Raw genomic sequence first — 57671 nt, 5'->3', positions numbered from 1 at the left:
TCAAATCGCTGTACCTGGCCACCCTCGGCGGCGCCCGGGCATTGCGCCTGGACGACCGGATCGGCAGCTTGCGCCCGGGCAACGATGCCGACTTCGTGGTGCTCGACTACAAGGCCACGCCGCTGCTGGACTACCGCATCCAGCAGTCCAACAGCATCGAGGAAACCCTGTTCGTGCTGACTACCCTGGGCGATGACCGCACCGTGCGTGAAACCTACGCCGCCGGGCGTTGCGTGCACCAGCGCTAAGGCAAACGGCCTGTCATCGCAGGGCAAGCCCACCCCCACAGTTCCACTGCGTGGGAGCGGGCTTGCCCCGCGATGAATTGTTGCCTGGCGCTAGGGTTGTTTTGCCAGCCCCCGGTACAGCGCACCGCCGATCGCCGCCCCAATCAGCGGCGCCAGCCAGAACAGCCACAGCTGCTGCAGCGCCCAGCCGCCGACGAACAAGGCCGGCCCGGTGCTGCGCGCCGGGTTGACCGAGGTATTGGTGACGGGAATCGAGATCAGGTGGATCAGGGTCAGCGCCAGGCCAATGGCAATCGGTGCAAAGCCGGCCGGTGCCCGTGCATCGGTGGCGCCCATGATGATCACCAGGAACATCGCGGTCATCACCACCTCACTGGTGAAGCCTGCCGCCAGGGTGTAGCCGCCCGGCGAATGTTCGCCGTAGCCGTTCGAGGCCAGCCCGCTGGCCAGTTCGAAGCCGGCCTTGCCACTGGCGATGAAATAGATCACCGCTGCGGCCAGGATGGCGCCGATCACCTGGGCGATCACATAGGGCAGCAGTTCTTTTGCCGGGAACCGCCCGCCCACCACCAACCCGAATGACACGGCCGGGTTGAGGTGACAACCAGAGATATGGCCAATGGCGAACGCCATGGTCAGGACAGTCAGGCCAAACGCGAAGGCGACACCGAGAACACCAATGCCGACAGGTGAGCTGGCGGCCAGTACCGCGCTGCCGCAACCACCCAGTACCAGCCAGAAAGTGCCGACCAGTTCGGCACCCATGCGCACACCGAGGGACGTAGTCATGAACCTCTCCTCAAGCCATTGGACGCAACGTTTGCGCAAGCCCAACCACATTGAAAAGGGGTTTGCAACTAGTAAATCTATCAGGGATCCGGCAGAAGGCCAGTCACGAAAAAAGGCCCATTCGCGGGCAAACCCGCTCCCCAGGTACGCTGACGTGCTCGAAGGCAACGACATTCCTGTGGGAGCGGGTTTACCCGCGAAAGGGCCCTGGGCTATGCAGGCAAACGATCAACCCTTGGCGGTGGCCTTGGGTTTTTTCAGCAGATGCGAGAACACTGCATGCAGGTCGTCCGACGCGCTCTCCTCGTCGAGGTTGAGCTTGCTGTCGATATGGTCCATGTGATGCATCATCAGGCTTACCGCCTGCTGGGCATCACGGGCCTCGATGGCGTCGATCAGTTGCATGTGCTCGTCGTACGAGCAGTGCGAGCGGTTGCCGCTTTCATACTGGGCGATGATCAGCGAGGTCTGCGACACCAGGCTGCGCTGGAAGCTCACCAGCGGGGCATTGCCTGCGGCTTCGGCCAGCTTGAGGTGGAATTCGCCGGAAAGGCGGATGCCGGCGCCACGGTCGCCACGGGAGAAGCTGTCACGCTCCTCGCGCACCATCTGGCGCAATTCGTTGAGCTGCTCGAGGGTGGCGTGCTGCACGGCCAGCTCGGTGATTGCACGTTCGACCATGCGCCGCGAGAAGAACACCTGGCGTGCTTCTTCAACCGTGGGGCTGGCCACTACCGCGCCGCGGTTGGGCCGCAGCAGCACCACGCTTTCATGGGCCAGGCGCGACAGCGCACGGCGGATGATGGTACGGCTGACGCCGAAGATCTCGCCCAGTGCCTCCTCGCTCAACTTGGTGCCCGGCGCCAGGCGCTGCTCGAGGATCGCCTCGAAGATGTGCGCGTAGACGATGTCGTCCTGGGTACCGCTGCGGCCGGCCTTGCCAGTGCGCACAGGTTTTTTCAGAGGTTGCAGCTGTTCGTTCATGGGCTCTCGAGCACAAGGGATCTGCCAGTCGGACCGTGACTGTACTACCTGTCAGCGGGTGGAGGGCAAGTCCTGGAAGTAGGTGGTGGACCAAGGTATGGCGCCATTGTACACAGGCTGACCCGATTCTGCAGGGGGCCTTTAACCTATATAGCCGTTGTACGGCAGTTTGTGCGCACAAAAGATAAAACATTATTTGCATTCTTTGTACACAAAAGCATAATCCTGCGAGCAACTTCCTGACCCGCAAGTCAACAAAATGGTCGGACGTCTGCCACACCCCCTCGCGGAGCCCCCAAGTGCATTGCTCAGGACCAGGCTTCGAACAACAAGAAAGACTTGAGGAGTACTCGCTGTGGAAAGCCGCAAATCCGAAGCCCCTACGCTGGATATCGCTGCGCCGCCCGAAACGGGTTGGCTGGAGCGGATTTTCAAACTCAAGCGACATGGCACTACCGTCCGCACCGAACTGATAGCCGGGGTGACCACCTTCATCACCATGGCCTACATCATCTTCGTCAACCCCAACATCATGGCCGACGCCGGCATCGATCACGGGGCGGCCTTCGTCGCCACCTGCATCGCCGCGGCGCTGGGCTGCCTGCTGATGGGCCTGTACGCCAACTGGCCGGTGGGCCTGGCGCCCGGCATGGGCCTCAACGCCTTCTTCACCTACACCGTGGTCGGCACCATGGGCTACACCTGGCAGGCCGCGCTGGGTGCGGTGTTCATCTCGGGCGTGCTGTTCATGTTCCTCACCCTGTCACGGGTGCGCGAGTGGCTGCTCAACAGCATCCCGGTGAGCCTGCGCCATGCCATGGGGGCCGGCGTCGGATTGTTCCTCGGGCTGATCGGCCTGAAAACCGCAGGCATCGTCGTCGACAGCCCGGCCACCCTGATCAAGCTCGGCTCGCTGCATGAGCCCGGCCCGCTGCTGGCGGCCGTGTGCTTCCTGATGATCGCGATCCTCAGCTACAAACGGGTGTTCGGTGCGATCCTCATCAGCATCATCAGCGTCACCCTGGCCGGCTGGGGCCTGGGGCTGGTCAAGTTCGGCGGGGTGATGTCGATGCCACCGAGCCTGGCGCCGACCTGGATGGCGATGGATGTGGCGGGCGTGTTCAACGTCAGCATGATCAGCGTGGTCTTCGCTTTCCTGTTCGTGCACATGTTCGACACCGCCGGCACCCTGATGGGCGTCGCCCAGCGCGCCGGCCTGGTAGCGGCCGACGGGCGCATCGAGAACCTGTCGCGGGCGCTGAAGGCCGACAGTGCCTCCAGCGTGTTCGGTGCCGCGGTGGGCGTGCCACCGGTCACCAGCTACGTGGAGAGCGCCGCAGGCGTCGCCGCCGGTGGCCGTACCGGCCTGACAGCTGTGGTAGTTGGCCTGCTGTTCGTCGCTGCGATGTTCTTCGCGCCGCTGGCGGGCATGATCCCGGCCTATGCCACCGCCGGTGCGCTGATCTATGTGGCGATGCTGATGATGGGCAGCATGGCGCATATCGAATGGGACGAAGCCACCGACAGCATCCCGGCGATCGTCACGGTGATCATGATGCCGCTGACCTTCTCGGTCGCTGACGGCATCGCCCTGGGCTTCATCAGCTATGTGGCACTGAAGGCAGGTACCGGCAAGTTGAAGGAAGTTTCGCCGAGCCTGTGGGTGCTCAGCGTGATCTTCATCGCCAAGTTCGTGTTCCTGTAAAGCGCTGACACCCTGGCCTGGCGCTGGTGCCGGGCCAGGGTGTCATGCAAGCTCCGCCTCGACCCGATCCCGGCCGCCCTGCTTGGCCGCATACACCCCCGCATCCGCCCGCAGCAACAGCGCATCGGCCCCCTCCCCGTCGCGCCAGCCTGCCACCCCGAAGCTCGCCGTCACCCGCCCGACACCCTCGATCGGCACATTGCGCACGCCCTGCCACAGCTCCAGCGCCAGCAACCGCGCCTGCTCGGCATTGCTGCCCGGGCACAGCACCATGAACTCCTCGCCGCCCAACCGGCAGAACACATCGGTGCGCCGCAAACGCTGGCTGATTCGCTGGCACAGGCTGCGCAGCACCAGGTCGCCCACCGCGTGGCCGAACTGGTCGTTGATCCGTTTGAAGTGGTCGATATCGAGCATGATCACCGCCAGATCCAGCCCGTCTCGCTGGGCTCGGTCGAGCTCATTGCGCAGGCGCTCCTGGAAATAGCGGCGGTTGTGAATACCGGTGAGGGAATCGGTGATCGACAAGGCGCGCAGCTCCTCCTCCACCCGCTTCAGGTCGGAGATATCGGTCAGGTAGCCATGCCAGAGGGTGCAACCGTGGTCGCCGATTTCCGGCGTTGCCTCGCCGCGCACCCAGCGCAGGCCGGCCCGGGGCAGGCATACCCGGTACTCCTCGCGCCAGGGTGTCAGGTGCTCGGCGGAATACCGCACCGAACGCCGCACTCGCTCCAGATCATCTGGGTGGATACGCTCGAACACCACCGTGGCGTCCTGCTGCAGCAGCGCCAGGTCGACTTCGTAGATGTCGTGCAGGCCTTGGCTGGCATACGGGAAACACGAGCGCCCGTCGGCATCCAGGCGGTACTGGTAGATGCCGCCGGGCACCTCGGCACTGAGCTTCTCCAGTAATCGATCGCGCGCTGCCAGCGCCTCGTGCACTCGACGCCGCTCGGTGACGTCGATGCAGATTGCCAGGTAGCCCACCCACAGCCCCTGCTCATCGAGTACCGCGGTCACCAGCATATTGGCCAGCAAGTGGCTGCCATCCTTGCGCACCAGGGTCCATTCGCCGGGCTCCGCGCCGCCCTCCTGCACGGTCTCGGCGAACATCGCCTGGCCCGCGCCCACCTCGCGCCCATAGCGCAGGCTCAGGGCATGGGCGCGACGATGCAGCTCTTCGGGCTGCACCAGGTCCTCGAGGGTAAGCACGCCCAGCGCTTCCTCGGCCGTATAGCCAAGCAGGCGTTCGGCACCAGCATTGAAGGTACCGATCACACCCTTGAGGCTGGTGGCGATGATCGCCACCTGAGTCGCGGCGTCGAGCACACTGCGCAGCTGGTTGTGGGTTTCACGCAACGACTGTTCGCTGATGCGCAGCTCGGTGGTACGCCGGGCCACCAGATCCAGGGCACGCTGGCGCTGGCTGAACAGGCTGTACAGCAAGGTCGCCAGCAGCAGGCTGAGCAAACCGCCGAGCAGACCGACCACCTGCACCGCCGCCGACCGGTTGGCGGCCATGAAGCCCACGCTGGGGCGGATGTCGAGCTGGTAGTGGTGATCGGCCAGGTGCAGCAGGTGGGTGCTGGCCAGGGCCATGCGCGCCATCTGGTTGCCAGAATCGAACAGCACCTCATGCCCAGCGTCGGTGGACAGGTCGAGGATCCGCACCACCAGGTTGTCGTCCGCCACCGTCGGCAAGCTCTCGACGATCAACTGCCGCAGGCTGAGCAGCGCCATGACATAGCCGCTGGGCGGGCTACCGGCCGGCGCCGATTCGGCGAACACCGGCGCCACCATCAGCAGGCCACGGCTGTAGGCCGGATCGACGCTGAGCATGTCCAGCGGCTCGGACACCGCCATGCTGCCGGGGACCATGGCCCTGGCCAGGGTCGCCGCGCGTTTCGGCTGGCCAAGCAGGTCCAGGCCGTAGGGCTGTCCCTGCTGGCTGGAAGCCTGGTTGTACAGCACCGGGTAGTAGTGGTCGCGCGCGGGGGCCGCCTGCCAGCCGCCTTGCGCGCCCTGGTCACGGATCTGGTAGCGCTGCGCCAGCAATTCGCTGGCGCGCTGCTCGAAGGCTTCACGCTGCCCTGCTTCCACCCGCGGCGCCCAGGAATAGGCCTGGGTGCGGTGCAGCAGCGGGCGGGCATAGCCGTCGAACTCGCGGGGAGTGATTTCGTTGGAGAAGTCGAAGAACCGGCGCAGGCCATCCAGGCGCTGCTCCTGTTCCTGGAAGCGCTCGGCGATGCGGCTGTAGCGCTCGCCGGCCAGCAGTTCGAAGCGTTGGCGCAACTGCTGCTTGTAGAAGCTCTGGGTGGCAATGGCCAAGGCAGCCGTGAGCAGGCCGCCGGCGACCAGCGCCGCCAGGGCCACGCCCCAGGCCGATAGCTCGTCACCGAGCAGGCCAAACCACTTCGCAGGTACACCCGCATTCGCCATAAAGGACTCTCGACAACATCAGCGTCCTGCGAATGTATTAACCCTTAAGTGCTTTATAGCCACTGGCCAGCAGTCGCGCAATGTACCTCATCGTCTCAGCGCAGACGCAGTTGCCAGGCGCGGTGGATGCGGTTGTTGCGGGCGAAGTCCGGGTCCAGGGTCTGGGCGCTGATTTCCTCCACCGCATAACGCGTCGCCAGGTGCTCGTCGAGCTGGAACTTGCGGAAGTTGTTGGAGAAATACAGCACGCCGCCCGGCGCCAGGCGAGCCATGGCCAGGTCCAGCAGCTCGACATGGTCACGCTGCACGTCGAACACACCTTCCATGCGCTTGGAGTTGGAGAAGGTCGGCGGGTCGATGAAGATCATGTCGTAGCTGTCCGTCGCGCTCTGCAGCCAGGCCATGACATCGCCCTGCTCCAGGCGGTTGCGCTCGGAGAAGCCGTTCAGCGACAGGTTGCGCCGCGCCCAGTCCAGGTAGGTTTTCGACAGGTCGACGCTGGTGGTGCTGCGCGCGCCGCCCTTGGCCGCGTGCACGGTGGCCGTGGCGGTGTAGCAGAACAGGTTGAGGAAGCGCTTGCCTTCGGCCTCGCGCTGGATGCGCATGCGCATCGGGCGGTGGTCGAGGAACAGGCCGGTGTCCAGGTAGTCGGTGAGGTTGACCAGCAGCTTGACGCCGCCTTCGCTGACTTCCTGGAAGCGACCTTCGGTGGCCTGGCGCTCGTACTGGCGCGTGCCGCTCTGGCGCTCGCGGCGCTTGAGCACCACGCGCTGCTGATCGACACCCAGCGCCTGGGGAATGGCCGCCAGGGCATCGAGCAGGCGCGCCTGGGCCTTGTCCGGGTCGATGGAACGCGGTGCGGCGTATTCCTGCACATGCACCCAGTCGTGGTACAGGTCGACCGCCACGGCGTACTCGGGCATGTCGGCATCGTAGACCCGGTAGCAGTCGACTTTTTCACGGCGGGCCCATTTGCCCAGCTGCTTGAAGTTCTTCTGCAGGCGGTTGGCGAACATCTGCGCGCCTTCGGACAGGCGTGCCGGCTCGCTGGCCTGCGCCGCCGGGCGACGCTCCTGGCCCTCTTCAGCCTGGGCCTGGCGCCGTTCGCCGGTGACGAACTGGTCGGGCTGCAACTTGAACAGCAGCAGTTTGCAAGGCAATGCGCCGTTCCAGAACGCGTATTGCTTGTGGCTACGGATACCCATGCGCTTGCCCAGCTCGGGCGCGCCGGTGAACACCGCCGCTTCCCAGCCCATGCAGGCCTGGCGCAGGCGCTCGCCCAGGTTCTGGTAGAGATACAGCAGGCTGGCTTCATCACCCAGCCGCTCGCCATAGGGCGGGTTGCTGATCACCAGGCCTTTCTGGTTCTGGTCCGGGCGCGGCTCGAAACTGGCCACCTCGCCCTGGTAGATCTTCACCCAGTCACCCAGGCCTGCGCGCTCGACGTTGTTGCGCCCCGGCTGGATCAGCCGCGGGTCGGCTTCGTAACCGCGAATCCACAGCGGCGGCTTGGCCAGGCCGGCCTGGGCACGGGCCTGGGCCTCTTCGTGCAGCTTGCGCCACAGCGCCGGCACATGGCCGAGCCAGGCGCTGAAACCCCAGCGCTCGCGCTTGAGGTTAGGGGCCATGTCGGCGGCGATCATGGCCGCCTCGACCAGGAAGGTGCCCACACCGCACATCGGGTCGGCCAGGGCGCCGCCCTGGGCGGCAATGCGCGGCCAGCCGGCGCGGATCAACACCGCCGCCGCCAGGTTTTCCTTGAGCGGCGCCGCGCCTTGCTGCAGGCGGTAGCCGCGCTGGTGCAGGCTGTGGCCGGACAGGTCGAGGGAGAGGATCGCCTCGCCACGGTCCAGGCGCAGGTGCACGCGCACATCCGGATCGATTTTTTCCACCGACGGGCGCAGGCCTTCACGGTTGCGCAGCTTGTCGACGATCGCATCCTTGACCTTCAGCGCGCCGAAGTGGGTGTTGTCGATGCCCGAGCCATGGCCGCTGAACTCCACCGCCAAGGTGCCATCGGCTGCCAGGTGGTCGGCCCAATCCACCGCGTTGACCCCGTCATAGAGGTCATCGGCGTTCTTCATCGGGAAGCGCTTGAGCACCAGCAGCACGCGGTTGGCCAGGCGCGACCAGAGGCACAGGCGGTAGGCGGTTTCCATGTCGGCCTCGCCGCGGATGGCCGAGGTGTGCTCACGCACCTCGGTCAGGCCCAGCTCCCGGGCCTCTTCGACGAGCAGGCCTTCGAGGCCCTTGGGGCAGGTGAGATAAAGTTCGATACGGTCCGACATGGGTAATCCAGAGCCTTTGGCTAAGTAGATGGCAGCCGACGCATCGGCCTGCCGAGGTTTTCCCGCACGCCCTTTCAGCAGGCGCCCGGGTGGCCCGCGAGCAGTCTCGCCAGGCCTGGCCGCCCGACGCAACCTGCCATCGCCGGGTGGCGAAAAAGGCTTTGATCGTCGAGCAGTATGAAAATTCGCGCACTGCGGGCCCAGATGTGACCCTTCGTCGCATTACCAATTATTACAGGCCATCGACCAGACACGCTGGCCAATTGACGTCAAAGCTGACTAAACCCTGATCATAGCGGGCCCAACGGCAAACAAGGTTGAGTCGCATTTATTTACTTATCCTTTCACCCTCGGAAAGGTTACGTCCTTATGACAAAACGATCATTCACACTGTGACTCGCATTCGTTAGAACTGATCTCAGGTCGCTTCGCAACGGGGCGACACCTTCAGCCCGCCACGCCGGCAGCGGGCGCACACCGGCAGAACGATTCTGCCCGGCCTCGTAGAGGCCGACGGGACATTACAGTCAACAAGTGAGGGCAACACCCTATGAGAAGACTTAAGCGTGATCCGTTGGAAAGAGCATTTTCACGTGGCTACCAGTATGGGGTCACCGGCAAATCCCGCGAACTTTGCCCATTTACTCTACCTTCCGTACGCCAAGCCTGGATCAACGGCTGGCGCGAAGGACGCGGCGATAACTGGGACGGCATGACCGGCACCGCTGGCATCCATAGACTCAACGAAAATCACGCCGTTGGCTGATCGAGGACACTGAATTCGAGTTACCATGCGCGCCCCATCCGGGCGGCGGGCTACGGCCCAGGGGGCCCCATGCGGGGCCCCTTTTTTATGGCCGCTTATTGCCGAGGCATGGCCGCGATGGCATCCACCGCCTCGCGGATCAGCGCCGGGCCCTTGTAGATGAAGCCCGAGTAAATCTGCACCAGGCTTGCACCGGCAGCGATCTTCTCAGCCGCGTGACGGCCTTCGGTAATGCCACCGGCGGCGATGATCGGCAGCTTGCCACCCAGCTCACCCGCCAGCACTTTCACTGTGTGGGTGCTCTTTTCCAGCACCGGCGCGCCCGACAGGCCGCCTGCCTCGCCACCGAACGGCAGCCCTTCGACACCCTCACGGCCCAGGGTGGTGTTGGTGGCGATCACTGCGTCCATCCCCGATTCCATCAGCGCAGCAGCCACCAGCGCGGTTTCTTCATCGCTCATGTCCGGGGCGATCTTGATCGCCAGTGGCACGCGCTTGCCGTTGCTCACCGCCAACTGCTCACGGCGCTCGGCCAGGGCATCGAGCAACTGCTTGAGCGAATCACCGAACTGCAGCGAACGCAGGCCCGGGGTGTTCGGCGAGCTGACGTTGACGGTGATGTAGCTGGCGTCGTTGTAGACCTTCTCCAGGCAGATCAGGTAATCGTCCTGAGCCCGCTCGACCGGAGTGTCGAAATTCTTGCCGATGTTGATGCCCAACACGCCGGTGTAGCGTGCGGCCCGCACCCGCGCCAGCAGGTGGTCGACGCCCATGTTGTTGAAGCCCATGCGGTTGATGATCGCGGTGGCTTCCGGCAGGCGGAACAGGCGTGGCTTGGGGTTGCCCGGCTGCGGGCGCGGGGTGATGGTGCCGATTTCGACGAAACCGAAGCCCAGCTGGGCGAAACCGTCGATGGCCGCGCCATTCTTGTCCAGGCCAGCGGCCAGGCCCACCGGGTTGGCGAAGTTCAAGCCCATGACGCTCACCGGCAACGCCGCCGGCTGCTTGCACAGCAGGCCGTTGAGGCCAAGGCGGCCACCGGCACCGATCAGGTCCAGCGACAGGTCGTGGGAGGTTTCCGGGGAGAGCTTGAACAGCAGCTGGCGGGCCAGGGTATACATGGGCGGGCGGACTCGCGGTGTGTGAGGGGTGCGATTATAGCCAGCGCATCGCCGGGGCGACAGGGCCATGGCACATGGGTTGCTTCAACAACCCCATGCAGCCCCCGCAGAACGCCCGAGGATCCACGTGAATACAGCTCCCCCGACATCGCCACTGGCCTGGGTCAACGGCAGCGACGCACCGGAAAAGCCCAGCCTGAACATCGGTTTCATGGCCCTGAGTGATTGCGCTTCGGTGGTGGTCGCTGCCACCCAGGGCTTCGCCCAGCAACAGGGCCTTACCCTCAACCTGCAGCGCCAGGCCTCCTGGGCCGGGCTGCGCGACAGGCTGGTCAGTGGCGAACTGGACGCTGCGCACTGCCTGTACGGCCTGGTCTACGCCGTGCAGTTGGGCGTGGGCGGCGGGCCGGCCAGTGACATGGCGGTGCTCATGGGCCTGAACCAGAACGCCCAGGCCATCAACCTGTCCGCGGCCTTGCAGCGCAAGGGCGTGACCAACCCCGAGGCACTGGCGCGGCTGGCGCACCAGGGCGGTGCACGCCTGACCTTCGCCCAGACCTTCCCCACCGGTACCCACGCCATGTGGCTGTATTACTGGCTGGCCAGCCAGGGCATCCACCCCTTGCATGACGTCAACAGCGTGGTGGTGCCGCCGGCACAGATGGTCGCCCACTTGCAGGCCGGGCGCATCGATGGCTTTTGCGTCGGCGAGCCGTGGTCGGCCGAGGCCATCGCCCAGGGGCAGGGTTTCACCCTCGCCACCAGCCAGTCGATCTGGCCGGACCACCCGGAAAAGGTCCTGGCCTGCGCGCGCAGTTTCGCCGAGCAATACCCCAACAGCGCTCGCGCCCTGGTCAAGGCGATCCTCGCCGCCAGCCGCTTCATCGAAAGCAGCGCCGAGAACCGTCGCGGCGCCGCTCAGTTGCTCAGTGGCAGCGCCTACCTGGACACCCCGGCCAGCAGCATCGAGCCACGCCTGCTGGGCGATTACCAGGACGGCCTGGGCAACCGCTGGCAAGACCGCCATGCCCTGCGCCTGTTCGACCAGGGCCGGGCCAACCTGCCCTACCTGTCCGACGGCATGTGGTTCATGACCCAGTTCCGCCGCTGGGGCATCCTGCGCGACGACCCGGACTACCTCGCCGTGGCGCGTCAGGTCCAGCAACTGGCGCTGTACCGTGAGGCCGCCGACGCACTGGGCGTGCCCTGCGCCGACCTGCCGATGCGCAGCAGCCAGCTGATCGACGGTAGCCGCTGGGACGGCAGCGATCCGTATGGCTACGCGCGCAGCTTCAACCTGCACGCCCTGGACGCGGCGCCCGACGCCCGCGTCGGCCTGTGAGGAGCCGACCATGCTGCGCATCCTACTGATCGACGATACCGAAAAGAAAGTCGGCCGCCTCAAGGCCGCATTGGTCGAGGCCGGCTTCGAGGTGATCGAAGCCCCTGGCCTGACCATCGACCTGCCGGCCTGCGTCGAAACGGTGCACCCCGACGTGGTGCTGATCGATACCGAGTCACCGGGCCGTGATGTGATGGAGCAAGTGGTGCTGGTCAGCCGCGACCGGCCCCGCCCCATCGTGCTGTTCACCGACGAACACGACCCGGGGGTGATGCGCCAGGCGATCCAGGCCGGGGTCAGCGCCTACATCGTCGAAGGCATCCATGCCGCGCGCCTGCAGCCGATCCTCGACGTGGCCATGGCCCGCTTCGAAAGCGACCAGGCGCTCAAGGCCCAGCTGCTGGCCCGCGACCTGCAGCTGGCCGAGCGCAAGCGCATCGAGCAGGCCAAGGGCTTGCTGATGAAGATGAAAGACTGCAACGAAGAGCAGGCCTACACCCTGATGCGGCGCCAGGCCATGAGCCGCCAGCAGAAGCTGATCCAGGTGGCCGAACAGATCATCGCCATGTCGGAGATGCTGGGCTGAAGGCCAGCCCTGCCTGTGGGAGCGGGTTTACCCGCGAAGATGACACCTCGGTGCTTGGCACGGGCTATGCCCGTGTTCGCGGGTGAATCGCAGCGGCGAACCGCCGCTCCCACAGGGATCGCCCAGTTGTTTGAATGGCGAGCAAGACAGTTGCTCCCAGACCCCCATAAAAACCGGCAGGCAACATTGGCCCGCCTCTTGCTCAGTCAAATCCAGGTAGCCAACGGCGGTTGCCCCCATACCACGACAAAGACGTCGCTTCCCCCTCCACGCCAGTGGACCGGGCAGCGGCGTCTTTTTCGTTTCCGCCCCTGTGTTGCACGCCGAACGAGGTGTTCGATGAATACGAGCTTCTGGAAATCCGGGCATGTGCCCACCCTGTTCGCTGCCTTCCTGTATTTCGACCTGAGCTTCATGGTCTGGTACCTGCTCGGCCCCATGGCGGTGCAGATCGCCACCGACCTGCAACTGAGCGCCCAGCAACGCGGCCTGATGGTTGCCACGCCAATCCTTGCCGGTGCGCTGCTGCGCTTCGCCATGGGCCTGCTGGTCGATCGCCTGTCGCCCAAGACCGCCGGCCTGATCGGCCAGGTGGTGGTGATCGTCGCCCTGGCCTGCGCCTGGCACCTGGGCGTGCACAGCTTCGAGCAGGTGCTGCTGCTGGGCGTGTTCCTCGGCGTTGCCGGCGCCTCGTTCGCCGTTTCGCTGCCCCTGGCGTCGCAGTGGTACCCACCCCAGCACCAGGGCAAGGCCATGGGCATCGCCGGTGCCGGCAACTCCGGCACCGTGTTCGCCGCGCTGCTGGCGCCGGTGCTGGCCGCGGCCTACGGCTGGAACAACGTGTTCGGTTTCGCCCTGCTGCCGCTGTTGCTGACCCTGGTGCTGTTCGCCCTGCTGGCCCGCAACGCCCCCGCACGGCCAAAACCCAAGGCCATGGCCGATTACCTCAAAGCGCTGGGTGACCGCGACAGCTGGTGGTTCATGTTCTTCTACAGCGTAACCTTCGGCGGCTTCATCGGCCTGGCCAGCACCCTGCCCGGCTACTTCAACGACCAGTACGGCCTGAGCCCGGTGACCGCCGGCTACTACACCGCGGCCTGCGTGTTCGCCGGCAGCCTGATGCGCCCGCTGGGCGGCGCCCTGGCCGACCGCTTCGGTGGCATCCGCACCCTGCTGGGCATGTACAGCGTGGCCGCGGTGTGCATTGCCGCAGTCGGCTTCAACCTGCCCAGCGCCGCAGCGGCACTGGCCCTGTTCGTCAGCGCCATGCTCGGGTTGGGCGCCGGCAATGGCGCGGTGTTCCAGCTGGTGCCGCAGCGCTTTCGCCAAGAGATCGGGGTGATGACCGGGTTGATCGGCATGGCCGGCGGTATCGGCGGTTTCCTCCTGGCCGCAGGCCTGGGCACCGTCAAGCAACACACCGGCGACTACCAGATGGGCCTGTGGCTGTTCGCCAGCCTGGGCCTGCTCGCCTGGTTCGGCCTGCACGGCGTCAAGCAGCGCTGGCGCACCACCTGGGGCTCGGCGGCAGTCACTGCAGCGCGGGTCTGAGTGGCCGCCATGAACCTGCAACTGAGCTTCGCCCAGGCCTCTGCCACCGGGCCCCGCGCAGAGAACCAGGACGCTCTGCGCCTGGTCACGCCAGCACCGGAACTGGCCGCCAGCAAAGGCTATCTGTTCGCCCTCGCCGACGGTGTCAGCCAGTGCGCCGATGGCGGCCTGGCGGCACGCGCCAGCCTGCAGGCCCTGGCCCTGGACTACTACGCCACGCCCGCCACCTGGGGCGTGGCCCAGGCCCTGGACCGGCTGTTGCTGGCCCAGAACCGCTGGCTGCGCGCCCAGGGCAACGGCCAGCCGCTGCTGACCACCCTCAGCGCCCTGGTGCTGCGCGGGCGCCGCTTCACCCTCGCCCACGTCGGCGACTGCCGCGTCTACCGCTGGCACGAGGGCCAGTTGCACTGCCTGAGCGAGGACCATGTCTGGGACCAGCCCGGCATGCAGCACGTACTCAAGCGCGCGTTGGGGCTGGACCAGCACCTGCTGGTCGACTACCTGGACGGCGAGTTGCACCACGGCGAACGCTTCCTGCTGCTCAGCGATGGTGTCTGGGCCAGCCTGGGCGACCAGCGGATCCAGGCCATCCTGCGCGAACACCCCGACCTGCAGGACGCCGTCGACACCCTGGTGGCCACCGCCCACCACAGCGGCAGCCAGGACAATGCCAGCGCACTGCTGGTCAGTATCGACGAGCTGGGCGCCGCCAACCTCGGCGACACCCTGGCGCAATTGCAGCAGTGGCCCTTGCCCGGCCCGTTGCGTGACGGGCAGATGATCGATGGTTGGCGGGTCGAGGGGTTGCTGGCACAGAGTCGGCAATCATTGCTGTACCGGGTACAGGACACACACGGCCAGGCCTGGCTGCTCAAGACCCTGCCGCAAGCCCGTGATCATGAAGCGGGGGCCGCCCAGGCCTTGCTGCTGGAGGAATGGTTCCTGCGCCGGGTCGCCGGCCGCCACTTCCCCGAGGTGCACCCGGCGGGCCAGCGCCAGCATCTGTATTACCTGATGCGCGAATACCCAGGCACCACACTGGCCGCAATGCTTGCAGAGCACGGCCCGCTGCCCCTGCCCCAGTGGCTGGAGATGGCGCGCCAGTTGCTGCAGGCCGTCGGTGTGCTGCACCGGCGCAACCTGCTGCACCGCGATATCAAGCCTGAGAACCTGCACCTGGGCAGTGACGGCCAGCTACGTCTGCTGGACTTTGGCCTGGCTTACTGCCCGGGCCTTTGCGAAGACCAGCCGCACAGCCTGCCTGGCACTCCGTCCTACATCGCCCCAGAGGCGTTCGATGGCCAACCGCCGAGCCCGCGCCAGGACCTCTACGCCGTGGGCGTGACGCTCTATTACCTGCTGACGGGCCATTACCCCTACGGCGAAGTCGAGGCATTCCAGCGCCCGCGCTTCACCGTACCGGTCAACCCCGGCCGCTACCGCCCCGACCTGCCCGATTGGTTGCAACGCAACCTGGAGCAGGGGCTGGCCGCTGATCCCGCGCAACGTTTCGAGACCGCCGAGCAGTGGCTATTGCTGCTCGAACGCGGCGACCGCCAGGTGCTGCCCGACCGCCCGCGCCCCCTGTTGGAGCGTGAGCCACTGAAGGTCTGGCGCAGCCTGGCGCTGCTGTCCTTGCTGTTCAACCTGATCCTGCTGTTCGCCCTGTTCAAGGGTTGAATGGCACCTGTCGATGAGGAACACCCGATGAATGCGAAAGTCTGGTTGGTTGGCGCCGGCCCCGGCGACCCCGAACTGCTCACCCTCAAGGCTGTCCGCGCGCTGGGCCAGGCCCAGGTGGTGATGATCGACGACCTGGTCAACCCGGCCATATTGGCGCACTGCCCGCAGGCACGGGTGATTGCCGTGGGCAAGCGCGGCGGTTGCCGCTCCACGCCCCAGGCCTTCATCCAGCGCCTGATGCTGCGCCATGCCCGCCAGGGGCGCTGCGTAGTGCGGCTCAAGGGCGGCGACCCGTGCATCTTCGGCCGCGCCGGCGAAGAGGCGCTGTGGCTGCGCGGCCACGGCATCGAGGTGGAGGTGGTCAACGGCATCACCGCCGGGCTGGCCGGAGCCACCCAGTGCGACATTCCCCTGACGCTGCGCGGCGTCAGCCGTGGCGTGACGCTGTTGACTGCGCACACTCAGGACGACAGCGAACTGAACTGGCAGGCGCTGGCCCAGGGCGGCACGACCCTGGTGCTGTACATGGGCGTGGCGCGGCTGGAGCAGATTCGCCGTGGCCTGCTACAAGGCGGGATGGCGCCCGGCACGCCGGTGGCGATGATCGAGAATGCCTCATTGCCGCAGCAACGCGAGTGCCGCAGCCACCTGGCGGCGCTGGAGGAGGACGCCTTGGCCTTTGGCTTGCGCAGCCCGGCAATTCTGGTGATCGGTGAGGTGGTGGGGGCGGTGCAGGCGGGTATCGAGCGTTTTCGTGCTTTGGCGGGCTGACACGCCCCACAAATCCCAGGCAAAGAAAAACCCGGCCGAGGCCGGGTTTTTCGTGAAGCTTCAAACCAATTACTTGGCCTGGGCTTCTACCTGAGCTTCTACGCGACGGTTAACGGCGCGGCCAGCTTCGGTGGCGTTGTCGGCGACCGGACGGGTCTCACCGTAGCCAACCGAGTCAACACGGCTCGATTCGATGCCGTACTGCTGGGTCAGGACCTGCTTGACAGCGCCAGCACGACGCTCGGACAGCTTCTGGTTGTAAGCGTCTGGGCCGACGGAGTCAGTGTGACCTTCCACGGTGGTGGTGGTCTGTGGGTACTGCTTCATGAAGTCAGCCAGGTTCTTGATGTCGCCGTAGCTGTTAGGCTTGACGACCGACTTGTCGAAGTCGAACTTGACGTCCAGCTCAACGCGAACGACTTCGGCAACAGCCGGGCAGCCATCAGCGTCAACGGTAACGTTGGCTGGGGTGTCAGGGCACTTGTCGACGTTGTCGCAAACGCCGTCGTTGTCGCTGTCGGAGCAGACTTCAGCAACTGGAGCTGGAGCGGCTTCGGCGTGCTTCGGGCTACCGCCGAAGTTCAGGCCGATACCAACGCTCGGGGCCCACTCGGTGTCGCCCTGGTCGATGTTGTACTGAGCTTCAACGCCGGCACGGGCGTAGAACATGTCAGTGATGTACCACTTGGCGCCAGCGCCAACGTTGGCGAAGGTGGACTGGTTACGACCACCACGGCCGGTCTGGCCGAGCGACTGGTGGGAGAAACCGGCCGAAACGTATGGACGGATGGCGTCGTACGGGTTGTTGAAGTGGTACAGAGCGTCCAGGGCGGTGTTCGAGCCCTTGATGTTCTTGCCGTCTTCGCCACGAGCGTTGTGGACTTCGTCGTAGCCCAGACGCAGTTCAACGTCGTCGGTCAGGAAGTAACCAACCGAACCGCCGAACAGGTTGCCGTCGTTCTTGAAGTCGCGCTGGCTGTCGAAGAATTCTTTCTTGTAGAAGCCTTCAACCTCAACGGCGCCTTGACCTTGTGCCAGAGCGCCAAACGAAGTGGCGGCTACAAGCGAACCAATGGCCAAGCCCAAGGTGTTTTTCAATTTCATCCGTTAAATCCCCATCTGGTGATAGTTAAGCAGTCCCACCAACATCCGGGGGACAACTCGACGGCAAGTCTAGCAGAACTCGCCGGTTGGTTAGAGATATTTGAACGCCACTAAGTTTCAGTGAGCCCAGCAAATTTCTCTCTAAGCTTGTCGAGCGCGCGCTTGTAGCGCATTTTCGTGGCGCTCAGGCCCATGTGCATGATGTCGGCGATCTCCTGGAATTCCAGCTCTGCGACAAATCGCAGCACCAGGATTTCCCGGTCGATCGGGTTCACATGCACCAGCCATTTATCCAGCCCGCCTTTCTCTTCTGGTTTCGGAGCCTTGTCCTCGGACGCCTCTTCGACAGGGTCCAGGCTCAAGGCATCCATCAGCCTGCGCTTGCGGCGCTCCTTGCGGTACTGGGTGATGCATTCGTTGTAGGTGATGCTGTAGAGCCAGGTCTTGAACTTGGATTTACCCTCGAAGTTCTTCAGCCCGTACAACACCTTGAGCATCACCTCCTGACAGACATCGTCAGCATCCCGGTCGTTCCCCAGATACCGCGCACACACATTGAACAGCGTGCGCTGGTAGCGCCTCATGAGCTCCTCATAGGCGCGGGTAACGTGAAACAGCTCCTCATGCGAACGCGCCACCAACTCCTCGTCGGTGAGCTCCCGGGGGTCATAGCGCATGGGCGGCAAATGAACTTTATTCAATGCGGATCTGGCCGACAGTCGGGTCAATGTCGCCGCTCAGCCCCAAGGGCCGATTTTCGCGGCGGCATACATTAACAGCTTTTGTGCGGTTAGCGGCTATTTACGCGCTGCTCGAGTAGCTCGCGATTGGACAGCGACACCAGTTCGCCATCATCGGTCAGCAGCGTGGTCTTGACCGTGCCGATCTCTTCGATATGCCCTTCGACCTCTCCAATCCGCACCTGCTGGCCGACCTGATAGAGTTCGCGCACGTAGATTCCAGCAAGAATCTGCCCGGCGATTTCACGGCTGCCGAGGCCCATTGCCAACGCAATTGCCAGACCAACGGTTATCAAACCGATGACGATCACATGGTTGAGCAGGTCGGTCTTGACCTCCAACTGGCTGATCGCCACCGAGATGCTGATGATGATCACCAGGCCCTGGGCAATCCGCCCGACACCGGCGGCGTACTCCAGGCCAATGCCTTCGGCAGCGCCGCGCACCAGGCCGTTGACCAGCTGTGCCAGCAGCACACCGGCCAGCAGCACCAGCGCCGCACCGAACACCTTAGGCAGGTACAGGGCGAGCATGTCCAGCGTTGCCGAGACCCGCTCCAGGCCAAGGGATTCCGCGGCAGATACCAGGAAGATCAACAACACGAACCAGTAGACGATCTTGCCCACCAGCGTCGAAATCGGCACCTGGATCCCCGCCCGGGCAAGGATCTTGGTCAACCCGGTACCGCTCATCAAGCGATCCAGGCCAAGTTTGGCCAGCAGCTTGGACAGCAGTGTGTCGAGCAGCTTCGCCACGACGAAACCAAGCAGCACCACCACCAGCGCCCCGAACAGGTTGGGGATGAAGTTCGCCACCTTGGTCCAAAGGGCAGTCATGGCGGTGACCAGACTCTGGGTCCAGAGATCGAGTTCCATATTCAATCGGCCTTATCTACGTTTCTGCCGGAGGCAGGGTTGCGGGTGGCATTGCGACGCACTGGCGCGACATGCGCCGAGCCATTGTTGACAGCGATCATCAGTGCCTGGCTCCAGCGGCCCAGCAGGCTGAACAGATCGCCCACGCCGACCTGGCGGTTGGCGGTCTTGAGCACGCGACCCAGGCAGGCGGCGTCATCGCGCTCCTGGCCGGAGGGTGACGCCTTGAGCAGGTCACGCAGGGATTCTTCAAACGGATCGTGCATGGGCACCTCGCGCAGTGTCAGTCAAAGACGAGAGCTGCGAGCGATGGGTCACACAGGGATGTGGGACGAATGTTTCAGGATGAGAACAGAACAGGCCCCAGGCCATCTAGACCCACCGCAGCTTGCGGAACAACAGCCACTGCCCCACCGCCAGGCCGAGCACGATCAGGCTGGCGAACAGGAAACCATAAGGGCTGTTAGAGCCCGGTATGCCGCCGACATTGATGCCCAGCAAACCGGTGATGAAGCTCATGGGCAGGAAGATGCAGGTAATGATGCCGAAGCGGTACATGGTCCGGTTCATCCGCTCGCTGCGGCGCCGATCCTCGCTTTCCAGCACCAGGGCAGCGCGCTCGCGGGCCAGTTCCAGCTCTTCGAGATAACGGATCAGGCTGTTGTTGAGCTCGTTCCAGTAGTCGCTGTCGGGGTCGGCGAACCAGCTGCACTTGTTACGCGACAACTGCGCGTAGATATCCCGCTGCGGTGCAAGGAAACGGCGCAGGCCGGCGGCACGTCGACGGATCTGCTGCAGACTGCCCTGCTCAGGCGCATACCGTTCGTCGGCTTCCACCTTCTCTTCTTCGAGATCGACCGCCTCGGACAGGTCGCTGACCAGTGCCTGGACCTTCTCGGTGAGCAACTCGCCCATCAGCAGCAACAGCTCGGACGCCGATTTCGGCCCCCTGCCCTCGTCCAACTGCTGGAGCACCTCGTCGCTGGCGCGCAGCGGCCTCAGGCGCAGCGAGATGACCCGTCGCGCTTCGGCGAAAATGCGCACCGAAACCATGTCCTCAGGCTCGGCACCCGGGTTGAGGTTGACCCCGCGCAGGAACAGCAGCATCTGTTCGTTGGCCAGCTGCAGCAAGCGCGGTCGGGTGTTCTCTTCCAGCAGCAGGTCGCAGGCGAACTCGCTCAGGCCACTGTCGTGCAGCAGCCAGGTGCGGGTTTGCGGATGGCTACGGTCCCAATGCAGCCACAGGCTCTCCAGCGGCTGCAGCTGCAAATCGTCCAGTTCGGTACGGGCTATCGAACGCGCGCCACCTTTGCCATCGAGCACCAGGGCATGCACCAGCCCCCACTGCGCGTTGTCTTCCTCGAACATCAAAGCTCCATCAGCGCGCGCCGCGCGTCACTCGGGCATCTTCAGCGGGCTTGGCGAGACGATGACGCCATTGTTGTCGGCGTACACATATTCGCCCGGGCGGAAGGTCACCCCGGCAAAGGTCACCGCGACGTTGAGATCGCCAATACCACGTTTGTCGGTTTTCATGGGATGGCTGGCCAGGGCCTGCACACCCACATCGGTCTGCACCAGCACGTCGACGTCGCGCACACAGCCGTAGATCACCAGGCCTTCCCAGCCGCTCTTCGCCGCCTTTTCGGCGAGCATGTCGCCCAGCAGCGCACGGCGCAGCGAACCACCGCCATCGACCACCAGCACCTTGCCTTTGCCGTCGAGTTCGACCTGCTCTTTGACCCGCGAGTTGTCCTCGAAGCACTTGATGGTGACGATCTGGCCGCCGAACGAGTCGCGGCCACCGAAGTTGCTGAACATGGGTTCGAGCACCTGGACGAGGTCTGGGTAGGCGTCGCACAGGTCGGGCGTTACGTAATGCTGCATGGGAAACTCCTGTCAGTCACAACGAAAGCGAAGGTGGGATCAAGGCTACACCTTGCAAGGCATGGCAGTCATCCGGGACCGAGCAGTCAGTTTGCTTTTGCCTGCCCCGGCCTCATCGCGGGTAAACCCGCTCCCACAGGAGAGGTGTGAAATCCTGTGGGAGCGGGTTTATCCGCGAAGAGGCCAACGCAGAATCAACTGGCAGGCACCGGCTCCATCACCACCGTCGAGGCATGCACCGGCACCTGCGGATCCCTCAGCCACCGCTCCACCAACGGCCACACCTGGGCCTGCGCCGCCTTGCTGACCAGCATGTCGACGTGCCCGAAGGCATCGAAGCCCTGCTCCTGCCCCAGGCGCAGGAACTGCTTGCTGTCACCGCCCAGCTGATCGAACAGCTTGCGGCAAGCCCACACCGGGTCCTGGAAATCCCCTGCCCCGGCCACGGCCAATACCGGCACATCGACCTCGGCCAGCCCCGCCCACCAGTCGCAATCCTTGTCGCCGAACCGGCCGAACAGGCCATTCCAGCGCAGGCTTTCAAGCGCCAGACCAATCGGCTCGTCTTCCGGGCCACGCTTGAGCCGCGAACCGCTGATCTGGTCAAAACGCTTGAGCAACAGCTTCGCCCCCCACGCCACCGGCGGCACCTTGAGCGGCCAGTACACGCGGCTGACCTGGGCGCCGAAGAAGGCCGCACTGGCCACCTGCGCGCTGGCCAGGTAGCCACCGCCCAGCGCAGCGGCCAGGGTGGTGCCGCCCAGGGAATGGCCCAGCCAGTGCGGCGCCTGCCCAGCCTGCTCCTGGACGAAAGCGCCAATCACCGGCAGGTCATAGCGGGCATAGTCGGCCACACGGTTGTGCTGCCAAGCGCGGTTACGTGGCGACAGGCCATGGCCGCGCATCTCCGGGATCCATACATCGAAACCGGCGCGGGCGAGGTAGGCACCCAGGCCGATGCCCTTGGGTGAGTACCAGAAGCGCCGATTGGAAAAACTGCCGTGCAGGAGAATGACCGGCACGCCCTGGGCACGGCCCTGGTCGGCCAGGCCCAGGCGAGTCACGGCCAGCTCGACGCTCGAATCGGGGCTGTTGCCGGCCTTGATCCGGTAGACGTCTTCGCTGAGGTCGCCGCGGCGCTCGGCACTGAGCAACGCGACGGGGAATTGGGTGCTGCTGCTTTGCATGGCTTCACAAATTCAGTGGATATGAAACGTGGGAGCGGGCTTGGCCCGCGACAGTGACAGGTCGGACGACAGGGTTGTCCTTGCTGACGCTATCGCGGGACAAGCCCGCTCCTACAGGTTCGTTGCGCGGATGCCAAGGCGCCCGCGCACTCACCGTATCAGGCTGCGCTCTGGCCTTCGGCCAGGAAGAACCAGGTCTCGAGCACCGAGTCCGGGTTCAGCGACACGCTCTCGATGCCCTGCTCCATCAGCCACTTGGCCAGGTCCGGGTGGTCCGATGGGCCTTGGCCGCAGATGCCGATGTACTTGCCGGCCTTGTTGCACGCGGCGATGGCGTTGGCCAGCAGCTTCTTGACGGCAGGGTTACGCTCGTCGAACAGGTGGGCAATGATCCCCGAGTCGCGGTCCAGGCCCAGGGTGAGCTGGGTCAGGTCGTTGGAACCGATCGAGAAACCGTCGAAGTACTCGAGGAACTCCTCGGCCAGGATGGCGTTGGACGGCAGCTCGCACATCATGATCACGCGCAGGCCGTTGTCGCCACGGGCCAGGCCGTTTTCGGCGAGCAGGTCGACGACCTGGCTGGCTTCGCCCAGGGTGCGCACGAACGGCACCATGATCTCGACGTTGGTCAGGCCCATCTCGTTGCGCACGCGCTTGAGGGCGCGGCATTCGAGCTCGAAGCAGTCACGGAACGACTCGCTGATGTAGCGCGAGGCGCCGCGGAAGCCCAGCATCGGGTTTTCTTCTTCCGGCTCGTACAGCTTGCCGCCGATCAGGTTGGCGTATTCGTTGGACTTGAAGTCCGACAGGCGCACGATGACCTTTTTCGGGTAGAAGGCTGCGGCCAGGGTGCTGATGCCCTCGACCAGCTTCTCGACATAGAAGCCGACCGGGTCGCTGTAGCCAGCAATGCGCTTGTCGACGCTCTCTTTGAGCTCCGGCGGCAAGCCCGCGTAGTTCAGCAGTGCCTTGGGGTGCACGCCGATCATGCGGTTGATGATGAACTCCAGGCGCGCCAGGCCCACACCTTCGTTGGGCAGCTGGGCGAAGTCGAACGCGCGGTCCGGGTTGCCCACGTTCATCATGATCTTGAACGGCAGCTCCGGCATGGCGTCCACCGAGTTCTGCTTGACGTCGAAGCCCAGCTCGCCTTCGAAGATGAAGCCGGTGTCGCCTTCGGCGCAGGACACAGTCACGCCCTGGCCATCTTTGAGCACCTGGGTGGCGTTGCCGCAACCGACCACAGCCGGGATACCCAGTTCACGCGCGATGATCGCCGCGTGGCAGGTACGCCCGCCGCGGTTGGTGACGATGGCGCTGGCGCGCTTCATCACCGGCTCCCAATCCGGGTCGGTCATGTCCGAGACCAGCACGTCGCCGGGCTGGACCTTGTCCATTTCCGACACGTCCTTGATCACCCGCACCTTGCCAGCGCCGATGCGCTGGCCGATGGCACGGCCTTCGACCAGCACGGTGCCTTTCTCCTTGAGCAGGTAGCGCTCCATGACGTTGGCGCTGGCACGGCTCTTCACGGTCTCAGGGCGGGCCTGAACGATGTACAGCTTGCCGTCGTCACCGTCCTTGGCCCATTCGATGTCCATCGGGCGCTGGTAGTGCTGCTCGATGATCATCGCCTGCTTGGCCAGCTCGGCCACTTCGGCGTCGCTCAGGCAGAAGCGTGCGCGTTCGGCGCGGTCGACTTCGACGGTCTTGACCGAACGGCCGGCCTTGGCTTCGTCGCCATAGACCATCTTGATCGCCTTGCTGCCCAGGTTGCGGCGCAGGATCGCCGGGCGACCCGCCTGCAAGGTGTTCTTGTGTACGTAGAATTCGTCCGGGTTGACCGCACCCTGCACGACGGTTTCACCCAGGCCGTAGGCGCCGGTGATGAACACCACGTCACGGAAGCCCGACTCGGTGTCGAGGGTGAACATCACGCCGGCGGTGCCGGTTTCGGAGCGGACCATGCGCTGCACGCCGGCGGACAGGGCGACCAGCTTGTGGTCGAAGCCCTGGTGCACGCGGTAGGCGATGGCACGGTCGTTGAACAGCGAAGCGAAGACTTCCTTGGCCGCGCGGATCACGTTGTCGACGCCACGGATGTTGAGGAAGGTTTCCTGCTGGCCGGCGAACGAGGCGTCCGGCAAGTCTTCGGCGGTAGCCGAGGAACGCACGGCGACCGCCATGTTGTCGTTGCCGGCGGCCATTTCGGCGAAGGCCGTACGGATTTCCGAATCGAGGCGTGCCGGGAATTCGGCTTCCATGACCCACTGGCGGATTTGTGCGCCGGTCTTGGTCAGGGCATTGATGTCATCGACGTCCAGCGCGTCGAGCGCGGCGTGGATACGGTCGTTCAGGCCACTCTGTTCGAGAAAGTCGCGGTACGCCTGAGCCGTAGTGGCAAAGCCGCCCGGCACCGAAACGCCGGCACCGGCAAGATTGCTGATCATCTCGCCCAGGGATGCGTTCTTGCCCCCCACATGCTCCACATCATGGACGCCGAGCTTATCGAGGGAAACTACGTACTCTACCAAGGTGATCTCTCCACTAACTGTATTGGAAAAGCTCAAGGGCGCCCGCCTGTCTGCTCTGCGACTGGGCCGGGACGCTTGTGGCCTGGACCTGGAAAATAAGTGAGAATGCCGAGCAACCGCGTTCGGCAAACCGAACCTATCATATCCAGAAATCTTCGGCAGCTTAAGGCCCCCAGGTGCAAATGAAACGAACCGCGTTTTTCATCTCCGACGGTACCGGCATCACTGCAGAAACGTTGGGGCAGAGCCTGCTCGCACAATTCGAGAGCATTCCGTTCAATAAATTCACCCGCCCCTACATCGATACGCTGGACAAGGCCCGGGCCATGGTCCAGCAAATCAACGCGGCGGCCGAGCGTGACGGGGTGCGCCCGATCATCTTCGACACCATCGTCAACCAGGACATCCGCGAAGTCATGGCCACGTCCAATGGCTTCATGATCGACATCTTTTCGACGTTTTTATCCCCACTAGAGCAGGAATTGACCGCCCATTCGTCGTATTCCGTGGGCAAATCCCACTCGATCGGCGGCAATTCCAACTACATGGAGCGTATCGAGGCGGTCAACTTCGCCCTCGACAACGACGACGGCGCGCGGACCCATTACTACGACAAGGCCGATCTGATCCTGGTGGGCGTTTCCCGCTGCGGCAAGACCCCGACCTGCCTGTACATGGCCATGCAGTTCGGCATCCGCGCCGCCAACTACCCGTTGACCGAGGACGACATGGAGCGCCTGCAGCTGCCGGCGGTGCTGAAGAAGCACCACAACAAGCTGTTCGGCCTGACCATCGACCCCGACCGCCTGACCGCCATCCGCCACGAACGCAAGCCCAACAGCCGCTATTCGAGCTTCGCTCAATGCGAGTTCGAGGTGCGCGAGGTGGAAAGCCTGTTCCGTCGGGAGAACATTCCCAACATCAACTCCACGCATTTTTCGGTGGAAGAGATTTCGGCGAAGATCCTGGTGGAAAAAGGCGTGGAGCGGCGGTTCAAGTAAGGCCAGCGTCGCCTGTTTCGCGGGTAAACCCGCTCCCACAGGCACAGCACAGGATTCAAAGCCAGCGAGGCCCCTGTGGGAGCGGGTTTACCCGCGAAGAGGCCAGCACTTTCAACACAAGGCGTAAAGAAAAGCCCCGACATCACTGCCGGGGCTTTCTTTTACCTCAACTACCTCAACGCAAGGCTCAGGACGGAATCACCGCCGCCTGCCCGCTCATCGCCAGGTCGACCAGCTCGCGGTTGGCCACCGCGTACATCGCATAGTCGGTACCTGTGGCGTTGCGCAGGTCGTCGAGCATGGCACGCCAGCGCTCCACCATCACCCGGTGCTGCTCGCACCACAGGGCCACGCGGGCGTCCATGTCGTCCGGCGCATCGGCCATCTGCAATACCGAGATGGTGATCGCCCGCTGCTGCAGGTCGATATCGTCACGGAACGCTTCGCGGGCCAGCGCCTGCCAGTTGTTTTCCACCGGCAGGTTGCTGATTTCCTGCAGGTACCAGGTCAGGTCCAGCGAGCTGCCCACGGCGAAGAACGCCTTGGCCACTTGCGCAGGATCATGCCCGGTCACATCGGACGCTTCGATGATCGGCAGCAGGGTGTACAGGTGCGTGGTACCAGCAACCATACGCGCCAGCAGTTCCGGCACACCGGCTTCGACGAAGCCCTGGTAGCGCACCATCCAACGCTCGCGGGTCGGGCCTTCGAGCAGTTCGTCGAGCTTGAGCCCAAGCTGGGCGATCTTCGGCCCGAAGTGGGCGACGTCACGGCCAGCGTCCTGCTCGTTGCGCCGGCTACGCAGGAACCAGCGGGTGGCGCGGCGGCCCAGGCGCATCAGCTCGTCCATCAGGGTCAGCTGGATCTCGGCCGGCACCTGGTAGTCGAGGGCCTCGATCTGACGGAACCAGTGCGGCAGGTGGAAGATATCGCGCACGATCACGTAGGCGCCGGCCACGTTGGCCGGGCTCATGCCGGTGGACTCCTTCAGGCGCTGCACGAAGGTGATGCCCATGTTGTTGACCAGGTCGTTGGCGATCTGGGTGCTGACGATCTCGCGTTTCAGGCGGTGGCCACGCATGGAGTCGGCGTACTTGGTCACCAGCGACGGCGGGAAAGCAGTCTCCATGTCGCGGGTGAGGTAGTCGTCGTCCGGCACCAGCGACTTGAGCAGTTGCTCCTTGAGGTCGATCTTGCTGTACGAGATCAGCACCGACAGCTCGGCGCGGGTCAGGCCCTGGCCTGCGGCCAGGCGCTCGGCCAACTGCTCTTCACTCGGCAGGAACTCGATGGCGCGGTCCAGCTTGCCACGGGCCTCGAGGTCGGCCATCAGGCGCTTGTACTCGGCAATCCGCTCGCGGGCGCGGCGCGCGGCCAGCGACAGCGCTTGCGTCTGCTTGTAGTTGTTGCCCAGCACCAGCCCGGCCACTTCGTCGGTCATGCTGCCAAGCAGCTGGTTACGCTGCTTCTCGGTCATGTCGCCGGCCTGCACCACTTCATTGAGCAGGATCTTGATGTTGACCTCGTGGTCGGAGCAGTCCACACCACCGGCGTTGTCGATGAAGTCGGTATTGGTGGCGCCGCCATTGAGGCCGAACTCGACACGGCCCAGCTGGGTCATGCCCAGGTTGCCGCCCTCGCCCACCACCTTGCAGCGCAGCTCGTTGCCGTTGACGCGCAGGGCATCGTTGGCCTTGTCGCCGACATCGGCGTGGCTTTCGCTGCTGGCCTTGACGTAGGTGCCGATACCACCGTTCCACAGCAGGTCGACCGGCGCCTGCAGCAGGGCGTGCAACAGCTCGGTCGGGGTCAGGCGGTCGGCTTCGATGGCGAAGCGTTCCTTCATCTGCGGGCTGATGGCGATGCTCTTGGCACTGCGCGGGAAGATCCCGCCGCCTTCGGACATGATGCTGGTGTCGTAGTCGCTCCAGGCCGAGCGCGGCAGGTCGAACAGGCGCTTGCGCTCGACGAAGCTGGTGGCCGGGTCCGGGTTCGGGTCGATGAAGATGTGCAGGTGGTTGAACGCGGCCACCAGCTGCAGTTTTTCCGACATCAGCAGGCCGTTGCCGAACACGTCACCGGCCATGTCGCCCACACCCACCACGGTGATCGGGTCTTCCTGCACGTTGATGCCGCGCTCGCGGAAGTGGCGCTGCACGCCCACCCACGCGCCACGGGCAGTGATGCCCATCTTCTTGTGGTCATAACCGGCCGAGCCGCCCGAGGCGAACGCATCGCCCAGCCAGAAGCCGTAGTCGATGGCGATGCCGTTGGCGATGTCGGAGAAGGTCGCGGTGCCTTTGTCCGCGGCGACCACCAGGTACGGGTCGTCGTCATCGTGACGCACCACGTTCGCAGGCGGCACCACGCCACCGTCCTTGAGGTTGTCGGTGATGTCGAGCAGGCCGGAGATGAAGATGCGGTAGCACGCCACGCCCTCGGCGGCGATCTCGTCACGGCTGCCGCCCAGCGGCAGGCGGCGCGGCAGGAAGCCGCCCTTGGCGCCCACCGGCACGATCACCGAGTTCTTCACCTGCTGGGCCTTGACCAGGCCCAGTACTTCAGTGCGGAAGTCTTCTTCGCGGTCCGACCAGCGCAGGCCGCCACGGGCAACGTTGCCGAAACGCAGGTGCACGCCCTCGACCCGCGGCGAATAAACGAAGATCTCGAATTTCGGTACCGGCTTGGGCAGCTCGGGGATCAGCTTGGGGTTGAACTTGAAGCTGAAGTACGACTTGTTCTGGCCGTTGGCGTCCGGCTGGTAGAAGTTGGTGCGCAGGGTGGCCTTGATCAGGTCCAGGTAGCGCCGCAGGATGCGGTCCTCGTTGAGCACCTGCACGTCGTCCAGGGCGGTGAGGATCGCCTGCTCCAGGCGCAGCTGCTTGTCGTCGAGGTCTTCCTGGGTGAGCTTGCGCGCCAGGTAGAAACGGGTCTTGAACAACCGGGTCAGCTCGCGGGCGATGTCGGTGTGGTTGTTCAGGGTGCTGGCGATGTAACCCAGGTCGAAGCCCAGGCGGATCTGCTTCAGGTAGCGGGCATAGGCGCGCAGCAGTGCCACGTCGCGCCACGGCAGGCCGGCGGTCAGCACCAGGCGGTTGAAGGCGTCGTTCTCGGCGTCGCCCTTGACGATGTGGACGAAGGCGTCCTGGAAGGTGTCGTTGAGCTGCTGGATATCCAGGTTCAGGCCTTCGCTGTAGGTGAAGGCGAAGTCGTGGATCCAGAACTCACGGCCGCTGGCATGGCGCAGGCGGTAAGGGAACTCGCCGAGCACGCGCAGGCCGAGGTTTTCCAGGATCGGCAGCACGTCCGACAGCGCCAGCGGCGTATCGGCGTGGTACAGCTTGCAGTGCAGCGTGCGTTCACCGAGTTGCGTGAGCGGCTGGTAGAAGCTCATGGCCAGCGGTTTTTGTTCCGACAGGTTCAGCACGTGCTGCATGTCGACCACCGCCGAATGGGCGGCGAAGCGCTCGCGGTAGCCGGCCGGGAAGCCTTTCGGGAACTCATCGAGGATGTTGGTGCCCTGGGCTTCGCCGAAGTTTTCCACCACCAGCGCCGAGTAATCGTCATGCCACGAGCGGCAAGCCTGGATCACTTCGTTTTCCAGCTGCTGCAGGTCGATATCGATGCGGTTCTTCGGGTCGACGCGCAGGATCAACTGCACGCGGGCCAGCACCGATTCGGAGAAGAAGGTCCAGAATTCGCAGTCGGTGGCCTTCAGGCGCTCCATCAGCACCTGCTGGATCTTCTGCCGCACTTCGGTGGAGTAGATCTCGCGGGGCACGTAGGCCAGGCAGTAGCAGAAGCGGCCGTACGGGTCCTTGCGCAGGAACACGCGGATCTTGTTGCGCTCCTGGATCTGCACGATCGACATGGCGGTGCTGAACAGCTCGTCGACCGGGGTCTGGAACAGGTCGTCGCGCGGCAGCACTTCGAGTACCTGCGCCAGCTCCTTGCCCAGGTGGGCCTTGGGGTCGAAGTGCGAGCGGCGCTCGACTTCGGCCACCTTGCCGCGAATGTAAGGGATGGTATGCACGCTCTCGCCGTACACCGACGAGGTGTACAGGCCCATGAAGCGGCATTCCTTGAGCACATTGCCGTCTGCGTCGATCTGGCGGATCGACACGTAGTCCGGGTAGGCCGGGCGGTGCACGCGGCTCGGTTGCGAGGCCTTGGCGAACGACAGCAGGCGGGGCTCGCGCAGGTAGGCGACGGCGTAGTCCTCGATGCGCAGGTCATCGGCACCCAGGCCGGCACGCAACAGGCGGGTCAGGCCGAGGAAGGAGGCATCGTCGTAGACCAGATGGCCACCGTCGGCATCGGCCTGGACGGTGAACTCTTCATAGCCGAGGAAGGTGAAATGGTTGTCCAGCAGCCACGACAGGAAGCTCTTCACCTCTGCCTTGTCGTTCTGCTCCGGGCCAAAGGCGTTCTGTTCGACCAGTGCCAGCAGTTCATGGATCTTGGCCTTCATCGGCTCGAAGTCGGCGACCACGCCGCGCACTTCGGCCAGCACCTGCTCCAGCTCCTTGGTCAAGGTCGTGAGCTCAGCGCTGTTGGAGCAGCGGTCGATCTCCAGGTACATCAGCGATTCGTGGCTGACGCCCTCGCCCTGGGTGCCCTTGGGCAGCAGTTCGACCAGTTCGCCCTTGCTGCCTCGGCGTGCGCTGAGCACGGTGGTCTGCAGGGTGTGGATGCTGTAGCCGCGGCGGTTGAGTTCGGTACGCACCGAGTCGACCAGGAACGGCAGGTCGTGGTGCAGCACCTCGACCACGGTGTGGGTGGATTGCCAGCCGTGGCGTTCGTAATCAGGGTTGTAGACCCGCACCTGCGGGTGTTCGGGGTCGAAGCGCTCGATGATGCGCCAGGCGGAAAGCGTGCAGCCGGCGAGGTCGGAAAGCCGCCGCTGAGTGAGTTCGTCCAGAGAGATGATGCCGAAGAACTGGTCGGCGAACAGTGCAACTTGTGGCAGGGACTGTTCGCTGATGTGCTGCGCCAGGGCCGCTTGCAGTTGATGCTGGAAGTCGGCTTTGCTGGCTGCGGTGAAGAACGCCATCTGTGGTACTCCGCTTGGGCTTTTATAGGTGAAGCGTCGCGTGCGTGCGCCTTGTACGGATCAACCATAGCCAACCCGTGGCAAGACGGAAGCGTTGGGTACCTGCAAAAGCGACTGCCCGGTGGCTGTGCCTTTACGGGAACCCATCGACTGGGGAGCTTAACGACTGAACGGTCACTCCGGCTTGCAGCGCTGCGACATATTCGGTCAATGACCGGCAGCAAGCCTCGGGCTGCAAGCTTCGCGCCGCAATCGGCAAAATCCGAGATTTGCGCCGCCGCGCTTGACCTGCCGAACCTTGAAGCTGAAGCTTGCGCCTTTGACTACCGACCCGAGCCGCCCATGCAATTGAAAACCGCCCTGCTCTTCGCCACCCCTTGTGACGACGAGGAAGACAACATGGCGACCCTGTGCTGCCACAGCGACAAGGGCCAGATGTTCCTGCTGACCCGCTACCCGGACGAGGACACCGTCGACCTGACCCTGGATGACGAGCCGTCGACCCTGGACGGGCTGAAGGTGACGCTGAGTGCCGAACGCTTGCTGATCGAGGTGGCTGCGGGGGACCGAGATGCGCTCAAGGGCGATGAAGCGCTGGAGATCATCCTGACTTCGCAAGGCAGTGATATGGAGGAAGTGGCGCTGACATTGCGCAACATCCTTGAAGGTACCGGGACATTCAACAACGAACTGTGAAGGTGGTTCGCCGACCTCTTCGCGGGTAAACCCGCTCCCACAGGTTCACTGCAAGCCCCGAGGGCGGCACTGCACCTGTGGGAGCGGGTTTACCCGCGAAGAGGCTGCAACAGGCGACTTTGCCAGCAGCGCCTCCGTTGACAGGGGACCCTCGGAACGGGCATTGTCTGACAACCTGATCAATTGGCTCCCCCTCCATGCTAGAACTCCAGCGCCCCGACACCCTGGTCGAACGGGTCGTCAGCGCCATCCGCGGCGAGATCGATGCCGGCCGCCTGGCCGCCGAATCGCGCCTGCCCACCGAACAGCAACTGGCTGAACAGCTGAACGTCAGCCGCTCGGTGGTGCGTGAGGCCGTGGCACAGCTCAAGGCCGATGGCGTGCTGATCGCCCGCCGCGGGCTCGGCTCGTATATCTCGCAGACGCCGCACGGCACGGTATTCCGCTTCCCCGACAGCCAAGGGCGCAAACCGGACCTGGTGCAGATGTTCGAGATGCGCCTGTGGATAGAAACCCAGGCCGCCGCCATTGCCGCGCGCCGCCGTGATGCCGATGACCTGAATCGCATGGCCTTCGCCCTGGGCACCATGGAAGACCAGCGCAGCGACTTCGCTACCGCCTCTGCCGCCGACGTGGCCTTCCATCGCGCCATCGCCGAGGCCAGCAAGAATGACTACTTCGTGGCCTTCCATGATTTTCTCGGGGGCCAGCTGGCCGCCGCGCGTCGCACCGCCTGGGAAAACTCCGCCGCCCACTCGATAGGCGGTTCGGCCGATGCTCTAAGCGAGCACCGGGCACTGTACCAAGCCATCTACGCTGGCGACCGCCAAGCCGCCGCCGCTTGTGCCGAAGCACACCTGCGGGCTTCGGCCAAGCGCCTGAAACTCGACCTACCCACCCTCGACTGAACCCGGAGAACCTCATCGCATTCCCGCGAGGTTTTCTCGCGCACTACTTAGTCTGACAACCTGATAAGCAGATCCACCGACAAGAACACCAAGGTAATCCTGCATGACTTACGACTACTGCATCATCGGCGGCGGCATCGTCGGCCTCGCTACCGCCATGGCCCTGCTGCAACAGCGCCCAGGGGCCTCACTGCTGATCCTGGAAAAGGAAGCCAGCCTCGGCCGTCACCAGACAGGCCACAACAGTGGCGTGATCCACGCAGGCATCTACTACGCCCCCGGCAGCCTCAAGGCTGACCTGTGCAAACGCGGCGCCCAGGCCACCAAAGACTTTTGCCGCGAGCACGGCATCGCCTTCGAAGTCTGCGGCAAGCTGCTGGTAGCCTCCAACGACCTGGAAATGCAGCGCATGCAGGCGCTCTACGAGCGTTCGCAACAGAACGGCTTGAAGGTGGAACGCCTGGACGCCGCCGAGCTGCGCCAGCGTGAGCCGAACATCGTCGGCAAAGGTGCGCTGTTCCTCGACGCCACCGGCATCGTCGATTACAAGCAGGTGTGCAATGCCATGGCCAAGGTGATTCGCCAGGCCGGTGGCGAGCTGCACCTGTCCACCCCGGTGCGCGCGATCCAGGAGCATGCCGAGCACGTCAGCATCAGCAGCGACGGCAATACCTGGCACGCCCGCCAACTGGTGGCCTGCGCCGGCCTGCAGTCCGACCGCCTGGCACGCCTGGCCGGGGTGAAGATCGATCACCAGATCATCCCCTTCCGCGGCGAGTACTACCGCTTGCCGGCGAGCAAGAACCAGATCGTCAACCACCTGATCTACCCGATCCCCGACCCGGAGCTGCCGTTCCTGGGGGTGCACCTGACGCGAATGATCGATGGCAGTGTCACCGTCGGCCCCAACGCGGTGCTGGGTTTTGGCCGGGAGAACTACCAAAAGTTCTCGGTGAACTGGCGCGATGTCGCGGAGTACGCGCGCTTCCCGGGGTTCTGGAAAACCATCTGGAACAACCTCGGTTCCGGCACCGCCGAGATGAAGAACTCGCTGTTCAAGCGTGGCTACCTGGAACAGTGCCGCAAGTATTGCCCGTCCCTGCAGGTCGAAGACCTGCTGCCCTATGAAGCCGGCATCCGCGCCCAGGCCGTGATGCGCGACGGCACCCTGGTGCATGACTTCCTGTTCGCCGAGACCCCGCGCATGGTGCATGTCTGCAATGCCCCGTCGCCGGCTGCCACCTCGGCCATCCCGATTGGCCAGATGATCGCCGAGAAGATCCTCAAGGCCCACTGATTCACCGCTGCACCCCCATTACAAAGACAATAAGGAAACCCCATGTCGGTACACGAGGCGGCCCCGGCCGCAAGCGAGACACCCGCACAGCAACGCAAACGCCTGCGCAAGGTGGCAGCGGCGACCATCTTCGGCTCGATGCTGGAGTGGTACGACTTTTATCTGTACGCCACCATGGCGGCGATCGTCTTTTCGAAGATCTTCTTCGACCCGAGCAACCCGGCGGTGGCCTCACTGCTGGCGTTCTCCACCTTCGCCATCGGCTTCATCGCCCGCCCCTTCGGCGGCGTGCTGTTCGGCTACCTGGGCGACCGCTTCGGGCGTAAACACGTGCTGGTGATCACCTTCTGCATGATGGGCGTGTGCACCATGCTCATCGGCCTGATCCCCGGCTACGCCACCATCGGTATCTGGGCACCGATCCTGCTGGTGGTGATCCGCATCATCCAGGGCCTGGGCGCCGGCGCCGAACTGTCCGGTGCGGCGGTGACCTCCTATGAACATGCCAGCGAAGGCAAGCGCGGCAGCCAGGGCGCCTGGCCGGCGCTGGGGCTGAACCTGGGCCTGTTGCTGTCGTCGCTGACCGTCTACCTGCTGACCATGAACGGCAATGAATTCCTGCTTGCCGGCGGCTGGCGCATCCCCTTCATCGCCAGCATCGCCCTGGTGGCGGTAGGCCTGTGGGTGCGCAAGAGCATCCCCGAGACCCCGGACTTCAAGGAACTCGACCACGCCGATGACAAACCCAAAGTCTCGCCCCTGAAACTGCTGTTCAAGAACGACCTCAAGGGCCTGGCCGTGGTGTTCTTCGTCGCTATCGGCTACAACGCGCTGAGCTACATCTTCAAGACGTTCTCGCTGGCCTATCTCACCCAGTTCAAGGGCGTCGAGGCGCACGTCACTTCCCTGTCGGTGACCCTGGCCAGCCTGGTGGCGATCTTTGCCGTGCCGTTCTTCGGCTGGCTGTGTGACAAGTGGAGCAGCAAGACCGTGCTGATGCTCGGCGGGCTGCTGTCGGCGCTGTTCGCCTACCCCTTCCTGCGCTTGCTGTCGACTGGCGAGCCGATGCTGATCTATGTGGCCATCGCCGTCGGCACCGGCATCCTGGCGCCGATGATGTTCGCCCCCCAGGGCTCGTTCCTCAGCCGCCAGTTCCCGACCCGGACGCGCTCTTCGGGTTTTGGCACCGGGCGTGAGGTCGGTACCGCAGTAGCGGGTGGCCTGGCCCCGCTGGGCGGGCTGGCGCTGGTGGCAAGCTCGGCCACTCACTCGACGGATGGCGTGGCGCTGATGCTTGCAGTGGCCGGTGTATTGGTGGTGGTCGCCGCCTTCTTCGATCAAGGCTGGCGGCACTCGCGCACCAAGAACTGAGCAGGCTCAGCTGTCGCGCCACAGGTCGTCGGGGATGGGCAGGTCCTTCTTCAATGGTTCCGGCGGCTTGCCCCTGCCGGCGCGGTACTGGCGGATCTGGAACACGTACGCCAGCACCTGCGCCACCGCCATGTACAAGCCGGCGGGGATTTCCTGCTCGATTTCCGTGGAGTAGTAGATTGCCCGCGCCAGGGCCGGCGATTCGAGGATCTGCACCTTGTGCTCGACGCCGATCTCGCGAATCTTCAAGGCCATGAAGTCTGTGCCCTTGGCCAGCAGCAGCGGCGCCGAACTGCCTTTTTCCGGGTCGTACTGCAAGGCCACGGCATAGTGGGTCGGGTTGGTGATGATCACGTCGGCATCGGGCACCGCCGCCATCATGCGCCGCTGCGACATCTCGCGCTGCAGCTGGCGTATGCGCTGCTTGACCTCGGGCTTGCCCTCGGAGTTCTTGTACTCGTCGGTCACTTCCTGCTTGGTCATCTTCAGCTTCTTGTGCGACTGCCAAAGCTGGTACGGCACGTCGAGCCCAGCGATCAGCAGCAACCCCGCAGCCATCCACAAGGCACTCCAACCGACCACCTGGAGCGCCTGGATGATCGCCAGCTCCATCGGCATCTTGCCGATGGCCAGCAGCGCTTCACGGTCACTGACCAGCACCACCAGCGCCACCACCAGGATCATGATGAACTTGGCAAGGGCCTTGAGCAGCTCGGTCAGCGAATTCATCGAGAACATGCGCTTGATCCCCGACAGCGGGTTCAAGCGGCTGAACTTGGGTTGCATCAGGCTGCCGGAGAACAGGAAACCGCCCAGGGCGATGGGCGCGACGAACGAAATGACGAACAGCAGGATCAGGATCGGCTGCACCGACCAGATGGCCATCTTGCCCGACGCCAGCAGGAACGCCCCCATGCTGCGCTCATCCACGATCACTTCACGGGTCAGGGTGAAGTTCATGCGCATCAGGTCCATCAGGCTTTCTGCCAGACTGCCGCCGAAGGCCAGAATGCCGCCCGCTCCCGCCAGGGTCACGGCAACCGTGTTCAGCTCCTTGGAACGGGCGATCTCACCTTTTTCCCGCGCGTCTTTTTTGCGCTTTTCGGTGGGTTCCTCTGTCTTGTCCTGCCCGCTCTCGCTTTCGGCCATGCTCAGCGCGCCCGTGCCAGTTCACGCAGCCACTGCAGCGCTTCGCTGGCCAGTGCCTGGTAGTGAGAAAGAATGTCGGCCAGGCCGACCCAGAAGATCCCCATGCCCAGCACCAGGGTGAGCGGGAAACCGATGGAAAAGATGTTCAACTGGGGCGCGGCACGGGTCATCACGCCGAAGGCGATGTTGACCACCAGCAACGCGGCGATCGCCGGCAGGATCAGCAGCAATGCGGCGCCCATCACCCAGCTCAGGCGCCCGGCCATCTCCCAGAAGTGATTGACCACCAGGGCGCTGCCCACCGGCAGCGTGGTGAAACTCTCGGTCAGCACCTCGAACACCACCAGATGCCCGTTCATCAACAGGAACAGCACGCTCACCAGCATGGTCAGGAACTGGCTGATCACCGTGACGTTGACGCCGTTGGCCGGGTCGACCATCGACGCGAAGGCCATGCCCATCTGCACCGCGACGATCTGCCCGGCAATCACGAAGGCCTGGAACAACAGCTGCAAGGAGAAACCGAACAACGCCCCGACGATGACCTGCTCGGCGCACAGCAGCAGGCCCCGCAGGCTCAGCGGTTCGAACTCGGGGATGGGCGGCAGGCCCGGCACGATCACCACGGTGATTGCCACGGCTGCGTAAAGGCGAACCCGGGCCGGCAGCATCTTGGTGCCGAAGATCGGCATGGTCATCAGCACCGCCGTCACCCTGAACAGCGGCAGGATGAAGGTGGCGACCCAGGTGCCGATCTGCGCGTTGGTCAACTCCAGCATGGCGGCGTCAACCGATCAGGTGCGGGATGTTGGTGTACAGCCCGGTGATGTATTCCATGAACTTTTGCACCAGCCAGGGCCCGGCGACGATCAGCGTGATCAGCATCACCAGCAGGCGTGGCAGGAAGCTCAGGGTCTGTTCGTTGATCTGGGTGGCGGCCTGGAACATCGCCACCACCAGGCCGACCAGCAGGCTCGGCACCACCAGCACCGCCACCATCAGCGTGGTCAGCCACAACGCGTCACGGAACAGGTCGACTGCGACTTCTGGCGTCATGTCAGGCTCTCCTTGTGGGTGTCAGACACCGCCGAAACTGCCGGCCAGGGTACCCATGATCAGCGCCCAACCATCGACCAGCACGAACAGCATGATCTTGAACGGCAGCGAAATGATCAGTGGCGACAGCATCATCATACCCATGGCCATCAGCACACTGGCGACCACCATGTCGATGATCAGGAACGGGATGAAGATCATGAAGCCGATCTGGAACGCGGTCTTGAGCTCCGAGGTGACGAAGGCCGGGACCAGGATGGTCAGCGGCACCTGGTCGGGGCCGGCGATATCGGTGCGCTTGGACAGGCGCATGAACAGGTCGAGGTCGCTTTGCCGGGTTTGCGCCAGCATGAAGTCCTTAAGCGGCCCCTGGGCCTTGTCGATCGCCTGCTGGGCGGTCATCTGCTCGGCCAGGTACGGCTGCAGGGCGTCCTTGTTCACCCGGTCGAACACCGGCGCCATGATGAACATGGTCAGGAACAGCGCCATGCCGGTGAGCACCTGGTTGGACGGGGTCTGCTGCAGGCCCAGCGCCTGACGCAGGATGGAGAAGACGATAATGATGCGGGTGAAGCTGGTCATCAGGATGACGAACGCCGGGATGAAGCTCAGCGCCGTCATGATCAGCAGGATCTGCAGGCTGACCGAGTACTCCTGCTGCCCGTCCGCCCCGCTGGACAGGGTGATGGCCGGTATCGACAAAGGGTCGGCGGCCAGGGCCAATGGCGCAGCCAGCAGCAGCGCCAGGGTGAACAGCATGCGCAGGGCGCCCATCATCACTTCTTGTCCTTCTGATCCTTGCCCATCAGCTCGAGCAGCCGCTGGGCGAACTCCGGCGTGGCCTGGCGTGCCGCTGCGGGCACCTCGACAGGCTCGGCCATGACATGCAGGGCTTCGATACTGCCCGGCGTATGGCCGATGAGAATCTGCTCCTTGCCGACCTGCACCAGCAGCAACCGGTCGCGCGGGCCGATGGCACGGCTGCCGACGATCTCGATCACCTGGGCACCGCGCTGCGCGCTGCCTTGCATGCGCCGCAGCAGCCAGGCCAGGAAGAAGATCAGGCCCACCACCAGCAGCAGGCCGAAGACCATCTGCGCCAATTGCGCCCCCAGGCCGCCCGGTACCGCAGTGGGCGGCGCAGCCGTTTCGCCGGCGGCGATCACCGCTTCACTGGCCAGCAGCGCCGCCAGGGCCGAAACGGCCCGCACCATGCCCTTCACTCAGCGCAGCTTCTTGATACGTTCGCTGGGGCTGATCACGTCGGTCAGGCGGATGCCGAACTTCTCGTTGACCACCACCACCTCGCCGTGGGCGATCAGGGTGCCGTTGACCAGCACGTCCAGCGGCTCGCCAGCCAGGCGGTCGAGCTCGATCACCGAGCCCTGGTTGAGCTGCAGCAGGTTGCGGATGTTGATCTCGGTGCTGCCCACTTCCATGGAGATGCTCACCGGGATGTCCAGGATCACGTCCAGGTTCGGGCCTTCGAGGCTGACGTTCTCGTTGGGCTTGGGCGAGCTTGCGAACTCTTCCATCGGCAGGCGGTTGCTGGCGCCGCTGTCGCCACCGAGCAGTGCATCGATGTCCGCCTGGCCGGCATCGCCGGTTTCCTCGAGCGCTGCAGCCCACTCATCGGCCAGCGCCTGTTCCTCTGGGGAGTTGATCTCGTTTTCGTTAGCCATGATTTCCTCGACAACCTTTCAATACGTTTAAAGCGACCGGCCCGCCGTCAGCGGCGCTCGATCGGGTCGATGATCTGCAGCGACAGGGTGCCTTTGTGCGAACCCAACCGCGCCTTGAACGCTGGCACGCCATTGGCGCGCAACACCAGATGCTCCGGCAGCTCCACCGGAATCACATCGCCAGGCTGCATGTGCAGGATGTCGCGCAGCTTGAGCTGGCGCCGGGCAACGGTGGCCGACACCGGCACGGCCACGTCCAGTACGTCCTCGCGCAGGGCCTTGACCCAGCGTTCGTCCTGGTCGTCCAGGTCGGACTGGAAACCGGCGTCGAGCATCTCGCGCACCGGCTCGATCATCGAGTACGGCATGGTCACGTGCAGGTCGCCGCCGCCGCCGTCCAGTTCGATGTGGAAGGTCGATACCACCACCGCCTCGCTGGGGCCGACGATGTTGGCCATGGCCGGGTTGACCTCGGAGTTGATGTACTCGAAGTTGACCGGCATGATCGCCTGCCAGGCTTCCTTGAGGTCGATGAAGCACTGGTCCAGCACCATGCGCACCACGCGCAGCTCGGTGGGGGTGAACTCACGGCCCTCGATCTTGGCGTGGCGGCCGTCGCCGCCGAAGAAGTTGTCCACCAGCTTGAACACCAGCTTGGCGTCGAGGATGAACAGCGCGGTACCGCGCAACGGCTTGATCTTGACCAGGTTGAGGCTGGTGGGCACGTACAGCGAATGCACGTACTCGCCGAACTTCATGACCTGCACGCCACCCACCGCCACGTCGGCGGAGCGGCGCAGCAGGTTGAACATGCTGATGCGGGTATAGCGGGCGAAACGTTCGTTGATCATTTCCAGGGTCGGCATGCGCCCCCGGACGATACGGTCCTGACTGGTCAGGTCGTAGCTCTTGATGCTGCCGGGCTCGCCGGCACTTTCGGTTTGTACCAGACCATCGTCCACCCCATGCAGCAGGGCGTCGATCTCATCCTGGGACAGCAGGTCCTGCACGGCCATCTATGTGCTCCTACTGCAATACGAAATTGGTGAACAACAGCTGGTCGACGACCGGCCTGCCGACTTCTTTCTGCGCCACTTCCTGAACCACCGCGGTGGCTTTCTGGCGCAGCATCTCCTGGCCTACCGGGCTGCTGGCGAGGGTGTCGAAACCCTGCCCGGAGAACATCATGACCAGGTTGTTGCGGATCACCGGCATGTGCACCTTGAGCGCGTCCAGATCGGCCTGGCTGCGGCCCTGCATGGTGATGCTCACCTGCATGTAGCGCTGGCGGCCGTTCTGGTTGAAGTTGACCACGAAGGCCGGCGCCAGCGGCTCGTAGATCGCCGCCGGCTTGACGTTGGCCAGGGCTGGGTCCGGCGCCGGAGCGGATTCGCCCTTGTGCATGAAGAACCAGGTGGCGCCCACCGACAGGCCGACTGCCAGCAGCAGGGCCAGCACCAGCAGCAGGATCAGCTTGAGTTTGCCTTTAGTGGCGGGGTCTTTCACTGCGTCGCTCTTCGCCATGCCAATAATCCGTCGTCCATCGAGGTTTCAAAGAAGGATGACGTGGCTTGAGCAAGTGTTATGCCAGATTTGTCAGGAAGGTCTGCTCCTGAGCCGTGCGGTCGCTGCAGGAGCGGCCTTGTGCCGCGAAAAGGCCGTTCCTGCAGGGGCGCGAAACATCAGGCGTAGTAGTCGACCGCGCTGTCGCCCACCACTACCTGCTGCTCCACCGGCTGGCCGGCATCAGCCAGCTCGCCACCCTCGCCCGCGGCAGCGGCACGGCGGGCCGCCACGCCGGACAGGTTCGAAGCGTCCTGCTGGGCCTGCTGTTGCTGCTGGCCACGGGACTGGTCGGCGACACTCACGTCAGGCTGGGCCAGGCCCTGCTGGGTGAACAGTTCACGCAGGCGATGGACCTGGCTGTCGAGGGCTTCGCGCACGCCGGCATGGCCACTGACGAAGTGGATCTGCGTGGGCTGGTCCGCCGCCACATTGACCCGGATGTCGAGGCGGCCAAGTTCGGCGGGCTCAAGCTGGATATCCGCCGACTTGAGGTTCTGGCTGGACAGGTACATGACGCGGTTCACCAGGCCCTCGGTCCAGGCGCCCTGGTTCATCGCCAGCGGCTGTTGCAGCGGGCTGGGGGTTACCGGCACGGCATTGGCGGTCTTGGCGGTGACGGCCTGGGTGAGGTTGGCCAGGCGATCGGCAAAGTCATCCACCCGCGTGTCGCTGCTGGCGCCCTTGAGGTCCTTGAGGCCACTATCAAGCAGCCCGGCGAATGCCTTGTCGCCCTGCTCGGCATGGCCAGGCTCGGCCTGCGCCTTGCCGACCACATTCGCCAAGGTATTGACGGCAATCGGGTCAGGCTCGGCAGGTTGCTGACTCGTCTCGGCGCGTGCACTGCTGGCATGGGCCGAAGTCGTTCCCTGGGCCTTGGCGCTCTGTTCCAGCGCCAGGCGCAGGGCCGGCATGTCGGCGAGCGGGTCGGCATCAGGGTCGAACTCGGCAACCGGTGCCGATGCCTTTGCCTCGGTCACGGGCGGCGCTGGCTGCTGTGATGGCTGCATGGCTGCCTGCAACACCGGCGCGACCACCTCGGCCTGGGCCTGGATCAATTGGGCACCCGTCTGGGCATCGGTGACCTGGCCTGCGACCAGGCTAGCATCGATGATCGTCGTATCAGCGGTGGCAGTGCTATCAGCTGTCGCGCTGCCATCAGGCAGGGCCGCTGGCAAGTTATTGCCGTCATCGGCAAGGTCTTTCGAGGCGCCAGCCTCTTTCTTGCCGCCGGCAACCGCCTCCGGCTTTTTGCTGGCGGTTGCTTGCGCAGGGCCTTGGCTGGCCTTGTCGTCACGGGCTGGCACGCTGTCGCGGCCCTGCCTGGACATCACCTGATCGAAGCCGGCACCACGGCCATCCGCCGCCTTCGGCGATTTGTCCGCCACATTGGCGGCCGGGCGCGAGGCGCTGCTCGCAAGGCCAGTTTGCAACAATGGATTGGGTGCGACAGGCATAAAAAAGGTCTCCGCGCCGAAACTCAAAAAATCGAATGGGCAAAGACAGGCAAAACTCGCGCCAGGACACCCTCAGTCAGTTGAAATGCGTTGGCTTTCACTGCGATAGAACAGCTCGACGGCCTGATACTCCTGGTCGATACGGTTGATCAGGTCTTCTATGCCATACAACGGAACCTGCCGTGCGCGCTCCTCCAGTTGCTGGCAAAGCCGCGCCAACTCGACAGCCCCCATGTTGCTGCTGCTGCCCTTGAAGCTGTGCGCCGCCAAGCCCAGCTCGGCGGCATCCTTGGCCTTGTGCAACTGGCTCAGGCGCCGCTCGGAGTCTTCCAGGAAGGTTTCCAGCAACTGCAGGTAGCCGCCCTCCATGACCTCACGCAGGTCACGCAGCACCTTGTGATCGATATGCATGTCCACCACTTGCTCACTCCCTGATCAAGCCTTGTCGCATCCAAGCCCGGGGGAATCCCGCGCTCACCAATCGAACTCCACCCGCGCCAATCGCCCGCCTTCCAGCCACCGGGCGCGGTGCCCCAGGCGGGTCACCAGGCCCAGACCACGGCCACTCAAGCCCTGCTCGTGCGGTGAACGGGCAAGCACTTTGGCCACATCGAACCCTGCGCCACTGTCGCGGACCTCGATCATCAGACGACCACCTTCACTGCGCGGTTCCACCCGCAGGCTGATACCGACGAAACCCTGCAACTGTTCGGCCAAGCGCTGACTGCGCTGGCGATAGTACTCGGCAAAGCCCTGCGAGTCGCACTTGAGCCGCGAGTCGAGCCCCAGCACACCGTGCTCCAGCGCGTTGGAGTACAACTCGCTGAGCACGCTGTGCAGCTTGCCGCTGCTGGGCCTCAGGCCGTGGATTTCCAGCAAGAGTTGCACCAGGTAAGGCACCGGGTTGAAGCGCCTCAGGCTTTCACCGCGCAACTCGAAATTCAACGACCATTCCAGCGGGCTCGAGCGCCCGCTATCGGAATAGACCATGGCCTGCGGCACAACCTGGTCTGGCGCCAGCATGCGAATGTCGCACAGGCTGATGTCATCCCGCGACTGCCCGCCGAAGGCCTGCAGAGCGCCCATCACCTCATCGAGCAAGTGTGCCGGCTGCCGATTGGCTGCCAACACCTCAAGCAGCCGCTGCACGCCGAACAGGCGCTCCTGCCCGTCACCACTGTCGACCACGCCATCGGACAGCAGCAGCAAGCGCTCGCCAACGGCCAGGGGCATCACCTGCGTGGTGTCGTCGAATTTCTCCGGGGCAAGGATACCCAGCGGCAGATGCTGCGAAGGCAGCACCGCCAGCACCTCGCCCCGGGCGGACAGCTGGTAGCCATCGGGCATGCCGCCATTCCACACTTCCACGGTACCGCGCTGAAAACTCAGGTTGAGCAGCAGCGCACAACAGAACATGTCCACCGGCAGGATGCGCTTGAGCTTGGCGTTCATTTCGCGCAGCGTCTCGACCAGCCCGTAGCCCTTGGCGGTCATGCCGTAGAACACTTCCGCCAGGGGCATGGCGCCGACCGCCGCCGGCAGGCCATGGCCGGTGAAGTCGCCCAACAGCACATGCATGTCCCCGGACGGGGTGAACGCCGCCAGCAACAGGTCGCCATTGAACAGCGCGTAGGGTGACTGCAGGTAACGAATGTTCGCTGCGCTGAGGCAACCGGAATGGGCGACCTTGTCGAACACAGCCTTGGCCACGCGCTGCTCGTTGAGCAGGTAATGGTGATGCCGGGCTATTTCGTCACGCTGCGCCAGGACCGTGGCCTGCAGGCGACGCAAACGGTCCATCGCACGTATCTTGGCGGCAAGAATTACCGCGCTGTACGGCTTGGCCATGAAATCGTCGCCACCGGCTTCCAGGCAGCGCACCAACGCCTGCTCTTCGTTGAGCGAGGTCAGGAAGATGATCGGCACCAATGCCTCGCCGGCCAGTGCCTTGATCTGGCGCGCGGCCTCGAAGCCATCCATCACCGGCATCAAGGCATCGAGCAATACCAGTTGCGGCCGGCGCTCGGCAAACAGCGCCACGGCCTGCTCACCGTTTTCGGCGGTGAATACCTCATGCCCCTGGCGCCGCACGATCTGCGCCAGCAGCATGCGATCTGCGGCACCGTCCTCGGCGACCAGCACGGTCAACGCCTGTTCGGCAGGCATGGCCGCGCTCAACCGATATCGAACAGCTTGTCGAAGTTGGAGATGGCCAGAATCTTGCGCACATCCGGGCTGGCATGGACCACTCGGATGTCCGAATCGTCCCCGCCCACGTGGTCACGCAGCAACAGCAGCATGCCCAACGCCGAACTGTCCAGATAGGTGGCATCCTTCAAGTCGACGACCACTGTCTCCGGTCGCAGGCGCTGACGCTCGTAAGCATCCCTGAATTCCTGATGCTTACCGAAATCGAAGCGACCCTTGACCTTGATCGTCAGCTTTTTCCCTTCCTGTGAAAAATCGGTTTCGACTGCCATGCGAGCGATTCCTTCGATGATGGCGAATGCGGCTCCTGAAGGTTTAGCAGCCACAGCCCCATGCTGCAAACCACAATAAGCGTGGCGCGCAGGGCCTGGCTCTGGCCGGCAATGGCGCTTGAAGCCTGCAGTTAAAGCGGCCCGTGCCGCGGCAAGCGCTGGGACAGCTCGTCGAGCAGCCGCTGTTCGCGCTTATCTTCCGCCCGACGGGCCTCATCGATATAGCGCTGCACCAACTTGCGCAGCCCTTCGACTCGCGCATAGGCCTGCTGCCAGATGTTGCGGGCGTTGTTGAGGTTGTTCTGGTGCCAATTCAGGCTCTGGCGCTGCTGGGTCATGGCGGTTTCCAGCTGACCGAGGAAGCGCTGGTAATTGAGCAGCCAGTTGCCGTCCACCCCCTGCCCGCCCCGGGTTATCCACTGCGCCTGATAGCCCTCGCGAAACTGCGCCAGCTCATCGAGCCTGGCCTGCGCCTGTACCACCTGCTGCTGGAAATGCCCCAGGCGCTGGGCAGCCTTGCGCTCGGCCTCCTCGGCCATATCCACGACGGGCGCCAGGCGCGCTGCTCGACCGGGCTGAGCCATGGCCTATCAGCCTGCCGGCGGCACGAAGATCGCGCCCAGCTGGTCGCGGCTCTGCGCCATGCCGACGTTCTCCTGCAGGCCCTGGCGCAGGAAGTCCACCAGTTTGGGCTGCAGCGCAATGGCCAGGTCCGTCTCCGGATCGCCACCGGCGACATAGGCCCCCACGCTGATCAGGTCACGGCTCTGCGACAGGCGCGACCACAGCTGCTTGAATTTCTGCGCCTGGCGCAGGTGATCGGCGTCGACCACCTGGGGCATGACCCGGCTGATCGAAGCTTCGATGTCGATGGCCGGGTAGTGACCTTCCTCGGCCAGGCGCCGGGACAGCACGAAGTGGCCGTCGAGCACACCGCGCGCCGAGTCGGCGATCGGGTCCTGCTGGTCGTCACCTTCGGAGAGCACGGTGTAGAACGCAGTGATCGAACCACCGCCGGCCTCGCCATTACCCGCACGCTCCACCAGCTTGGGCAGCTTGGCGAACACCGAAGGCGGATAACCACGGGTGGCCGGCGGCTCGCCGATGGCCAGGGCGATCTCGCGCTGCGCCTGGGCAAAACGGGTCAGCGAGTCCATCAGCAGCAGGACGTTCTTGCCCTTGTCGCGGAAGTACTCGGCGATGCGCGTGCAGTACATCGCCGCGCGCAGACGCATCAAGGGCGCATCGTCCGCTGGCGAGGCCACCACCACCGAGCGCTTGAGCCCCTCTTCGCCGAGGATGTGCTCGATGAACTCCTTCACCTCGCGGCCCCGCTCACCAATCAGCCCCACCACGATGATCTCGGCCTCGGTGAAGCGGGTCATCATCCCCAGCAGCACCGACTTACCCACACCGGTACCGGCGAACAGCCCCAGGCGCTGGCCGCGGCCGACGGTGAGCAGGCCATTGATACTGCGAATGCCGACATCCAGCGGCCGGCTGATGGGGTCGCGATTGAGCGGGTTGATCACCGGCCCGTCCATCGGCACCCAGTCTTCGGCCTTCATGCCGCCTTTGCCGTCCAGCGCCCGCCCGGCGCCATCGAGCACCCGCCCGAGCATGCTCATGCCCATGGGCAGGCGGCCGCCGTCGTCCAGCGGCACCACGCGCGCGCCGGGGGCGAGGCCGACGATGCTGCCAACCGGCATCAGGAATACCTTGCTACCGGCAAAACCCATGACTTCAGCCTCCACCCGCACCGGGTGATAGCTGTCGTCGTTGATCACCAGGCAACGGCTGCCGACGGCCGCGCGCAAGCCTTCCGCTTCGAGCGTCAGGCCGACCATACGCAGCAGGCGGCCTTCGACCACCGGCTGGTCGGGCAACCGCACCGCATCGCTGTAACCCGCCAGGCGCTTGCCGAAGCTTGTGCGTTCAAGGCGCATCGTTGCCACTCGCCGGCACATCCAGTTCGACCGCGATGTCCGGCGCCGCCGGGTGCAGGAACTGGTCATGGGACTGGTCGAACAACTGCGCCACGGCCTTCTCGATCCGCGTTTCCATGGTTGCATCGATGCGGCTGTGCGCCGTTTCGATGCGGCAGCCGCCAGGCAGCAGGGCCTCGTCTTCCAGCAGCTTCCAGTTTTCTTCGTGACGCTCGCGCAGGGCCTTGGCCAGTTCGAAGTCCTGGGGGTTGAGGTGGATACGGATGTTGTCAGCGCCCATCGGCAACAGCTTGAGGGCTTCACGCAGGACATGGGTGACCTGGCTGGAGTCACTGCGCAATTCACGACCGATGACCTGGCGGGTAATGTTCGCGACCAGTTGCACCAGGCCTTTTTCGATCTGGGTGTCCTGCTCGGCGATCGGGTCGAGCAGGTGCAGCATGAGCTGTTCCAGGCTGGCCAGCTTGGCGGCCAGGGCCACTTCGGCTTCCTGACGAACCTTGAGCTGGGTGCTGTGGAAGCCTTCACGCTCGCCGGTGGCGAAGCCTTCGTTGTAGGCCTCCTGGCGGATGGCCTCGAGCTCTTCGAGGGTGAGCGGCTGGACTTCCTCCAGCGGCACTTCCTCGACCTCTTCCTCGATGACTTCCGGCTCGGGTTCAGGCTCGGGTTCGGGCTCAGGGTCGAAGCTGGGCAGCGCCCAGACGTCGACGCCCTCGAGGTCGCGGGCGCGGATCAGTTCGCTGGGGTGTTCGGTGGTGGACATGCTGTGAGCTTCTCGAAAACCTTAACAGGTCCCTGTGGGAGCGGGCTTGACCCGCGATTGTGCCCGCCCTGGCAATCTCTTTCGCCGGCTCGGACGCCTCGCGGGGCAAGCCCGCTCCCACAGGGGCGGCGCCAGTCGGTGGCTTAGATCATTTCCTCGGCACCCTTGCCGCCAAGCACGATCTCGCCGGCCTCGGCCATGCGTCGGGCGATGGTGAGGATTTCCTTCTGCGCGGTCTCCACGTCGCTGACCCGTACCGGCCCCTTGGCCTCCAGGTCGTCGCGCAGCAGTTCCGAGGCGCGCTTGGACATGTTCTTGAACACCTTGTCCTTGACCCGCTCGTCGGCACCCTTGAGCGATACCACCAGCACATCCGAGGACACCTCGCGCAACAGCGCCTGGATACCGCGGTCGTCGACATCGGCCAGGTTGTTGAAGACGAACATCAGGTCTTCGATCTGCTCCGACAGGTCGCTGTCGATCTCGCGGATCGCATCCATCAGCGCACCTTCCACCGAGCTGTCGAGGAAGTTCATGATGTCGGCGGCACGCTTGATGCCGCCCAAGGTGGTGCGGGCAGCGTTGGAGTTGCCAGAGAACTGCTTCTCGAGAATCTGGTTGAGCTCTTTGAGCGCCGCAGGCTGTACGGTGTTGAGCGACGATACGCGCAGGACGATGTCGAGGCGCACCTTGTGGTCGAAGTTGCTCAGCACCTCGCCGGCCTGGTCGGGGTCGAGGTAGGCGACCACGATGGCCTGGATCTGCGGGTGCTCGAAGCGGATGACGTCGGCCACGGCACGCGGCTCCATCCACTTGAGGCTGTCCAGGCCGCTGGTGTTGCCCCCGAGCAGGATGCGGTCGATCAGGCCGTTGGCCTTGTCCTCACCCAGTGCCTGGTTGAGCATCTTGCGAATGTAGCCGTCGGAGCCCACGCCCAGGCTGGTCTGGTCGCCGACGATCTCGACGAACTCGCTCATCACCTGCTCGACCTGCTCGCGGTGCACATTGCCCATTTGCGCCATGGCCACACCAACCCGCTGCACTTCCTTTGGCCCCATGTGGCGCAGGACCTGCGCGGCGTCGGTCTCGCCGAGCGACAGCAGGAGGATGGCCGCCTTGTCGACGCGGCTCAGCTTGGCGGTAACGGCTCGGTTGTCACTCATCGGCGTTGATCCACTCTTTCACGACCTGGGCCACACGGCCCGGGTCTTCGGCCACCAGGCCTTTGATTGCGTTGAGCTGTGCCTCGTAACCCTCGCTCGGGCTCGGCAACAGAATGCTTGTCGGGCCACCCAGGCTGACGCGGTCGTTGGCCAGTTCGCCATCCAGACCGATCATGCCGCCCAGCTCCATGTCGCTGTCTGTGGCAGCTTGCTTGCCGCCACCGGTAATGTTGTTGAGCACCGGACGCAGCACGCCGAACACCAGGATCAGGATGAACACCACGCCCAGCACCTGCTTGACGATGTCCCAGAACCAGGGCTGCGAGTAGAACGGAATGTCGACCAGTTCGTCGCCACGGTCGGCGGCGAACGGCACGTTGATCACGGTGACGCTGTCGCCACGGCTGGCATCGAAGCCCACCGCGTCCTGCACCAGGCGGGTGAAGCGCGCCAGGTCTTCAGCGCCCCAGGGCGTGCGGGTCATCTCGCCGCTGGCGGCATCGATCTTGGCCTGGTCGTCTACCACCACCGCTACCGACAGGCGGGTCAGGCGACCCTGCTGCTGACGGGTGTGGCTGATGGAACGGTCCAGTTCGAAGTTCTTGGTCGACTGCTGGCGCTTGTCGGACGGGTACGGCGCCAGCATCGGCTGGCCGGTGGCCGGGTCCATGATCTGCTGGCCGTTGGAATCCACCAGCGGCTGCCCGGGCTGGACGGCACCGGCGGGGGTTGCAGCAGTTTTGGCATTCTCAGGCGCGCTGGCGCCGGCCGGCGGCTGGTTGCTCAGCGCACCCGGCACGCCTTGCGGGCCCTGGCTGCTGGCGCGCTGTTCGTTGACCGACTGCTCGCTGCGCAGCGCCGGCTGATCAGGGTTGAACTGCTCGGAGGTGGACTCGACGGCGCTGAAGTCGATGTCGGCAGACACTTCGGCCTTGTAGCGGTCGTTGCCCAGCACCGGCAGCAGGATGTTGTGCACGCGCTGGGTGAGCATGCCTTCCATGCGGCGACTGTAGTCGAACTGCTTGCCGGCCATGGTCAGCGCGGTGTCCTGCAACTGGTCGGAGAGCAGGTTGCCCTTCTGGTCGACCACGGTCACCTGGGACTTGTCCAGTTCCGGAACGCTGGTGGCCACCAGGTTGACGATGGCCATTACCTGGCCGGCTTCCAGGGCGCGCCCCGGATACAGCTCGACCAGTACCGAAGCGCTTGGCTTGCGCTCGTCACGCACGAACACCGAGCTTTTCGGGATGGCCAGGTGCACGCGGGCAGCCTTGACGTTGTTGAGGCTGGACACGGTGCGCGCCAGTTCGCCTTCAAGGCCACGGCGGTAGCGGGTGGCCTCCATGAACTGGCTGGTACCCAGGCCCTGATCCTTGTCGAGCAGCTCGAAGCCGACGTTGCCGTCGCTTGGCGCCACGCCGGCGGCGGCAAGCTTCAGGCGCGCACGGGAGAGATCGTCGGCCTTGACCAACAGCGCGCCGGAATTCGGCTCTACGGTGTAGGGGATATCGGCAGAGGCCAGGGTGTCCATGACCTGCTTGGTGTCCATGCCCGCCAGGCTGCCGTACAGCGGCCGGTAGTCCGGCTGCTGCGACCAGAGCACCACGGCGAAGCCGATGGCCACGCTGGCGGCCAGGCCGACCAGCAGGCCGATCTGACGCAGCATGGGCATCTGCGAGATGTTTTCCAGGAACGACAGGCCGAACAGCGGCGGCTTGGCTGCTGGCGGACCGCTTTTTGCGGGGGCGTTATCGACGACTGCTTCGGCCATGAATCAACTCTCGCCTTAAACCGGCATCTGCATGATGTCCTGGTACGCTTGCACCAGTTTGTTACGCACTTGGGTCAGTGCCTGGAACGACACGGAGGCCTTCTGCGAGGCGATCATCACATCGGTCAGGTCGACGCCGCTTTTGCCGATTTCGAAGGCGTTGGACAGTTGAGTGGAGGCCTGCTGGGTCTCGCTCACCTTGCCAATGGCCTGGCCGAGCATGTCGGCAAAACTGCTTTGCCCAGGCGCCAGCTCAGGGGCGGCAGCCGCTTTGGGCATGGACATGGCATCGGCCTGCATGGCGCGCATGTCTAGCATCAGACGATTGAATTCAACACCTTGGGTCATGGACTTCTCTCTCCGGCGGCCGCATTTTTTTGACACTCATGCAGCGAATGGGCTGAAACTAGCAAGAGCAGTGCCAGCCAGCCCAGAAACCATTCAAAACTACGCCTCAGCCGAACAGGCTGGCCTCGACATCGAACCCGGCGTCACGCATCTGCGCCAGCTTGTAGCGCAGCGTACGCGGGCTGATGCCCAGGCGTTCGGCGGCCTCCTTGCGACGCCCGCGCTCGGCGCGCAAGGTGTCGATGATCATCTGGAATTCGTGGCGGCGCATGTCGCCCTCCAGTCCACCCGCCTCTGCGCCTGAATCCAGGCATGATGGCGCAATAGTGGCCTCGCTCGAAGGTGACAACGGAATGGCACCGGCCAGACAAAAATCCGCCGCTTCGATCACGCCGCCCTGCTGCAGAATCAGCGCGCGCTGTATCGCGTTGTCCAGCTCACGCACGTTACCCGGCCAGGCATAGGCCTGCAGGCAAGCCTGCGCCTGGGCGGACAAGCGCACCTGGGCATGGCACATCTTGCGGGCATGGCGCGCCAGCAGACGCTCCGCCAGCGGCACGATATCGGCCGGGCGCTCGCGCAGGGCCTGCCAGGCCATGGGGAAGACCGACAGGCGATAGTAGAGGTCTTCGCGGAAGCGCCCCGCCGCCACCTCCCCCGCCAGATCACGGTTGGTCGTGGCGAGAATGCGGATATCCAGGGCGATGGGCTTGCGCCCGCCAACGCGTTCGACCTCGCGCTCCTGCAACACGCGCAACAGTTTGGCCTGCAACGCCAGCGGCATTTCCGAAACTTCATCCAGCAGCAAGGTGCCGCCTTCGGCCTGCTCGAACTTTCCGGCCTGGGCAGCGATGGCGCCGGTGAAGGCGCCCTTTTCATGACCGAACAGCGTGGCCTCGAGCATGTTGTCGGGGATGGCCGCGCAGTTGATCGCCACGAACGGCGCCTGCGCCCGCGGCGACTGCCGGTGGATGTAGCGTGCAAGCACTTCCTTGCCAGTGCCGGACTCACCCGAGATCAGCACCGTCGAGTCGCTGCGCGCAACCCGCGCCGCCAACTCCAGCAACTGTCGGCTGGCCGGCTCGCAGGCCACCGGGCCTTCATCATCAACCACACGCCCGGCAGCATGGCGCTCGACCAGGTTGAGCAACGCCTTGGGCTCGAACGGCTTGACCAGGTAATCGGAAGCGCCCTGGCGCATCGCCTCGACGGCCCGCTCCACGGCAGCGTGCGCAGTCATCAGCAACACGGGCAGCTGTGGTTGCTGGCGGCGCAGCCTGGCCAACAACTGGTGCCCGTCCATACCCGGCATGTTCACATCGCTGACAACCAGGCTGAACACCTCTTTGAGCACCGCCTCCAACGCTTCTTCGCCACTGCCCACGGCCTGGTAGGCGAAGCCGCCGATTTCCAGGGTGTCGCACAGCGCCTGTCGCAGGACGCGATCATCCTCGACCAGCAGCACCTTGATTGCCATCACAAGGCCTCCGCCAGTTGCCCGTCGATCAACGGCAGCTCCACCCGCACGCAGGTACCACGGCCCACCTTCGAACGCAGTTGCAAACGCCCCTGATGGGCACGCACCACGGCCTTGACCACCGCCAGGCCAAGCCCTGTGCCAGCGGCCTTGGTGGTCAGGAACGGCTCGCCCAGGCGCGTCAGCAACTCGGCGTCGATACCGCAGCCTGCATCACTGACGCACAGGTGCAGCGACTGCTCGCGACGGTACAGATGCACCTTCAGACGCGCCGGCTCCCGGCTGGCCTGCAGGGCGTTTTCGATCAGGTTGAGCAAGGCGCCGACCAGGGTGTCGCGGTTGCACAGCAACTCACCCAGGTGACTGTCGCACTGCCAGCGCACAGCATGCCCTTGCACGTGGACCTGGGCCGCCTGCTGCAGGGCCTGGAACAGCGCTTTTGGCGTGACCCTGTCACCCAGCGGCAGTTCGCCACGGGCAAACACCAGCATGTCGCGCACCTGGTGCTCCAGCTCGTGCAGCCGTTCCTTCAGGCTGCCCGCGAAGCGCTGGCGGGTTTGCGCGCTGAGGTCTTGCTCGCTATCGGCCAAGTGGCTGGCGTAAAGCATGGCCGCCGACAGCGGCGTACGGATCTGATGGGCCAGCGATGCGACCATGCGCCCCAGTGACGACAGGCGTTCGTGGCGAGCCAGTTGGTCTTGCAGGCGACGGGTTTCAGTCAGGTCATTGAGCAGCACCAACTGGCCGGGTTCGGCATCCAGCGAGCGGGTAGCGATCGACAGGCGGCGGCCGTCGCGCAGCGAGACTTCATGGCCGTCGTCCTTGCGCGGGGCAAAGCTCCGGGCGATCACCTGGCGCCACAACTGGCCGATCAGTGGCTCGCCGAGCAGCTCGCAGGCGGCCGGGTTGGCGTCGCGCACCAGGCCCTGGCCATCGATCACGATCACCCCGCCGGGCAACAGGTCCAGCAAGTTCTGCAGGCGGTTGGCCAGGCGTTCCTTTTCACTGAGTTCATCGATGCGCTGGGCGCTGACCACGGCCAGTTCGCCCTTGAGTTCGCTGACCCGGGCTTCAAGCATGCTGTAGGACTGGCTCAGCTGGCTGGACACCTGATTGAACAGGGCAAAGGCTTGCTCGATACCCTGGCGGCTGTCCTGCTCGACCGGGGTCCGCCCCTGCTGATCGGGGGCTCGGGTTACGTGGGCGGCCTGGGGCATCGTGCTCTCTCGCGTGGCTAACCGTCATAAAAACGGTATGTTGCCAGCGGTGTAGCAATAGCCGTGCCGGAGATAGGGATTTGGCGAGACTGTTCCGGCCTCTTCGCGGGTAAACCCGCTCCCACAGGTACAGCGCAGTACTCACATGTGGGAGCGGGTTTACCCGCGAAGAGGCCGGAACAGGCCTACCGCCAGGCCCTCGCCGGAAAGGGCGAGGGCCTCAAGCCGGGCTCAGTCCGGCAGCCAGGCCTTGTGCCAATTGCTCAGGTTGTCGCCTTCGAGCATCCAGCCACTCAGCACTGCATTGCGCAGTGCATCGCCCGCCTTGGCCGTGGCATCCAGATCGCTGATGTGCATGCGGATGGCCTCAACCCAGCTACGGAAACGGTTCTTCACCAAAGTCACTGGCAAGTCGTTGTATCCCTGGTAGCAACGCAGGTCGCTGGCGATAACCGGGAAACCACAGGCGCCGTACTCCAGCAGGCGCAGGTTGCTCTTGCACTCGTTGAACAGGTTCTGCTCCACGGGCGCCAGGGCCAGGTCCAGATTCATTCTGGCCAGCGTCTGCGGGTAATTCTCAAGCGAAACACCCTCGTGGAACTCATGGATATAGGGTCGCAGCTTATCCGGGCACATGCCGAAGAACACCCACTCCACCTCGTTGGCCAATTCCTTGACTACGTCGGCGATCACTTCCAGGTCGCCGGAGTGGCTCGCCCCACCCGCCCAGCCGACACGCGGCTTGCGCGACTGCCGGCGCTGGGCTTCGAGGCCTTTCCAGAAACGGCCATCCAAGGTGTTGTGCACCACCCGGATGTCGCCATGCAGACCAGCGAAGGCCTCGGCCAGCGGCTGCGTAGAGACGACGAAGCGGTCCACATACGCCAGGCCACGGCGCAGGGCGCGCAGAATATCCTTGGGCATGTCCGCCCTGTGCACGCTCTTCAGCGGCAGGTTAGGCAAATAGTCGTCCAGCTCGAAGACCTTGAACGCCCCTGAAAACGCGTGCATCCGGCGCATGTGCTCAATCTGCTGGTCGCCGATCTGGCGCTGCAGCACGATGCTGTCCGGCTGGTAGCGTTCAAGTTCAGCTGGCGTCAGGTGAGCCCAGGACAGCTGCCCCTCGGCCAGCCCCTCGCGCTTGAGCGCAGCGAGCGGCTGGATAACCCGGTAATTGCCACACCCCCCCTCATCCGCCGCATGGGCCAGGATCGTCGGCAGCGGCTTCCAGGACGACAACGGTCGCCAGCTCAGCTCGGCGCACTCCAGGCCGAAGCCATTGGCGCAAGACAGCGAGAAGTTCGGGTTGTAGAACGGATCTCGCGCCAGTGCAGGCAGCCAGCGGTCATACAAGGCGTCTTCTTCCTCGGTGCTGGCCGGCGTTGCGGCGTCCTCGCTGAGCAGCAACTGCACACGCGGCGTCCAGACGTTCAGGTAGCCGGCACGGTGCAGACGCAGGCACAGGTCGACATCGGTCCAACGCTGCAGCTCAGGCGTCTCGTCGAAACCGCCCAGCTCCTGGAACAGGCCTTTGTTCACCAGCAGGCACTTGCCGCTCACCGCGACATAGTTCTGGTCGATCTGCAGGCGCTGCATGTAACCAGGGGCATCCATCGGCTGACCGGCAAAGGCTTCGCCAACCGGTCCGTTCAGGCCGAGCACGAAACCGGCATGGCTGATGGTTGCCTCCCCCGCTACCAGCTTGGCCCCCACTACGCCGACTTCTTGGCGCATGCCGTGGTTGAGCATCTGCTGCAACCAATCGCTATCGAGTACGGCAGCGCCTTCGTCCAGCCACAGCAGGAAGTCACCACGGGCCTGCGCGGCGGCCTGGTTGCGCATGCGCGACGGTGCCATCCCGGCAGGGAAACGCATGCAACGAATGCTATCGACACCGAGCTGGGCAACGCCGTCGAGCCAGCTGTTCACCGCAGGGCCGGCATCATTCGACGCCAGCAAAAGCACCTCGTAGTTGCGATGGGTGCTCTTCTCCAGAATGGTTTCCATGCAACGCTGCGCCCGCTCCGGGCTGTTGCCCTGGAGCAGGATCAGGATGCTGACCGATGCGTCGCTGGAGGCGCCGTAGTCGAGGTCATAACGCCCGGGCAAACGAGATTCGACGCGAGCCTGGGCAAAACCGCGCGCATGCAAATGACGCAGGATCACCCCGCGCTCATCCGGGCAGTCGCGCAGCGACGGGGCATTGCTGATCAACAACGGTTCGCTGATATGTCCCAGCCCCTCGAAACCGGCTGACTCGATCAGGCGCAGGATGTAATCCAGCTCGATAGCCTGGCCCGCCTCCTGACGGAAGCCACCCATCTCCAACCACACCTGACGGTTGAACAGCCAGTGGCGCGACATGCTCGCCGGCAAACTGAGCAGCAGATCAAGGTTCAGATCAGGACGCAGCGCAGCGCCAATTTCCGCGCCACCGGCACGCAGCGCTTCATCACCGTAAACTGCCCGACAGCCTGGCGCTGCCAACAGATCAAGCGCGGCAATCAGCAAGCCGCTCGCAGTGAACTCACTCCCCGCCTCTACCAGCATGAACCAGTCGAACTCACCTGCCTGAACCACCTGGTTGAGCTGATCGCTCAGGCTGGCATCAGTCAGTCGCAGGCAATGCAGTTCGTTGTGCAGCCCGGTCGAGGGCGCCTCCCCTGCTGTCAACGCGATGATTTTCACTGTGGCAAAGAGGCAGTTATCGCGACTCAGGCTGTGCACGGAGGCATTCAATGCATCCATGCGGCCCTCAGCGTCCAGCACGATGACCCCGATCACCGGACCGCCCTGATGCGCTTGCAGACGCTGTTCGATCAGACGGCTCTGCATGGCATCCGGAACGCGTTCGTCCAGCCAGTCCTGCAGTGTCGCTGCCTTGGGCTTTCCACCCAGATGCTCGAGCATTTGCTGGCGCCCGCGCTTGATTTCTTCGCTGCCATAGTCGCAATGGCGTGCATACAACTCGCGGTAAAGCGCGGGGTAATCCTTGAGTGCCTGTTCCGAACGCCGTGCAGGTGCACTGACATCCCGGCGCATGCGCACTTCCACTGTCTCGCAATGAATATGGTGGAATGCGCTGCGAGCGCTCAAGCGCATGAGGAAATCCCAATCTTCCAAACCTGCCAGCGATTCGTCGAAGTCACCCACCGCAAGGGCAAGTGCACGTGGGCAGGCAAAGGTGTTGACCGGGATGTAGTTGTTAACCAGCAAACGCTCCCTGGAGTACGCCTCGTGGGGATAGCGTTGCTCACGCGCCACTTCGCTGCGCTTGCCCGCCGCTATCGTTTCCTCAACGAACACCGCATCCGTATACACCACTGTGTCGGGGTGCTCAGCCAAGGCTGTAGCCAATGTTTCAAGGTGGTCAGGCAGATACAGGTCGTCATCGTCCAGATAGACGACATACCGGCCACGGGCTAGTCGCAAGGCGCTATTACGGGCAGCGGCTGGGCCGCGGTTACGGCCTTGGCGGATATAGGTGACAGGGAAATCGTACTCAGCCAGCAGCGATTCGACCGGGGTGCCGTTGTCATTGACCAGGATGACTTCGAAGTCCTTGAAGGACTGCCGACCAATGCTGTTCAGCGCATCCCTGAGCAGTTCGGGACGGTTGAAGGTGGTGACAATGATGGAGAACATCGCTCGCTCAGCGTCTTCAGCCAAGGCTTCCAGACGCCCGCACAGCTGCCTCACCCGCTTGCCCAACGCAGTGCCCTGCTCGTGCGGATAAAGCGTCAGCCTGCGCTTGAGATGCGCAGCAACCTCACGCTCATAGCCTTTCAGGTGCCCCTCGTTGCCACGTTCGAATACGCCCTCGAGAATACAGGTATGCCCTTCCAGCGGCGCCGAGGAAACATAGAACTCATGGGAGTGCTGCGCCGCATGAACGCGATAGCTCACACCCGGCACGGTGGTGAAAACGAAGTCAGGGAACAACTCCCCAAGCTGAACCATGAGCTGCCAGTCACCCGATCCACGAATTCTGACATCACGGCGCCACGCCTTGAAAAAGGCGTCCCTGCGAATGATCGCCGCAGAGGGGGTGATATAGCTGTCGTAAATCAGAAGGTCCGCAACCTCATTACGCCCGCCACTGTAATCTTCACTGCGATGGCCGGGGTGGCTAGGCCCTTCTACAGGATCGCCCTGCTCATCAACCCAACAGATTGGGCTGTAACCCAGGGCATGCTTCGCATTGCTTTCCAGAATAGGGAGCAGGCGCATGACATGACCGGGATTCATATAATCGTCGGCCATGAACAAGACTATGTATTTGCCCTTGGCGACCCAAAAGCCATTCTGAGAACTGTTGCCGGCCCCGAAATTTCGTCGGTTGCGCATATAGCGCACCCGCGCATCAGACGAAAACTCGGCCATGACCGATTGCGTGTTGTCCGTCGAGGCATTGTCCACAACCAGGACTTCAATGCCCTCGACACCCTGATCCAATACGGACCGTACCGCCTGCCCCAAATACCGACCATAGTTGTAGGCCGGAATAACGACGCTCAGCAACGGCGCAACACCACGCACCTCAGAGGCGTCCAGCGCAATGCCCGACGTCAGCGCATTGATCCAGAAATCGACGGTGTAAGGATAAATTCGCTCATCCGGCCGGGCACTGCCCTGCATGAGAAACGAGCGCAGGCGACTCGCCAGTGCCTCGT

At 64.2% G+C, this 57671-nt stretch carries 48 protein-coding genes (2 of these 48 running past the window's edge); 13 read left to right on the top strand and 35 right to left on the bottom strand.

What is annotated here, in order from left to right:
• Positions 1-248: the 3' end of a guanine deaminase gene (gene guaD / locus ACQ4N9_RS02565; protein ID WP_125464946.1), read on the top strand. The gene continues 1057 nt to the left of window position 1, outside the view; 248 of the gene's 1305 nt are visible here — the last part of the coding sequence; its start codon lies off the left edge, out of view; its stop codon occupies positions 246-248.
• Positions 249-338: 90 nt separating this feature from the next.
• Here the strand turns inward: guaD and aqpZ are convergent, their stop codons facing one another.
• Together aqpZ and ACQ4N9_RS02555 are read right to left on the bottom strand one after the other, a co-directional pair.
• Positions 339-1037, bottom strand: a complete 699-nt coding sequence (gene aqpZ, locus ACQ4N9_RS02560; protein WP_125464947.1) for an aquaporin Z — start codon at positions 1035-1037, stop codon at positions 339-341.
• A 228-nt stretch (positions 1038-1265) separates the two neighbouring features.
• The gene (locus ACQ4N9_RS02555; RefSeq protein WP_110991818.1) at positions 1266-2021 is read right to left on the bottom strand and encodes a GntR family transcriptional regulator; all 756 of its coding nucleotides are present in this window, start codon (positions 2019-2021) and stop codon (positions 1266-1268) included.
• A 355-nt stretch (positions 2022-2376) separates the two neighbouring features.
• On the opposite strand from ACQ4N9_RS02555, the gene ACQ4N9_RS02550 reads away from it, so the two are divergent.
• Entirely contained in the window at positions 2377-3726 is a 1350-nt protein-coding gene (locus tag ACQ4N9_RS02550; RefSeq protein ID WP_110991819.1) for an NCS2 family permease, read from the top strand.
• 42 nt (positions 3727-3768) lie between these two features.
• Here the strand turns inward: ACQ4N9_RS02550 and ACQ4N9_RS02545 are convergent, their stop codons facing one another.
• Positions 3769-6165, bottom strand: coding sequence for a sensor domain-containing diguanylate cyclase (locus ACQ4N9_RS02545; RefSeq protein ID WP_390967298.1), 2397 nt, complete (start codon positions 6163-6165; stop codon positions 3769-3771).
• Between the two features lie 95 nt (positions 6166-6260).
• Positions 6261-8453, bottom strand: coding sequence for a bifunctional 23S rRNA (guanine(2069)-N(7))-methyltransferase RlmK/23S rRNA (guanine(2445)-N(2))-methyltransferase RlmL (gene rlmKL / locus ACQ4N9_RS02540; RefSeq protein ID WP_390967297.1), 2193 nt, complete (start codon positions 8451-8453; stop codon positions 6261-6263).
• Between the two features lie 550 nt (positions 8454-9003).
• Here rlmKL and rmf point away from each other — a divergent pair.
• Positions 9004-9219, top strand: a complete 216-nt coding sequence (gene rmf, locus ACQ4N9_RS02535) for a ribosome modulation factor (protein ID WP_023533691.1) — start codon at positions 9004-9006, stop codon at positions 9217-9219.
• 95 nt (positions 9220-9314) lie between these two features.
• Here the strand turns inward: rmf and ACQ4N9_RS02530 are convergent, their stop codons facing one another.
• A complete protein-coding gene (locus tag ACQ4N9_RS02530) occupies positions 9315-10340 on the bottom strand; it encodes a quinone-dependent dihydroorotate dehydrogenase (protein WP_110991823.1) in 1026 nt (341 codons plus the stop codon).
• Positions 10341-10467: 127 nt separating this feature from the next.
• Here ACQ4N9_RS02530 and ACQ4N9_RS02525 point away from each other — a divergent pair, with 127 nt between their 5' ends.
• From ACQ4N9_RS02525 to cobA, 5 genes are all read left to right on the top strand, one after another.
• Positions 10468-11682: a CmpA/NrtA family ABC transporter substrate-binding protein gene (locus ACQ4N9_RS02525; protein WP_390967296.1), complete on the top strand. Its 1215-nt coding sequence runs from the start codon at positions 10468-10470 to the stop codon at positions 11680-11682.
• A 10-nt stretch (positions 11683-11692) separates the two neighbouring features.
• The gene (locus ACQ4N9_RS02520; RefSeq protein WP_125464952.1) at positions 11693-12268 is read left to right on the top strand and encodes an ANTAR domain-containing response regulator; all 576 of its coding nucleotides are present in this window, start codon (positions 11693-11695) and stop codon (positions 12266-12268) included.
• A 339-nt stretch (positions 12269-12607) separates the two neighbouring features.
• The gene (locus ACQ4N9_RS02515) at positions 12608-13819 is read left to right on the top strand and encodes a nitrate/nitrite transporter (protein WP_390967295.1); all 1212 of its coding nucleotides are present in this window, start codon (positions 12608-12610) and stop codon (positions 13817-13819) included.
• Between the two features lie 9 nt (positions 13820-13828).
• Positions 13829-15499, top strand: coding sequence for a protein kinase domain-containing protein (locus ACQ4N9_RS02510; RefSeq protein WP_390967294.1), 1671 nt, complete (start codon positions 13829-13831; stop codon positions 15497-15499).
• 27 nt (positions 15500-15526) lie between these two features.
• Positions 15527-16273, top strand: a complete 747-nt coding sequence (cobA, locus tag ACQ4N9_RS02505) for a uroporphyrinogen-III C-methyltransferase (RefSeq protein ID WP_125859507.1) — start codon at positions 15527-15529, stop codon at positions 16271-16273.
• 69 nt (positions 16274-16342) lie between these two features.
• On the opposite strand, the gene ACQ4N9_RS02500 is transcribed toward cobA, so the two are convergent.
• From ACQ4N9_RS02500 to ppsA, 8 genes are all read right to left on the bottom strand, one after another.
• Positions 16343-17377, bottom strand: a complete 1035-nt coding sequence (locus tag ACQ4N9_RS02500; RefSeq protein WP_110991830.1) for an OmpA family protein — start codon at positions 17375-17377, stop codon at positions 16343-16345.
• A 110-nt stretch (positions 17378-17487) separates the two neighbouring features.
• Complete coding sequence (gene sigX / locus ACQ4N9_RS02495; protein WP_110991831.1) at positions 17488-18054, bottom strand: RNA polymerase sigma factor SigX; 567 nt, start codon at positions 18052-18054, stop codon at positions 17488-17490.
• 113 nt (positions 18055-18167) lie between these two features.
• Positions 18168-18992, bottom strand: a complete 825-nt coding sequence (locus ACQ4N9_RS02490; RefSeq protein WP_110991832.1) for a mechanosensitive ion channel family protein — start codon at positions 18990-18992, stop codon at positions 18168-18170.
• 2 nt (positions 18993-18994) lie between these two features.
• A complete protein-coding gene (locus ACQ4N9_RS02485; protein ID WP_110991833.1) occupies positions 18995-19258 on the bottom strand; it encodes a CrfX protein in 264 nt (87 codons plus the stop codon).
• A gap of 106 nt (positions 19259-19364) precedes the next feature.
• A complete protein-coding gene (locus tag ACQ4N9_RS02480) occupies positions 19365-20360 on the bottom strand; it encodes a zinc transporter ZntB (RefSeq protein WP_110991834.1) in 996 nt (331 codons plus the stop codon).
• A gap of 27 nt (positions 20361-20387) precedes the next feature.
• On the bottom strand, positions 20388-20879 hold the full coding sequence (gene rraA / locus ACQ4N9_RS02475; protein ID WP_390967293.1) for a ribonuclease E activity regulator RraA: 492 nt from the start codon (positions 20877-20879) through the stop codon (positions 20388-20390).
• Between the two features lie 194 nt (positions 20880-21073).
• Positions 21074-22066 carry an alpha/beta fold hydrolase gene (locus ACQ4N9_RS02470; protein WP_390967292.1) on the bottom strand — a complete coding sequence of 331 codons (993 nt, stop codon included), beginning with the start codon at positions 22064-22066 and terminating at the stop codon, positions 21074-21076.
• A gap of 158 nt (positions 22067-22224) precedes the next feature.
• A complete protein-coding gene (gene ppsA, locus ACQ4N9_RS02465; RefSeq protein ID WP_390967291.1) occupies positions 22225-24600 on the bottom strand; it encodes a phosphoenolpyruvate synthase in 2376 nt (791 codons plus the stop codon).
• A 182-nt stretch (positions 24601-24782) separates the two neighbouring features.
• On the opposite strand from ppsA, the gene ppsR reads away from it, so the two are divergent.
• Positions 24783-25601: a posphoenolpyruvate synthetase regulatory kinase/phosphorylase PpsR gene (gene ppsR, locus ACQ4N9_RS02460; protein ID WP_110991838.1), complete on the top strand. Its 819-nt coding sequence runs from the start codon at positions 24783-24785 to the stop codon at positions 25599-25601.
• Positions 25602-25788: 187 nt separating this feature from the next.
• Here ppsR and ACQ4N9_RS02455 read toward each other — a convergent pair whose 3' ends face one another.
• The gene (locus ACQ4N9_RS02455) at positions 25789-30654 is read right to left on the bottom strand and encodes an NAD-glutamate dehydrogenase (RefSeq protein ID WP_125464959.1); all 4866 of its coding nucleotides are present in this window, start codon (positions 30652-30654) and stop codon (positions 25789-25791) included.
• A gap of 342 nt (positions 30655-30996) precedes the next feature.
• Here ACQ4N9_RS02455 and ACQ4N9_RS02450 point away from each other — a divergent pair, with 342 nt between their 5' ends.
• The 4 genes from ACQ4N9_RS02450 to ACQ4N9_RS02435 all read left to right on the top strand — a co-directional run bounded on the left by ACQ4N9_RS02450 (position 30997) and on the right by ACQ4N9_RS02435 (position 34926).
• Complete coding sequence (locus ACQ4N9_RS02450) at positions 30997-31350, top strand: hypothetical protein (RefSeq protein WP_125464960.1); 354 nt, start codon at positions 30997-30999, stop codon at positions 31348-31350.
• Between the two features lie 197 nt (positions 31351-31547).
• Entirely contained in the window at positions 31548-32258 is a 711-nt protein-coding gene (locus tag ACQ4N9_RS02445; RefSeq protein ID WP_390967290.1) for a FadR/GntR family transcriptional regulator, read from the top strand.
• A gap of 103 nt (positions 32259-32361) precedes the next feature.
• On the top strand, positions 32362-33555 hold the full coding sequence (lhgO, locus tag ACQ4N9_RS02440; RefSeq protein ID WP_390967289.1) for an L-2-hydroxyglutarate oxidase: 1194 nt from the start codon (positions 32362-32364) through the stop codon (positions 33553-33555).
• Positions 33556-33597: 42 nt separating this feature from the next.
• Positions 33598-34926 carry an MFS transporter gene (locus tag ACQ4N9_RS02435; RefSeq protein ID WP_390967288.1) on the top strand — a complete coding sequence of 443 codons (1329 nt, stop codon included), beginning with the start codon at positions 33598-33600 and terminating at the stop codon, positions 34924-34926.
• Between the two features lie 6 nt (positions 34927-34932).
• On the opposite strand, the gene flhB is transcribed toward ACQ4N9_RS02435, so the two are convergent.
• The 21 genes from flhB to ACQ4N9_RS02330 form a co-directional block, all read right to left on the bottom strand.
• Positions 34933-36075: a flagellar biosynthesis protein FlhB gene (gene flhB, locus ACQ4N9_RS02430; RefSeq protein ID WP_390967287.1), complete on the bottom strand. Its 1143-nt coding sequence runs from the start codon at positions 36073-36075 to the stop codon at positions 34933-34935.
• Between the two features lie 2 nt (positions 36076-36077).
• Complete coding sequence (gene fliR, locus ACQ4N9_RS02425; protein ID WP_390967286.1) at positions 36078-36854, bottom strand: flagellar biosynthetic protein FliR; 777 nt, start codon at positions 36852-36854, stop codon at positions 36078-36080.
• A 7-nt stretch (positions 36855-36861) separates the two neighbouring features.
• Positions 36862-37131 (bottom strand): flagellar biosynthesis protein FliQ, encoded by a 270-nt coding sequence (gene fliQ, locus ACQ4N9_RS02420; protein ID WP_110991846.1) that lies wholly within the window; start codon positions 37129-37131, stop codon positions 36862-36864.
• A gap of 21 nt (positions 37132-37152) precedes the next feature.
• On the bottom strand, positions 37153-37905 hold the full coding sequence (fliP, locus tag ACQ4N9_RS02415; RefSeq protein ID WP_110991958.1) for a flagellar type III secretion system pore protein FliP: 753 nt from the start codon (positions 37903-37905) through the stop codon (positions 37153-37155).
• A 2-nt stretch (positions 37906-37907) separates the two neighbouring features.
• A complete protein-coding gene (gene fliO / locus ACQ4N9_RS02410; RefSeq protein ID WP_390967285.1) occupies positions 37908-38354 on the bottom strand; it encodes a flagellar biosynthetic protein FliO in 447 nt (148 codons plus the stop codon).
• Complete coding sequence (gene fliN, locus ACQ4N9_RS02405) at positions 38355-38813, bottom strand: flagellar motor switch protein FliN (RefSeq protein WP_390967284.1); 459 nt, start codon at positions 38811-38813, stop codon at positions 38355-38357.
• Positions 38814-38860: 47 nt separating this feature from the next.
• A complete protein-coding gene (gene fliM / locus ACQ4N9_RS02400; RefSeq protein WP_110991849.1) occupies positions 38861-39829 on the bottom strand; it encodes a flagellar motor switch protein FliM in 969 nt (322 codons plus the stop codon).
• A gap of 10 nt (positions 39830-39839) precedes the next feature.
• Complete coding sequence (gene fliL / locus ACQ4N9_RS02395) at positions 39840-40337, bottom strand: flagellar basal body-associated protein FliL (RefSeq protein ID WP_390967283.1); 498 nt, start codon at positions 40335-40337, stop codon at positions 39840-39842.
• 158 nt (positions 40338-40495) lie between these two features.
• The gene (locus ACQ4N9_RS02390) at positions 40496-41833 is read right to left on the bottom strand and encodes a flagellar hook-length control protein FliK (protein ID WP_390967282.1); all 1338 of its coding nucleotides are present in this window, start codon (positions 41831-41833) and stop codon (positions 40496-40498) included.
• A 72-nt stretch (positions 41834-41905) separates the two neighbouring features.
• Positions 41906-42253, bottom strand: a complete 348-nt coding sequence (locus tag ACQ4N9_RS02385) for an Hpt domain-containing protein (protein ID WP_110991852.1) — start codon at positions 42251-42253, stop codon at positions 41906-41908.
• 54 nt (positions 42254-42307) lie between these two features.
• Complete coding sequence (locus ACQ4N9_RS02380) at positions 42308-43999, bottom strand: ATP-binding SpoIIE family protein phosphatase (protein WP_390967281.1); 1692 nt, start codon at positions 43997-43999, stop codon at positions 42308-42310.
• A gap of 8 nt (positions 44000-44007) precedes the next feature.
• Complete coding sequence (locus ACQ4N9_RS02375; RefSeq protein WP_110991854.1) at positions 44008-44313, bottom strand: STAS domain-containing protein; 306 nt, start codon at positions 44311-44313, stop codon at positions 44008-44010.
• A gap of 131 nt (positions 44314-44444) precedes the next feature.
• Positions 44445-44897: a flagellar export protein FliJ gene (gene fliJ / locus ACQ4N9_RS02370; RefSeq protein ID WP_110991855.1), complete on the bottom strand. Its 453-nt coding sequence runs from the start codon at positions 44895-44897 to the stop codon at positions 44445-44447.
• A gap of 6 nt (positions 44898-44903) precedes the next feature.
• Entirely contained in the window at positions 44904-46259 is a 1356-nt protein-coding gene (fliI, locus tag ACQ4N9_RS02365) for a flagellar protein export ATPase FliI (RefSeq protein WP_347148361.1), read from the bottom strand.
• Positions 46249-47022 (bottom strand): flagellar assembly protein FliH, encoded by a 774-nt coding sequence (fliH, locus tag ACQ4N9_RS02360; RefSeq protein WP_390967280.1) that lies wholly within the window; start codon positions 47020-47022, stop codon positions 46249-46251. Before fliH ends, fliI begins: the two co-directional genes overlap by 11 nt.
• Positions 47023-47165: 143 nt before the next feature.
• On the bottom strand, positions 47166-48185 hold the full coding sequence (gene fliG, locus ACQ4N9_RS02355) for a flagellar motor switch protein FliG (protein WP_110991858.1): 1020 nt from the start codon (positions 48183-48185) through the stop codon (positions 47166-47168).
• The gene (gene fliF / locus ACQ4N9_RS02350; RefSeq protein WP_125464973.1) at positions 48178-49956 is read right to left on the bottom strand and encodes a flagellar basal-body MS-ring/collar protein FliF; all 1779 of its coding nucleotides are present in this window, start codon (positions 49954-49956) and stop codon (positions 48178-48180) included. The genes fliG and fliF overlap by 8 nt, the downstream gene beginning before the upstream one ends.
• A gap of 15 nt (positions 49957-49971) precedes the next feature.
• Positions 49972-50304 carry a flagellar hook-basal body complex protein FliE gene (fliE, locus tag ACQ4N9_RS02345; RefSeq protein WP_110991860.1) on the bottom strand — a complete coding sequence of 111 codons (333 nt, stop codon included), beginning with the start codon at positions 50302-50304 and terminating at the stop codon, positions 49972-49974.
• A 106-nt stretch (positions 50305-50410) separates the two neighbouring features.
• On the bottom strand, positions 50411-51781 hold the full coding sequence (locus ACQ4N9_RS02340) for a sigma-54-dependent transcriptional regulator (RefSeq protein WP_390967279.1): 1371 nt from the start codon (positions 51779-51781) through the stop codon (positions 50411-50413).
• The gene (locus ACQ4N9_RS02335) at positions 51781-52998 is read right to left on the bottom strand and encodes a sensor histidine kinase (RefSeq protein WP_390967278.1); all 1218 of its coding nucleotides are present in this window, start codon (positions 52996-52998) and stop codon (positions 51781-51783) included. The genes ACQ4N9_RS02340 and ACQ4N9_RS02335 overlap by 1 nt, the downstream gene beginning before the upstream one ends.
• A gap of 231 nt (positions 52999-53229) precedes the next feature.
• A protein-coding gene (locus ACQ4N9_RS02330) for a glycosyltransferase (protein ID WP_390967277.1) crosses the window boundary here: on the bottom strand, positions 53230-57671 show its 3' portion. Its footprint extends 664 nt past the window's final position; 4442 of the gene's 5106 nt are visible here — the last part of the coding sequence; its start codon lies off the right edge, out of view; its stop codon occupies positions 53230-53232.

The sequence above is a fragment of the Pseudomonas sp. ES1 genome, assembly GCF_050586605.1.
GTDB lineage: Bacteria > Pseudomonadota > Gammaproteobacteria > Pseudomonadales > Pseudomonadaceae > Aquipseudomonas > Aquipseudomonas sichuanensis.
This window is presented reverse-complemented; position numbering and strand designations above follow the sequence as displayed.

Bases quoted from the DNA above. Each gene is read 5' to 3' on its own strand.
- aqpZ (WP_125464947.1), bottom strand. From the start codon at position 1,037: ATGACTACGTCCCTCGGTGTGCGCATGGGTGCCGAACTGGTCGGCACT.
- ACQ4N9_RS02555 (WP_110991818.1), bottom strand. From the start codon at position 2,021: ATGAACGAACAGCTGCAACCTCTGAAAAAACCTGTGCGCACTGGCAAG.
- ACQ4N9_RS02545 (WP_390967298.1), bottom strand. From the start codon at position 6,165: ATGGCGAATGCGGGTGTACCTGCGAAGTGGTTTGGCCTGCTCGGTGAC.
- rlmKL (WP_390967297.1), bottom strand. From the start codon at position 8,453: ATGTCGGACCGTATCGAACTTTATCTCACCTGCCCCAAGGGCCTCGAA.
- rmf (WP_023533691.1), top strand. From the start codon at position 9,004: ATGAGAAGACTTAAGCGTGATCCGTTGGAAAGAGCATTTTCACGTGGC.
- ACQ4N9_RS02530 (WP_110991823.1), bottom strand. From the start codon at position 10,340: ATGTATACCCTGGCCCGCCAGCTGCTGTTCAAGCTCTCCCCGGAAACC.
- ACQ4N9_RS02520 (WP_125464952.1), top strand. From the start codon at position 11,693: ATGCTGCGCATCCTACTGATCGACGATACCGAAAAGAAAGTCGGCCGC.
- ACQ4N9_RS02515 (WP_390967295.1), top strand. From the start codon at position 12,608: ATGAATACGAGCTTCTGGAAATCCGGGCATGTGCCCACCCTGTTCGCT.
- ACQ4N9_RS02510 (WP_390967294.1), top strand. From the start codon at position 13,829: ATGAACCTGCAACTGAGCTTCGCCCAGGCCTCTGCCACCGGGCCCCGC.
- cobA (WP_125859507.1), top strand. From the start codon at position 15,527: ATGAATGCGAAAGTCTGGTTGGTTGGCGCCGGCCCCGGCGACCCCGAA.
- ACQ4N9_RS02500 (WP_110991830.1), bottom strand. From the start codon at position 17,377: ATGAAATTGAAAAACACCTTGGGCTTGGCCATTGGTTCGCTTGTAGCC.
- sigX (WP_110991831.1), bottom strand. From the start codon at position 18,054: ATGCGCTATGACCCCCGGGAGCTCACCGACGAGGAGTTGGTGGCGCGT.
- ACQ4N9_RS02490 (WP_110991832.1), bottom strand. From the start codon at position 18,992: ATGGAACTCGATCTCTGGACCCAGAGTCTGGTCACCGCCATGACTGCC.
- ACQ4N9_RS02485 (WP_110991833.1), bottom strand. From the start codon at position 19,258: ATGCACGATCCGTTTGAAGAATCCCTGCGTGACCTGCTCAAGGCGTCA.
- ACQ4N9_RS02480 (WP_110991834.1), bottom strand. From the start codon at position 20,360: ATGTTCGAGGAAGACAACGCGCAGTGGGGGCTGGTGCATGCCCTGGTG.
- rraA (WP_390967293.1), bottom strand. From the start codon at position 20,879: ATGCAGCATTACGTAACGCCCGACCTGTGCGACGCCTACCCAGACCTC.
- ACQ4N9_RS02470 (WP_390967292.1), bottom strand. From the start codon at position 22,066: ATGCAAAGCAGCAGCACCCAATTCCCCGTCGCGTTGCTCAGTGCCGAG.
- ppsR (WP_110991838.1), top strand. From the start codon at position 24,783: ATGAAACGAACCGCGTTTTTCATCTCCGACGGTACCGGCATCACTGCA.
- ACQ4N9_RS02455 (WP_125464959.1), bottom strand. From the start codon at position 30,654: ATGGCGTTCTTCACCGCAGCCAGCAAAGCCGACTTCCAGCATCAACTG.
- ACQ4N9_RS02450 (WP_125464960.1), top strand. From the start codon at position 30,997: ATGCAATTGAAAACCGCCCTGCTCTTCGCCACCCCTTGTGACGACGAG.
- ACQ4N9_RS02445 (WP_390967290.1), top strand. From the start codon at position 31,548: ATGCTAGAACTCCAGCGCCCCGACACCCTGGTCGAACGGGTCGTCAGC.
- lhgO (WP_390967289.1), top strand. From the start codon at position 32,362: ATGACTTACGACTACTGCATCATCGGCGGCGGCATCGTCGGCCTCGCT.
- ACQ4N9_RS02435 (WP_390967288.1), top strand. From the start codon at position 33,598: ATGTCGGTACACGAGGCGGCCCCGGCCGCAAGCGAGACACCCGCACAG.
- flhB (WP_390967287.1), bottom strand. From the start codon at position 36,075: ATGGCCGAAAGCGAGAGCGGGCAGGACAAGACAGAGGAACCCACCGAA.
- fliR (WP_390967286.1), bottom strand. From the start codon at position 36,854: ATGCTGGAGTTGACCAACGCGCAGATCGGCACCTGGGTCGCCACCTTC.
- fliQ (WP_110991846.1), bottom strand. From the start codon at position 37,131: ATGACGCCAGAAGTCGCAGTCGACCTGTTCCGTGACGCGTTGTGGCTG.
- fliP (WP_110991958.1), bottom strand. From the start codon at position 37,905: ATGGGCGCCCTGCGCATGCTGTTCACCCTGGCGCTGCTGCTGGCTGCG.
- fliN (WP_390967284.1), bottom strand. From the start codon at position 38,813: ATGGCTAACGAAAACGAGATCAACTCCCCAGAGGAACAGGCGCTGGCC.
- fliM (WP_110991849.1), bottom strand. From the start codon at position 39,829: ATGGCCGTGCAGGACCTGCTGTCCCAGGATGAGATCGACGCCCTGCTG.
- fliL (WP_390967283.1), bottom strand. From the start codon at position 40,337: ATGGCGAAGAGCGACGCAGTGAAAGACCCCGCCACTAAAGGCAAACTC.
- ACQ4N9_RS02390 (WP_390967282.1), bottom strand. From the start codon at position 41,833: ATGCCTGTCGCACCCAATCCATTGTTGCAAACTGGCCTTGCGAGCAGC.
- ACQ4N9_RS02380 (WP_390967281.1), bottom strand. From the start codon at position 43,999: ATGCCTGCCGAACAGGCGTTGACCGTGCTGGTCGCCGAGGACGGTGCC.
- ACQ4N9_RS02375 (WP_110991854.1), bottom strand. From the start codon at position 44,313: ATGGCAGTCGAAACCGATTTTTCACAGGAAGGGAAAAAGCTGACGATC.
- fliJ (WP_110991855.1), bottom strand. From the start codon at position 44,897: ATGGCTCAGCCCGGTCGAGCAGCGCGCCTGGCGCCCGTCGTGGATATG.
- fliI (WP_347148361.1), bottom strand. From the start codon at position 46,259: ATGCGCCTTGAACGCACAAGCTTCGGCAAGCGCCTGGCGGGTTACAGC.
- fliH (WP_390967280.1), bottom strand. From the start codon at position 47,022: ATGTCCACCACCGAACACCCCAGCGAACTGATCCGCGCCCGCGACCTC.
- fliG (WP_110991858.1), bottom strand. From the start codon at position 48,185: ATGAGTGACAACCGAGCCGTTACCGCCAAGCTGAGCCGCGTCGACAAG.
- fliF (WP_125464973.1), bottom strand. From the start codon at position 49,956: ATGGCCGAAGCAGTCGTCGATAACGCCCCCGCAAAAAGCGGTCCGCCA.
- fliE (WP_110991860.1), bottom strand. From the start codon at position 50,304: ATGACCCAAGGTGTTGAATTCAATCGTCTGATGCTAGACATGCGCGCC.
- ACQ4N9_RS02340 (WP_390967279.1), bottom strand. From the start codon at position 51,781: ATGGCAATCAAGGTGCTGCTGGTCGAGGATGATCGCGTCCTGCGACAG.
- ACQ4N9_RS02335 (WP_390967278.1), bottom strand. From the start codon at position 52,998: ATGCCCCAGGCCGCCCACGTAACCCGAGCCCCCGATCAGCAGGGGCGG.